At 66.0% G+C, this 55,542-nt stretch carries 52 protein-coding genes (2 of these 52 running past the window's edge); 24 read left to right on the forward strand and 28 right to left on the reverse strand.

What is annotated here, in order from left to right:
• Positions 1–555: the final stretch of a M16 family metallopeptidase gene (locus HNQ08_RS19805; protein WP_184136048.1), read on the forward strand. The gene continues 708 nt to the left of window position 1, outside the view; the window shows 555 of its 1,263 coding nt (coding positions 709–1,263); the start codon falls outside the window, past its left edge; the stop codon is at positions 553–555.
• Positions 548–1,792 carry a M16 family metallopeptidase gene (locus HNQ08_RS19810; protein ID WP_184136050.1) on the forward strand — a complete coding sequence of 415 codons (1,245 nt, stop codon included), beginning with the start codon at positions 548–550 and terminating at the stop codon, positions 1,790–1,792. The genes HNQ08_RS19805 and HNQ08_RS19810 overlap by 8 nt, the downstream gene beginning before the upstream one ends.
• 31 nt (positions 1,793–1,823) lie before the next feature.
• Here HNQ08_RS19810 and HNQ08_RS19815 read toward each other — a convergent pair whose 3' ends face one another.
• Complete coding sequence (locus tag HNQ08_RS19815; RefSeq protein ID WP_184136052.1) at positions 1,824–3,011, reverse strand: CaiB/BaiF CoA transferase family protein; 1,188 nt, start codon at positions 3,009–3,011, stop codon at positions 1,824–1,826.
• A gap of 170 nt (positions 3,012–3,181) precedes the next feature.
• Between HNQ08_RS19815 and HNQ08_RS19820 the strand changes: the two genes are divergently transcribed.
• On the forward strand, positions 3,182–5,437 hold the full coding sequence (locus HNQ08_RS19820; protein ID WP_184136054.1) for a xanthine dehydrogenase family protein molybdopterin-binding subunit: 2,256 nt from the start codon (positions 3,182–3,184) through the stop codon (positions 5,435–5,437).
• Between the two features lie 123 nt (positions 5,438–5,560).
• Here HNQ08_RS19820 and HNQ08_RS19825 read toward each other — a convergent pair whose 3' ends face one another.
• The 12 genes from HNQ08_RS19825 to HNQ08_RS19880 form a co-directional block, all read right to left on the reverse strand.
• Positions 5,561–6,235 carry a V-type ATP synthase subunit D gene (locus tag HNQ08_RS19825; protein WP_184136056.1) on the reverse strand — a complete coding sequence of 225 codons (675 nt, stop codon included), beginning with the start codon at positions 6,233–6,235 and terminating at the stop codon, positions 5,561–5,563.
• Between the two features lie 80 nt (positions 6,236–6,315).
• Positions 6,316–7,734 carry a V-type ATP synthase subunit B gene (locus HNQ08_RS19830; protein WP_184136058.1) on the reverse strand — a complete coding sequence of 473 codons (1,419 nt, stop codon included), beginning with the start codon at positions 7,732–7,734 and terminating at the stop codon, positions 6,316–6,318.
• Complete coding sequence (locus tag HNQ08_RS19835) at positions 7,731–9,479, reverse strand: V-type ATP synthase subunit A (protein ID WP_184136061.1); 1,749 nt, start codon at positions 9,477–9,479, stop codon at positions 7,731–7,733. Before HNQ08_RS19835 ends, HNQ08_RS19830 begins: the two co-directional genes overlap by 4 nt.
• A gap of 114 nt (positions 9,480–9,593) precedes the next feature.
• Complete coding sequence (locus HNQ08_RS19840) at positions 9,594–9,920, reverse strand: V-type ATP synthase subunit F (RefSeq protein WP_425321361.1); 327 nt, start codon at positions 9,918–9,920, stop codon at positions 9,594–9,596.
• Complete coding sequence (locus tag HNQ08_RS19845) at positions 9,913–10,893, reverse strand: V-type ATPase subunit (RefSeq protein ID WP_184136065.1); 981 nt, start codon at positions 10,891–10,893, stop codon at positions 9,913–9,915. The genes HNQ08_RS19840 and HNQ08_RS19845 overlap by 8 nt, the downstream gene beginning before the upstream one ends.
• A gap of 10 nt (positions 10,894–10,903) precedes the next feature.
• On the reverse strand, positions 10,904–11,476 hold the full coding sequence (locus HNQ08_RS19850; protein WP_184136067.1) for a V-type ATP synthase subunit E: 573 nt from the start codon (positions 11,474–11,476) through the stop codon (positions 10,904–10,906).
• A 3-nt stretch (positions 11,477–11,479) separates the two neighbouring features.
• A complete protein-coding gene (locus HNQ08_RS19855) occupies positions 11,480–11,800 on the reverse strand; it encodes a V-type ATP synthase subunit K (protein WP_139322952.1) in 321 nt (106 codons plus the stop codon).
• A 61-nt stretch (positions 11,801–11,861) separates the two neighbouring features.
• Positions 11,862–13,913: a V-type ATP synthase subunit I gene (locus tag HNQ08_RS19860; protein ID WP_229790134.1), complete on the reverse strand. Its 2,052-nt coding sequence runs from the start codon at positions 13,911–13,913 to the stop codon at positions 11,862–11,864.
• Complete coding sequence (locus HNQ08_RS19865) at positions 13,910–14,227, reverse strand: V-type ATPase subunit subunit G family protein (RefSeq protein WP_184136069.1); 318 nt, start codon at positions 14,225–14,227, stop codon at positions 13,910–13,912. The genes HNQ08_RS19860 and HNQ08_RS19865 overlap by 4 nt, the downstream gene beginning before the upstream one ends.
• Positions 14,228–14,556: 329 nt before the next feature.
• Positions 14,557–15,861 carry an ammonium transporter gene (locus HNQ08_RS19870; RefSeq protein ID WP_184136071.1) on the reverse strand — a complete coding sequence of 435 codons (1,305 nt, stop codon included), beginning with the start codon at positions 15,859–15,861 and terminating at the stop codon, positions 14,557–14,559.
• 29 nt (positions 15,862–15,890) lie between these two features.
• Positions 15,891–16,262 (reverse strand): P-II family nitrogen regulator, encoded by a 372-nt coding sequence (locus tag HNQ08_RS19875; protein WP_184136073.1) that lies wholly within the window; start codon positions 16,260–16,262, stop codon positions 15,891–15,893.
• A 415-nt stretch (positions 16,263–16,677) separates the two neighbouring features.
• Positions 16,678–16,995: a DUF4126 domain-containing protein gene (locus HNQ08_RS19880; RefSeq protein ID WP_184136075.1), complete on the reverse strand. Its 318-nt coding sequence runs from the start codon at positions 16,993–16,995 to the stop codon at positions 16,678–16,680.
• 167 nt (positions 16,996–17,162) lie between these two features.
• Between HNQ08_RS19880 and rpmI the strand changes: the two genes are divergently transcribed.
• Positions 17,163–17,369 (forward strand): 50S ribosomal protein L35, encoded by a 207-nt coding sequence (rpmI, locus tag HNQ08_RS19885; RefSeq protein ID WP_184136077.1) that lies wholly within the window; start codon positions 17,163–17,165, stop codon positions 17,367–17,369.
• Positions 17,369–17,737, forward strand: coding sequence for a 50S ribosomal protein L20 (gene rplT, locus HNQ08_RS19890; RefSeq protein WP_184136079.1), 369 nt, complete (start codon positions 17,369–17,371; stop codon positions 17,735–17,737). The genes rpmI and rplT overlap by 1 nt, the downstream gene beginning before the upstream one ends.
• 126 nt (positions 17,738–17,863) lie before the next feature.
• Here rplT and HNQ08_RS19895 read toward each other — a convergent pair whose 3' ends face one another.
• Positions 17,864–18,556, reverse strand: a complete 693-nt coding sequence (locus HNQ08_RS19895) for a GntR family transcriptional regulator (protein WP_184136082.1) — start codon at positions 18,554–18,556, stop codon at positions 17,864–17,866.
• A gap of 291 nt (positions 18,557–18,847) precedes the next feature.
• Complete coding sequence (moaA, locus tag HNQ08_RS19900; RefSeq protein WP_184136084.1) at positions 18,848–19,849, reverse strand: GTP 3',8-cyclase MoaA; 1,002 nt, start codon at positions 19,847–19,849, stop codon at positions 18,848–18,850.
• A 114-nt stretch (positions 19,850–19,963) separates the two neighbouring features.
• Here moaA and HNQ08_RS19905 point away from each other — a divergent pair, with 114 nt between their 5' ends.
• The 7 genes from HNQ08_RS19905 to HNQ08_RS19935 all read left to right on the forward strand — a co-directional run bounded on the left by HNQ08_RS19905 (position 19,964) and on the right by HNQ08_RS19935 (position 25,113).
• On the forward strand, positions 19,964–20,254 hold the full coding sequence (locus HNQ08_RS19905) for a YbaB/EbfC family nucleoid-associated protein (protein WP_184136086.1): 291 nt from the start codon (positions 19,964–19,966) through the stop codon (positions 20,252–20,254).
• Between the two features lie 58 nt (positions 20,255–20,312).
• On the forward strand, positions 20,313–20,933 hold the full coding sequence (gene recR, locus HNQ08_RS19910; protein WP_184136089.1) for a recombination mediator RecR: 621 nt from the start codon (positions 20,313–20,315) through the stop codon (positions 20,931–20,933).
• A 114-nt stretch (positions 20,934–21,047) separates the two neighbouring features.
• Positions 21,048–21,653 carry a DedA family protein gene (locus tag HNQ08_RS19915; protein WP_184136092.1) on the forward strand — a complete coding sequence of 202 codons (606 nt, stop codon included), beginning with the start codon at positions 21,048–21,050 and terminating at the stop codon, positions 21,651–21,653.
• A 145-nt stretch (positions 21,654–21,798) separates the two neighbouring features.
• Positions 21,799–22,530, forward strand: a complete 732-nt coding sequence (locus HNQ08_RS19920) for an endonuclease III domain-containing protein (protein WP_184136094.1) — start codon at positions 21,799–21,801, stop codon at positions 22,528–22,530.
• On the forward strand, positions 22,527–23,585 hold the full coding sequence (locus HNQ08_RS19925; RefSeq protein WP_184136096.1) for a 3'(2'),5'-bisphosphate nucleotidase CysQ family protein: 1,059 nt from the start codon (positions 22,527–22,529) through the stop codon (positions 23,583–23,585). The genes HNQ08_RS19920 and HNQ08_RS19925 overlap by 4 nt, the downstream gene beginning before the upstream one ends.
• A complete protein-coding gene (locus tag HNQ08_RS19930; protein WP_184136098.1) occupies positions 23,582–24,184 on the forward strand; it encodes a GNAT family N-acetyltransferase in 603 nt (200 codons plus the stop codon). Before HNQ08_RS19925 ends, HNQ08_RS19930 begins: the two co-directional genes overlap by 4 nt.
• Positions 24,185–24,189: 5 nt before the next feature.
• On the forward strand, positions 24,190–25,113 hold the full coding sequence (locus HNQ08_RS19935; RefSeq protein WP_184136100.1) for an NAD(P)-dependent oxidoreductase: 924 nt from the start codon (positions 24,190–24,192) through the stop codon (positions 25,111–25,113).
• An 85-nt stretch (positions 25,114–25,198) separates the two neighbouring features.
• Here the strand turns inward: HNQ08_RS19935 and HNQ08_RS19940 are convergent, their stop codons facing one another.
• The 3 genes from HNQ08_RS19940 to HNQ08_RS19950 are packed head-to-tail and all read right to left on the reverse strand — an operon-like array spanning position 25,199 to position 28,362.
• Complete coding sequence (locus tag HNQ08_RS19940; protein ID WP_184136102.1) at positions 25,199–25,807, reverse strand: site-2 protease family protein; 609 nt, start codon at positions 25,805–25,807, stop codon at positions 25,199–25,201.
• Positions 25,808–25,832: 25 nt separating this feature from the next.
• Positions 25,833–26,939 carry a CCA tRNA nucleotidyltransferase gene (locus HNQ08_RS19945; protein ID WP_184136104.1) on the reverse strand — a complete coding sequence of 369 codons (1,107 nt, stop codon included), beginning with the start codon at positions 26,937–26,939 and terminating at the stop codon, positions 25,833–25,835.
• Between the two features lie 55 nt (positions 26,940–26,994).
• Entirely contained in the window at positions 26,995–28,362 is a 1,368-nt protein-coding gene (locus HNQ08_RS19950) for a S1C family serine protease (protein ID WP_229790133.1), read from the reverse strand.
• Positions 28,363–28,440: 78 nt separating this feature from the next.
• On the opposite strand from HNQ08_RS19950, the gene HNQ08_RS19955 reads away from it, so the two are divergent.
• Positions 28,441–29,451, forward strand: coding sequence for a hypothetical protein (locus tag HNQ08_RS19955; RefSeq protein WP_184136106.1), 1,011 nt, complete (start codon positions 28,441–28,443; stop codon positions 29,449–29,451).
• 42 nt (positions 29,452–29,493) lie between these two features.
• On the opposite strand, the gene hslO is transcribed toward HNQ08_RS19955, so the two are convergent.
• Entirely contained in the window at positions 29,494–30,405 is a 912-nt protein-coding gene (gene hslO, locus HNQ08_RS19960; protein WP_184136108.1) for an Hsp33 family molecular chaperone HslO, read from the reverse strand.
• Positions 30,406–30,720: 315 nt separating this feature from the next.
• On the opposite strand from hslO, the gene HNQ08_RS19965 reads away from it, so the two are divergent.
• The 4 genes from HNQ08_RS19965 (at position 30,721) to HNQ08_RS19980 (ending at position 36,833) form a co-directional block, all read left to right on the forward strand.
• A complete protein-coding gene (locus HNQ08_RS19965) occupies positions 30,721–32,589 on the forward strand; it encodes an ABC transporter substrate-binding protein (protein ID WP_184136110.1) in 1,869 nt (622 codons plus the stop codon).
• A 101-nt stretch (positions 32,590–32,690) separates the two neighbouring features.
• Positions 32,691–33,392: a response regulator gene (locus HNQ08_RS19970; protein ID WP_184136112.1), complete on the forward strand. Its 702-nt coding sequence runs from the start codon at positions 32,691–32,693 to the stop codon at positions 33,390–33,392.
• 119 nt (positions 33,393–33,511) lie between these two features.
• The gene (locus HNQ08_RS19975) at positions 33,512–33,847 is read left to right on the forward strand and encodes a hypothetical protein (RefSeq protein WP_184136115.1); all 336 of its coding nucleotides are present in this window, start codon (positions 33,512–33,514) and stop codon (positions 33,845–33,847) included.
• A 112-nt stretch (positions 33,848–33,959) separates the two neighbouring features.
• On the forward strand, positions 33,960–36,833 hold the full coding sequence (locus HNQ08_RS19980; RefSeq protein WP_184136117.1) for a GAF domain-containing protein: 2,874 nt from the start codon (positions 33,960–33,962) through the stop codon (positions 36,831–36,833).
• 26 nt (positions 36,834–36,859) lie between these two features.
• Here HNQ08_RS19980 and HNQ08_RS19985 read toward each other — a convergent pair whose 3' ends face one another.
• Positions 36,860–37,672, reverse strand: coding sequence for a nitroreductase family protein (locus HNQ08_RS19985; protein WP_184136119.1), 813 nt, complete (start codon positions 37,670–37,672; stop codon positions 36,860–36,862).
• 74 nt (positions 37,673–37,746) lie between these two features.
• The gene (locus HNQ08_RS19990) at positions 37,747–38,772 is read right to left on the reverse strand and encodes a YkoP family protein (protein WP_184136121.1); all 1,026 of its coding nucleotides are present in this window, start codon (positions 38,770–38,772) and stop codon (positions 37,747–37,749) included.
• Positions 38,773–38,927: 155 nt separating this feature from the next.
• Here HNQ08_RS19990 and HNQ08_RS19995 point away from each other — a divergent pair, with 155 nt between their 5' ends.
• Complete coding sequence (locus HNQ08_RS19995; protein ID WP_184136124.1) at positions 38,928–40,145, forward strand: glycosyltransferase; 1,218 nt, start codon at positions 38,928–38,930, stop codon at positions 40,143–40,145.
• On the opposite strand, the gene HNQ08_RS20000 is transcribed toward HNQ08_RS19995, so the two are convergent.
• Positions 40,090–40,779, reverse strand: coding sequence for a glycosyltransferase (locus HNQ08_RS20000; protein WP_184136126.1), 690 nt, complete (start codon positions 40,777–40,779; stop codon positions 40,090–40,092). The genes HNQ08_RS19995 and HNQ08_RS20000 overlap by 56 nt on opposite strands.
• A 77-nt stretch (positions 40,780–40,856) precedes the next feature.
• Between HNQ08_RS20000 and HNQ08_RS20005 the strand changes: the two genes are divergently transcribed.
• Together HNQ08_RS20005 and HNQ08_RS20010 are read left to right on the forward strand one after the other, a co-directional pair.
• On the forward strand, positions 40,857–42,092 hold the full coding sequence (locus tag HNQ08_RS20005; RefSeq protein ID WP_229790132.1) for an MFS transporter: 1,236 nt from the start codon (positions 40,857–40,859) through the stop codon (positions 42,090–42,092).
• A 41-nt stretch (positions 42,093–42,133) separates the two neighbouring features.
• Positions 42,134–42,850 (forward strand): polysaccharide deacetylase family protein, encoded by a 717-nt coding sequence (locus HNQ08_RS20010; protein WP_229790131.1) that lies wholly within the window; start codon positions 42,134–42,136, stop codon positions 42,848–42,850.
• Between the two features lie 29 nt (positions 42,851–42,879).
• Here HNQ08_RS20010 and HNQ08_RS20015 read toward each other — a convergent pair whose 3' ends face one another.
• The gene (locus tag HNQ08_RS20015; RefSeq protein WP_184136130.1) at positions 42,880–43,557 is read right to left on the reverse strand and encodes an NUDIX hydrolase; all 678 of its coding nucleotides are present in this window, start codon (positions 43,555–43,557) and stop codon (positions 42,880–42,882) included.
• 98 nt (positions 43,558–43,655) lie between these two features.
• A complete protein-coding gene (locus HNQ08_RS20020; protein ID WP_184136132.1) occupies positions 43,656–45,656 on the reverse strand; it encodes an amylo-alpha-1,6-glucosidase in 2,001 nt (666 codons plus the stop codon).
• Between the two features lie 197 nt (positions 45,657–45,853).
• Here HNQ08_RS20020 and infC point away from each other — a divergent pair, with 197 nt between their 5' ends.
• Both infC and HNQ08_RS20030 read left to right on the forward strand, forming a co-directional pair.
• A complete protein-coding gene (infC, locus tag HNQ08_RS20025) occupies positions 45,854–46,528 on the forward strand; it encodes a translation initiation factor IF-3 (RefSeq protein ID WP_184136134.1) in 675 nt (224 codons plus the stop codon).
• Positions 46,529–46,687: 159 nt separating this feature from the next.
• A complete protein-coding gene (locus tag HNQ08_RS20030) occupies positions 46,688–46,933 on the forward strand; it encodes a glutaredoxin domain-containing protein (RefSeq protein WP_184136136.1) in 246 nt (81 codons plus the stop codon).
• A 67-nt stretch (positions 46,934–47,000) separates the two neighbouring features.
• Here HNQ08_RS20030 and HNQ08_RS20035 read toward each other — a convergent pair whose 3' ends face one another.
• Both HNQ08_RS20035 and HNQ08_RS20040 read right to left on the reverse strand, forming a co-directional pair.
• Positions 47,001–47,465 carry a TapB family protein gene (locus HNQ08_RS20035; RefSeq protein ID WP_184136138.1) on the reverse strand — a complete coding sequence of 155 codons (465 nt, stop codon included), beginning with the start codon at positions 47,463–47,465 and terminating at the stop codon, positions 47,001–47,003.
• 303 nt (positions 47,466–47,768) lie between these two features.
• Positions 47,769–49,139, reverse strand: a complete 1,371-nt coding sequence (locus tag HNQ08_RS20040; RefSeq protein ID WP_184136140.1) for a serine hydrolase domain-containing protein — start codon at positions 49,137–49,139, stop codon at positions 47,769–47,771.
• A 96-nt stretch (positions 49,140–49,235) separates the two neighbouring features.
• Between HNQ08_RS20040 and HNQ08_RS20045 the strand changes: the two genes are divergently transcribed.
• Entirely contained in the window at positions 49,236–49,694 is a 459-nt protein-coding gene (locus HNQ08_RS20045) for a DUF488 domain-containing protein (RefSeq protein WP_184136142.1), read from the forward strand.
• Between the two features lie 118 nt (positions 49,695–49,812).
• Here the strand turns inward: HNQ08_RS20045 and dnaE are convergent, their stop codons facing one another.
• Together dnaE and HNQ08_RS20055 are read right to left on the reverse strand one after the other, a co-directional pair.
• Entirely contained in the window at positions 49,813–53,823 is a 4,011-nt protein-coding gene (gene dnaE / locus HNQ08_RS20050; RefSeq protein ID WP_184136144.1) for a DNA polymerase III subunit alpha, read from the reverse strand.
• A gap of 92 nt (positions 53,824–53,915) precedes the next feature.
• Positions 53,916–54,395 (reverse strand): HNH endonuclease, encoded by a 480-nt coding sequence (locus tag HNQ08_RS20055; RefSeq protein ID WP_184136147.1) that lies wholly within the window; start codon positions 54,393–54,395, stop codon positions 53,916–53,918.
• 388 nt (positions 54,396–54,783) lie between these two features.
• On the opposite strand from HNQ08_RS20055, the gene HNQ08_RS20060 reads away from it, so the two are divergent.
• Positions 54,784–55,542, forward strand: the 5' portion of a protein-coding gene (locus tag HNQ08_RS20060) for an aldo/keto reductase (RefSeq protein WP_184136149.1). 225 nt of this gene lie beyond the right edge of the window; the window shows 759 of its 984 coding nt (coding positions 1–759); it begins with the start codon at positions 54,784–54,786; the stop codon falls past the right edge of the window.

Below are 55,542 nucleotides of genomic sequence, written 5' to 3' on the forward strand. Positions count from 1 at the left end.
CAGCGCCTGCATGTTCTCGACGAGGACGCCGAGCAGACCCACCTGAGCCTAACGGCTCCCGGCATTGCGCCGGGCGATCGGCGCTGGCTGGCGTGGCAGGTGGTCCTGACGGCGCTGTCCGGGGGCAGTGCCAGCCGTCTGTTCCACGCCGTGCGCGAGGAACGCGGGCTGGCCTACGCGGTCAGTGCTTCGCCGGTGCTGTTGGGCGGCCAGGGCTTTCTGACCGCCTACGCCGGCAGCACCCCGGCCCGCGCCCCCGAGACGCTGGATGTGATGCTCGCGGAATTCGCGCGCCTGCCGCAGGGCCTTAGCGCCGACGAGTTCCGCCGTGCCCGCAACGGCCTGCGGGCCAGCGTGGTCTTCGGGGCGGAATCCATGCGTGCCCGCGCTGGGGCGCTGACCCGTGATGTGGCCGTCTTCGGCCGTGTGCGCCCGCTGGCCGAATTGCGAGAGGGTCTGGACGCCCTGACCCTGGAGGGTGTGAACCGTTTTCTGGCAGGCTACGACCCGGTTTCGGAGATGACGATCGTGACTCTGGGGCCACAGGATGTCTGAAGCGCTGAGAAGACCGCTACGTCACGTTCTTCCGAATGGGTTGACCCTTCTGCTGGAGGCTGACCCGGACGCGCAGACCGTCGCCGCTGGGTACTTCGTCAATACCGGGGCGCGCGACGAGCGGCCCGCCGAGATGGGGGCGAGCCATTTCCTCGAGCACCTGATGTTCAAGGGTTCCGAGCGGCTGTCGGCGGGTGTGCTCAACGAGCGCCTCGATGATCTGGGGGGCCAGTCCAACGCTTTTACCGGCGAGGAAGCCACCGTCTATCACGCCGCCTGCCTTCCCGAGCAGACGGGGGAGCTGCTGGACACCCTGACCGAGCTGATGCGTCCCGCGCTGCGCGCGACCGATCTGGAGGCCGAGCGCGGCGTGATCCTGGAAGAAATCGCCATGTACGCCGATCAGCCCGGCGTGCGCGTGATCGATGAGCTACGCGCCGACTACTGGGGGGCCCACCCGCTGGGTCACCTGATCCTGGGCACGGCGCAGACGGTGGGGGGCCTGACCCGCGACGCTCTGTCCCAAGATCATCAGCGGCGCTACGGTGCGGGCCGCGTGACGTTGGCACTGACCGGTGCCTTTGAGCCGGAAGTGGTGCTGGGCTGGGCCGCCGCTCATCTTGCCGACTGGCCTGCCGCCGCCGCGCCGGGTGCCGAGCCGCCCCCAACCCCGGTTCGCCCGGTCCACGCCCGGGTCATTCCTGACCCCGAGCTGAGCCGCGTGCAGGTGGCCGCCGCCGCTCCCGGCCTGCCGGTGACCCACCCCCTGCGCGAGGCCGCCGCCGTGCTGGCCGACCTGATCGGCGGCGAGAACGGCGCGTTGTACTGGGCGCTGCTGGACACCGGCTTGGCCGACAGCGCCGATCTGGCTCACCTGGAATACCGGGACGCCGGGGCTTTTGAGGGCGGGTTTTCCTGTGACCCTCAGCGCGCCCAGGAGGTACTGGACCGTTTCCGGGACGTTCTGCGCGGTGCGGAGGAGCTGATCACCGAACCCGCCGTGCGCCGCGCCGCCCGTAAGCTGGCCGTGTCCACCCTGCTGCGCGCTGAGACACCGCAGGGCCGCCTGTTCGCGCTGGGCATGGAGTATCTGGCGACCGGACGGTCCGAGACGACGGGAGAACTGGTGGACCGGTACGCCAACGTTCATGTCGAGGCTGTGCGCGAGGTTTTGCGGCTGTGTCCGCTGGACCGTCTGACGGTGGTGGCGCTGGGGCCGCTGACGGTGCTGGAGTGACCTTGCCGTTCTTGTGCCCGCAGCCCGCTGGCTAGCCTTCCAGTTCTCCCAGCACCTCCGCCGTGTGCTGCCCCAGCGTGGGTGGGGCGCGGCGGACAGGCAGACTCCGGCCCGCGATTTCCCACGGCGGTGAGGTCACGGTGGTGTGGCCCAGCGACGCGTGCTCAATTTCCACCGCCACGCCACGGGCCTGCACATGCGGATCGGCAAAGACCTCGGCCATGTTGTTGACCGGGCCACACGGCACGCCTGCCAGTTCCAGCCGGTCCATGATCTCCTGACGGGTGAAACGGGCCAGACCGTCCAGCATTAACGTGTCCAGCTCGGTGCGGTGTTCTACCCGGCCCTCGTTGGTGGCAAAGCGCGGGTCTGCGCCCAACTCGCCCAACTCCAGGGCCGCGCAGAAGCGCCGCCACAGCGCGTCGTTGCCGACCGCGATGTTCACGAAGCCGTCGCCGCAGGCCACCGTCCCGTACGGCACGATGCTGCGGTGGTCATTGCCGACCGGCACGGGAATTTCCCCGGTCGCCAGATACCGCCCCACCTGCGAAGACCCCAGCGCGATCACGCTCTCAAGCAGGTTGACATCCACCCGCTCGCCCCGTCCGGTGCGCTCCCTCTGAAACAGCGCGGCCAGAATCGCCTGGGTGATCAGCGAGCCGGCAAACACATCGGCCACCGCCACGCCCACCCGCAGCGGCGGCCCGCCCGCCTCGCCGTTGTAGCTCATCATGCCGCCCATGCCCTGCGCGATCACGTCGTAGCCAGCGCGGTCCTTGTACGGTCCGGACAGCCCGAAACCGGAAATGCTGGCGTAGATCAGCCTGGGATGCTCGGCGCGCAACGCTTCCCAGCCCAGGCCCAGGCGATCCAGCGTGCCGGGGCGAAAGTTCTCCACCAGCACGTCACTCCTGGCAATCAAGCGGCGGGCGACGTCCATGCCTTCGGGCGTCTTGAGGTCCAGTTCCACGCTGCGTTTGTTGCGGTTGACGCTTAAGAAATAGCTGGATTCGCGCCCGTTCTCCGAATCCCGGCCGCGTCCATGCTGAAAGGGCGGCCCCCAGCCGCGCGTGTCGTCGCCCCCGGGCGGCTCGATCTTGATCACGTCCGCGCCCAGATCGCCTAGCAGCATGGTGCAGAAGGGGCCAGTCAGCACCCGCGTGAAGTCGGCCACCCGGATGCCGGACAGGGGGAGGTCAGAAGCGGCGGGGCCGGTCATAGGTGTGAGGCAGAACAGGGCATGGTGGGAAACCTCCAGGGAGAACGGTGGGCGTGAAATGGATTCAGCCGGAGTCTAGCCCAGTGGCCTTTCCCCGACCGCTGTGGGGCGATGGTGGCGGGCGCGGCCACGCCGTAGAATCTCGGTTACACACCCCCTGGAGGTTTCGAGTGAAGGACACGGTTCATCTCGGCAAACGGCGCACGATCATCGACGGCCCCCAAAAGGTCAGCGGCAAGGCCCGCTTCACGGCGGACGTGGCCCTGCGGGGCATGCTGCACGCCCGCCCCGTGCTCTCGCCCTATCCCCACGCCCGCATCCGAGGGATCGACACCGCCGCCGCCCTGGCCCAGCCTGGCGTGGTCGCTGTGCTGACCGGACAGGACCTTAACGGCGGGCGCACCGCCCACTCCCGCCCCAGCATGCTGCTCGCTCAGGACGAGGTGAGATTTGCCGGCCAGCCGGTTGCGGTGGTGGTTGCGGATACAGAGGCCCAGGCTGCCGACGCCGCCGCGCTGCTGGACATCGACTACGAGGTTCTGGACAGCGTCGACGATGCCGAACAGGCCATGACCGACGAGCGGCTGGTGTGGCCCCAGGGGGTGCCGCAGGCCGACAGCAGTCTGGCCAGCCTGCACGGCGGCGACGCGAGCGTCCAGGGAGACGAGACCAGGTCGAATGTCGACGAGCGCCGGGTCTTTGCCCGTGGTGACGCCGCGGCCGCCCTGGCCGCTGCCCACGTCGTGGTCGAGCACACCTACACCAACGCCCGGGTTCACCAGTCCTATCTAGAGCCGCACGCGGTGGTGGCCGAGCCGGGCATGCGCCCCGGTCAGGTCACGGTCTACACCAGCACGCAGGGCCAGTACGCCGTCCGCAGCGAGGTGGCCAGCGCCCTGGGGCTCCGCGAGGGGGATGTGCGCATCGAGCCCATGACCGTGGGCGGCGGCTTCGGCGCGAAGTACGGCATCGTGGACGCCCTGGTGGTAGCGGTGGCGCTGCATGTGGACCGTCCAGTGCGGATGATCCTCTCGCGCAGCGAGGACATGCTGACGACCATGCCCGCCCCCAGCACGTCCATCCGGGTGCGCCTGGGGGCCGATGAGAGCGGACGGATCGTCGGCCTGGACGTCCAAGCTGTGATCGAGAACGGCGTCTTCCGTTTTGGGCACGCGGGCATCCTGGCCACCGTGATTGGGGGGATATACCGCTGCGACGACGTGCACATCGAGACGCTGGAAGTGCTCACGAACCGGTCCCCGGTCGGGGCGTACCGTGCGCCCGGCGTGCCACAGGCCCTGTTTGCGCTGGAGTCGAGCGTGGACGAGCTGGCCCGCACCCTCGGCCTCGACCCACTGGAATTGCGGCTGCAAAACGCGGTCGAGGGCGGCGATCCCACCGGCACGGGACGCCCATGGCCCGACATTGGCCTGAAGGCCTGTCTGGAGCGGGCGCGTGAGCATCCGCTGTGGCAGTCGCGCGCCGAGCGTCCCCATGAGGGAGTAGGTCTGGCGGTCGGCGGCTGGCCGGGCGGCTTCTCGCCAGCTGGCGCGGTCTGCCGGGTAGACACGGACGGCACCGTGCGCCTGCATGTGGGCAGCGTGGACATCAGCGGGGTCCACAGCTCGATGGTGCTGATCGTCGCCGAAACGCTGGGCATTGATCCGGCGACTGTGGAAATCGTGCAGGGCAACACCGACGCTGGCCCGTACGCGCCGGCCTCGGGAGGCTCGCAGGTTACCATTAGCCTGTCGGGCGCGGTGCTGGGGGCCAGTCAGCAGGTCCGCGAGCAGCTGCTGGACCTCGCAGCCTCGCATTTCGAGGCGCACCGCGACGACATCGAGCTGAGCGAGGGACAGGCGCGCGTGCGCGGCGTGGCTGGACAGGGCGTGACGCTGGGTCAGCTCGCCCAGCGCGGCCAGCGGCTGCCCGGCGGTCCCGGACCTGTCGTTGCCGAGGGCCGGGCCGCCCTCAAGGGCGGGGCTCCCGGCTTCACCGCCCAGCTGGTCCGCGTGCGGGTCGATCCCGACACCGGACATGTCACGCCGCTGGAGGCCGTGTGTATCCAGGACGTCGGCTACGCCCTCAATCCGCTGCTCGTCGAAGGCCAGATGCACGGCGGCGCGGCGCAGGGCCTGAGCATGGGCCTGTACGAGGGCCTGCACTTCGAGAGCGGCACGCTGAGCAACCCGAACTTTCTGGAATACGTTTTCCCCACGGCCAGCGATCTTCCACCCATTGACGCCGTGCTGGTTGAGCGCCCTTCCGAGCACGGTCCTTTCGGGGCGCGCATCGTCGGCGAGCCGCCCATCACGGCGGGGGCGGCTGCCATCGCCAACGCGATTCGGGCGGCGGCGGACGTGCGCGTCACCAGCCTGCCTGCTACGTCGGAGCAGGTCTGGCGACTGATGCAGGAGCGCAACTGAGCGGGTCCTGATCTTTGACTGCGTTGCGCACCGTGTCGAGTGTTTCCCTTGCCCGGCTCCTGAAAATCCAGGCAATAAAGAAGACCGCCCCCAACTGGAGGCGGTCTTCTTTGCCCATGGACTTCAGTCTGCTGCGGAGCCGTGGTTCCCAGCCTGCATGTTTTCCTTGTCCTTCTTGGCGTCGGCTTCCAGCTTGGCCTTGATCTTCTTCAGGGTGAAGCTGGCCTCACGTTCGCGCTGGTCGAGAACGCTGCGGATAAAACGGATGTCGTCCTGAATGCCGGGAATGAGCACCTGCTCCAGCGCGTTCACGCGGCGCGAGGTCTTCTTGATCTCCTCGCCGATCCGGCGCAGCTTGGTCTCGGTAGCGGCCACCTTGACGATGCCGTCCATCACACCGCTGAAATCGGTGGCAGCCTGGATGGTGCGGGCGCCCACGTTGATCGGGCTGAACGCTGTGGCGCTGTCACGCTCGGGAAGCTCGATGCGCGGCACTTTCACGCCATACAGGTTGTCGATCTGCATGTCGATGGCGTAGTCGCCGCTGCCGGCCAAGCTCAGGCTCTCGACGGCCTCCGGGGTGTCCCAGGCCTTCGCGCCGAACAGGCTGGTGTAGGCGCCCTTGCTGACGCCGGAGAGTTCCTCGCGGGCGGCCAGCGCGTCCTTAACGAGCGCGAAGAACTCGCCGATCAGGGCGTCGCGCTTGCGCTTGAGGAGGTCTGCGCCGCTCTGCGCGGTCTTGAGGCTGGCCTTGCTCGCCAGCATCGCGCTGCGGGTGGGGCTGATCTGTCCTGCCATGTGTGTTCACCTCCTTTGTCGGTGAATGTCCTAGAAAGTCTAACCACTACGGCACGCTGCGGTTAGACCTCCAGGCTTATTTACATGCTCATGCTGCGTCCGCCGCGCCACATCTCGTCCATCTTCTCGCCGTAAAACTTGTCGATGGAGTCCTTGCTCAGGCGGGTCAGCTGGCTCTGCGGCAGCTTGGACAGGATGCCCCAGGCCACGGTCAGGCTGTCGTCGATGCTGCGATCCTGGTCACCCTGGCCGATGAAGTAGTTCTCGAAGTCGTCGGCAAAGCGCAGGTACAGCTTGTCGGTGTCGGTCAGGGCGTCTTCACCCGTGATCGCCACGAGCTTGCGCAGGTCCAGCCCGTTGGCGTAGGCCGCAAACAGCTGGTCAGACACGTTCTTGTGGTCCGCGCGGGTTTTGCCCTTGCCGATGCCGTTGCCTTGCAGGCGGCTCAGGCTGGGGAGGGGGTTGATCGGCGGGAACACGCCCTTGGAGTTCAGGGTGCGGTCCACCACGATCTGCCCTTCAGTGATGTAGCCGGTCAGGTCGGGGATGGGGTGGGTAATATCGTCGTCGGGCATGGACAGAATGGGAATCTGCGTGACCGAACCGGGCTTGCCCTGCACCACGCCGGCCCGCTCGTACAGCGACGCGAGGTCGGTGTACATGTAACCGGGGAAGCCACGGCGTCCGGGGATTTCCTCGCGCGCGCCGCCGATTTCACGCAGCGCCTCGCAGTAGTTGGTCAGGTCGGTCAGGATCACGAGGACGTGGTAGCCGTGCTCGAAAGCCAGGTACTCGGCCGTCGTCAGCGCCATGCGCGGCGTCAGCAGACGTTCCACGGCGGGGTCGTCGGCGCGGTTCAGGAACAGCACCGAGCGGGCCAGCGCACCGGTGCGCTCGAACTCCTGCGTGAAGAAGGACACCTCGCGCTGGGTCAGACCCATGGCCGCGAAGACCACTGCGAAGTCGCCCTCGTGGCCCGGCACCTTGGCCTGCCGTGCGATCTGGGCGGCCAGCTCATTGTGGGGCAAGCCGGAGCCGGAGAAGATCGGGAGCTTCTGCCCACGGATCAGGCTGGTGTTCACGTCAATGGTGGAGATCCCGGTCTGGATGAACTCCTCGGGCTTGGCGCGGGCTGTGGGGTTCATCGCCTGACCGTTGATGCTCAGGCGCCGCTCGGCCACCACGGCGGGCAGACCGTCAATGGGGCGGCCCAGGCCGTCGAAGCGGCGGCCGATCATTTCCTTGCTGACACCCAGGCGGGCGACGTCTTCCACCAGGCTCACCGAGGCGGTGGCGAGGTCGAGGCCGCGCGTTTCTTCGAACACCTGAATCACGGCGTTCTGGTCGGTCACACTGATGACCTGGCCGCCGCGCAGCTTGCCGCTGCCGTCCTTGATGTTGACGATGGCGCCGTAGGCCAGGTCACTGGCGGCGTTCACGAACAGCAGCGGCCCGGAGATGTAGGCGACGTCGTTGTATTCCTTCTGAAGAAGGGTCATGCGGTCACTCCCTTGAAGGTCTGGTCGAGTTCGTCCATGACGCCCTCGCCGTAAGCCATGAATTCGTTCTCGGCCACGTAGCGGGCGCGGGCCAGCTTCTCGATGACCGGGTTCTGGATGATGTCGTCGATGGTGGCGCCGTTCTTGAGGGCCGAGTCGGCTTCCTCGTAGAACTTCAGGAACATCTTCATCAACCCGTAGTTCTTGGGCATCGAGGACGAGGCGTCCACGGCGTCGAAGCCGTTCTGCTGCAGGAAGTCCTGCCTGAGCATGCGCCCGGCCTCAATGATCAGCCGCTCGTTGTCCTGCAGGGCGTCCGGGCCGACGAGTTGCACCACTTCCTGCAGGGCCGCTTCTTCCTGCAGGATGTTGCTGATGCGCTGGCGCAGTTCGGGGAAGTCGGTGCCGACGTTGTCGCGGTACCACCGGTCCAGGATCGGCGTGAACAGGCTGTAGGAGCCGTTCCAGTTGATCGCGGGGAAGTGACGGCGACGGGCCAGGCCCGCGTCCAGACGCCAGAATGCGCCGGTAATTCGCAGGGTGGCCTGGGTGACCGGCTCGGACATGTCGCCGCCGGCGGGAGAAACGGCGCCGATCACGCTGACTGCGCCGTCCTCGCCGCCTAGGGTCTTGACAGCCCCGGCGCGCTCGTAGAACGCTGCCAGCTTCGCGCCCAGGTAGGGGGGGTACCCTTCTTCGGCGGGCATTTCTTCCAGACGGGAGCTGATCTCACGCAGCGCCTCGGCCCAGCGGCTGGTGCTGTCGGCCATCAGCGACACGCTGTAGCCCTGGTCACGGAAGTACTCGGCCAGCGTGATCCCGGTGTACACGCTGGCTTCCCGCGCCGCCACCGGCATGTTGGAGGTGTTGGCGATCAGGATGGTGCGCTGCATCAGGGGGTTGCCGGTCTTGGGGTCTTCCAATTCAGGGAATTCCACCAGCACGTCGGTCATCTCGTTGCCACGCTCGCCGCAGCCCACGTACACCACGATGTCGGCGTTGCCGTACTTGGCCACGCTCTGCTGGGTCACGGTCTTGCCCGAACCGAAGGGGCCAGGAATCGCCGCCGCGCCGCCCATCACCAGCGGGAACAGCACGTCCAGAATGCGCATCCCGGTCAGGAAGGGCAGGCTGGGGTCGAGCTTCTTGGCAACAGGACGCGGGGCGCGCACGGGCCAGTAGTGGGCCAGACGCAGCTCGCTGCCGTCTTCCAGGATGGCGATAGTATCGTCGATGGTGTACTCACCGGCGGCGACCACGCTCCGGATTCTGCCGCTCTTCTCCGGTGGAACCAGAATTTTGTGGGTGAAGGCGAACTCCGGCACGGTGCCCAGGATCGAGCTGCCGCTCACCTCGTCGCCCACCTGCACGCTGGGGGTGAAGTTCCACAGGCGGGTGCGGTCCAGGCTGGAGACCTCAATCCCCCGAGCGATAAAGTCGCCCGAGGCCTCGCGAATTTTGTCCAGCGGACGCTGGATGCCGTCGTAGATGCCGTTGAGCATCCCCGGTCCCAGTTCCACCGACAGCGGCAGCCCGGTGGTTTCCACGGGCTCGCCCACGGTCAGGCCGGAGGTATCCTCGTACACCTGCACGAAGGCGGTGTTGCCGTCCAGGCGAATGATCTCGCCCACCAGGCGTTCCGTGCCCACGCGCACGATGTCGTACATCTTCGCGCCGTACATGCCGTCCGCGATCACCGCAGGTCCGGCAATGCTCTGCACGACGCCACTCTTGTTCTGGGTCATAATGCTCCTTGAGAGAGGTCAAAAAGTCGGGAGGTCAAACAGTCTAAGGGCGGAACAGTGCGGCATTTGTGCTTTGTGCCGTCTGGCCGTTAGACGGTTTGACCTCGTGACTGCTTACAGCTTGATATCGAAGCCGATGGTTTCGCGCACCAGTTTTCCCATGTACGCCTTGGCGTCCACGGTTTCCGGTGAGAAGGCGTCTTTGAGGCTGGGGATGGGCAGCAAGATGGGCAGGTCACGACCCCGCATGACGCGGGCCGTGGCGGTTGCCGGATCGGCGATCAGGCTGGTGTCCACGGCCACCAGGCCATAGTCCCCCTCGGTGATCAGCTTTTCCAGCTCAGCCTGGGCACGCTCGGGGGTGGTGTCGACCACCTCGGCCCCGGCCAGACGGAAGCCAGTGGCCGTTTCGTGATCGGTCAGAACGACGACTTTACGCACCTTCCAGCTCCTTTTGCAGCTCATCCTTGCTCAGGCCGTAGAACTTGGCCCGGCCAATCAGACGCATGCGAGCGATTTCCTGTTCCTTGCGGCGCAGGTAATCCAGAGCCACGCCGGGCCCCAGCGCGTCGGCCATGGCCACGTTGCGGCTGGCCTCGTCGAGCAGACGGCGGGCAATCGCCTCGGAACTGCCCAGATCAGGGGCTTCCAGAATGGCGCCCAGATCCGGAGCCGAGACGCTGTTGTCGCCGCCCGCAATGCGCAGAAAATCGGCCTCGGACACGTCGCGTCCGCCGGGGATGAAGTAGCGGACATTGGGAGCCGCGCCCCGCAGCTGGCGGGCGATCAGCAGGTTGCGAATGTCGATCTCGCGCGTGAAGTAGCGGCGGACATTCGTGCCCCGCACGCCCGAGAGCACGGCGCGGTAGTAGCCCTGGTCCAGCGCGACTTCCAGATCCAGCAGGCTACTGGCCCCGCTGCTGACAGCGGCGCGCAGGATCTGACCGATCTTGCCGCCCGCCACGCTCAGGGTCTGGGCCAGGCTGGCGACGTCCGCGCTCTGGGCCGCGCCTTGGAGGGCCGACCACGGCAGGGTGCCCGCCGGGATCAGGCCCGCCACGATGTCGTCCGCCGCGCGTCCAGTCTGGACACCGCGCACCAGCGTTTTGACGTTCTGAAGGTCATAGCGCAGCAGCATCGCTTCAATCTCGCGTGCAGGCTGCCCGGTGGCAATTGAGCGCAGGTGCGAGATGGCCTTGAGATAGTTGCGGCTCAGGGCCTCGTCAAGCTGTCCCAGCCCTGCCCCCTGCGCGGTGGCCTCGCCCAGATCCTCGCGCAGCGGCGTCTCGCTGATCTGGCGCAGGAATTCCTGGTAGTTCAGCGTGTTCTGCACGTCGTCCATAGCGCGGGCTTCCACGAGGGCGGTCCGCATCATGCGGACGCGCCCGTTGATGTACCCGTAGGGGTTGTTCATGTTCAGCCCCCTAGACTTCGGCCAGCATGCGTGAGACTTCGGCGCTCAGGGTGGGGCGGGCAGCTTCCAGGCGGCCCAGCAGGGTGTTCTGCACACTGGTCTTGCCACCGGGGCCGAGCAGGCGCACGCCAGTCTTGACCGAGTTGTTGACGCGCACGTCCAGAGGACGGCCCAGCACGGACAGCGCCTGACGCACCGCGTCCTGCTCCGCGGCAGAGGTCTCGATGACTTCCGCCGTGGGGAGGGCATGCAGGCCCTCCTCGATCAACTTGGTCAGCACCTGTGGGTATTCGGGGGCGCCCGTCATGCTGATGATGAACTGCTCAGCGGTCTGGAAGGCCTTGACCTGCAAGGTGTCGGAGGCCGCCAGGCGCTGGGCATTGCTGTCCAGATCGGCGGCGCTGCGGGCGCGGGTCAGCCCGGCGGCGTACTCGCTTTCCAGGGCGCGCCTGCGGCCCTCGATCATGCTCTGGGCGCGCTCCTGGGCCATGGCCACGATCTGCGCGGCCCGCTCCTGCGCGCCAGAGCGAATCTGGGTGATTTCGCCCTGGATTTCTTGTTCTAGGATGTCACCGAGGCTCATCGCTTACCCGCGCAGCAGGAAGAAGCCGACGAAGCCGAAGATGACCAGCGTTTCAGGAATAAAGAACCAGATCGCCATCTGACCGAACTTCTCGGGACGCTCGGCCACCACGCCTGCGGCGGCGGCACCAATCGGACCCTGCGCCAGACCCGTGCCGACGGCGCCCAGGCCCAGGGCCAGGCCCGCGCCGATGGCCTTGAGGCCCGCAGCGTTGGCGTCTGCGCCGGTCGCGGCGACTTCCTGCGCGAAGGCAGAGCCGGCGAAGGTCATCAAGGTCAGGGCGGGGGCGTATTTTGCGGCTTTCTGGATAGCGGTGTTCTTCATGTGTTTCCTCCGGGGAAATCAGGTCTTGCTGCGAGTTGGGACGAGGGCTTGGAAGAGTGGTTTATTTCCGTGCCACAGGGGCAAAAGGAGTGTAGCGGGTGCCGGTTTCTTGGTAGAAGCCGGTGGGGTTGAGATACTCCACCCAGACCAGACGGATGGGCTGCATGATGTGGCCCAGGATGGTCAGGGCGAAGAGGAAGGCGTGAACGATGACGCCCAGCAGGATGCCCAGCAGTGGCCCGATGATCGGCAGCACGCCGCCCAGGCTCCAGCCGACGTCCGTCGCCAGGTTCGCGAGAATGGCTGCCGCCACACCCACCGCGAACAGACGGGTAAAGCTGATGATGTTGCCGCCGTTGGACAGCACCTCGATCAGCATCAGTGGTGTCTTGCTGGCAAAGAAGCCAACGATGAACACGACGAAGCCCAGCAGCATCAGCAGCACCAGCGGATTGCCGAAGTTGCTCAGTGCGCCGAAATCCTGTCCGGCGCGGCTGACGTAGGCCACCATGATCAGGCCGATCAGGCCGCCCAGCATGCCCACCGCTTCCCAGAAGTGGTGCATATGCTTGTGCTTCCAGGTCAGCTGCGCCTTGAGGGCCCATGACCACAGCACGAAGATGATGCCCACCGCGATGCAGATCAGCATGATGGTGTTGGAGAAGTCCGACAGCACGCGCGGGAACAGGATGGGCAGCAGACCGTGGTCATGGCCTTCTTCCACGATTGTTTCCAGCGTGGTGGGGCTGAGCTGCACGCCCCAGATGTTCCTGATCAGCTCGGGGTTGTAGAAGAAGATGTGCAGTTTCTCGAACACGTTGCCGAAGAACTCACCGGTCAGCACACCCCACACGATGCTCCACAGGCCCATGGTGCGCAGCACCACGCCGACCCGTTTCAGGGTGGCCGGATCAAGGGTGATGCCCAGCAGGCCCACTGGCAGACTGACGCCGCGTGCGGCACGCGCCAGACCCCACAGGGCCACGGCCAGATACAGCAGTCCGAAACCGATGTCCGCAACGATGAAGCCGAAGAACAGCGGGAAGAACCACGCCACGATCCACGACGGATCGAAGGTGCCGTACTTGGGCGGATCGCTGATGTTCAGCATGAACTCGAAGTTCTCGGTGTAGGACCCGTTCTTGAGTTGCACCGGGATGGCTCCGGAGTCGCCGTGCTCGTCCACCGGATGCAGTTCCATCACGGCGCTGGCCTTGTACGGCTCCAGCGCACGGTTCAGGTCCGGCACACGGTCGGTGGGCACGAAGCCCTGCAAGACGAATCCGTACTTGCCACGGGCCGTCTGCGCACGGGCGTCATCAATGCCCACTCGGTCTGCCAGCGCGTCCCGAATGGGAAACAGCGTGGCCGCGTGTTGCGAGGCCAGCGTGTTCTTCTCGGCGCGCACCCGCTCCAGCTCCTGCGGATTGTTCTTGCTGATCGCGTTGAAGGCGGCGGCCACGTCAGACAGGGGCATCCGCTCGAAACGCCCCGGCAACCGCAGCTCGCCCAGACGGGCCTTGCCCAGCGCGGCGCGGGCACGGTCGCGGTCCGCGCGCAGCACGGCCACCACCACGGCAGTCGCGCGCTCACCGACGCGTTCCGCACCGATGGCGAAGCGGTCTCCCAGTTCGCCCTTGAGCGCGTCCTGGGTCGCCGCCAGTTCCTCTGCCTTTTCGATGGTCAGCGGAATCAGCGTGATGCGTGGGCTGCGGTCCAGCGTTCCCGCTGCACGCGACAGCGCGCTCACGGTATCGCCGTAAGTGCGCGCTGTGTCCAGCTCCGTTCGCAACTCTGTCTCGCGCTCCATGAGGGCAGAGGCAGGTTTTGCAGCGGCCTCGACCACCGCAGACCACTGACTTTCGTCAGGGAGGGCCGCGACGCGGTCAGGGCGCAACGCCTCCAGCTCGCCCAGGGTGCTTTCGGTGCGGGCCAGCAGCCGCTCGGCGTCGCGGCGCTGATCGGCTGCTTCGCCCGCCAGAGGACCGCTCTGGAATCCCTGCGCCTCCAGCGGAACGATATGCAGCACGCCGACCTGTTGAAGGGCCTGCATGATCGGGCGGCTGTCGCTCTGACGGCCCGCCACCACCACCTGCTGCATCGGGTTGATCACGGTAGGACCGCCCGCATGATCGTTTCGACGGCGTGTCCCAGCTTGCCCTCAGCGCGCTCACGGGTGGCCTGTGCCTGAGTGCGGGCGTCGGCGCTCGCCGCGTCGCGAATCTGACCGACTTCCGCCGACAGCCGCTGCTCGTGCTCCGCCGCCATCTGCCTGGCCTGGGCCTCGGCCTGCTGCATGATCTGCGCGGCTTGTGATTCAGCCTGGGCCACCACCCGCCTGGCTTCCTCGCGCGCCGCTTCGATCTGTGCGTCCAGCGCGGCTTCCCGCTGCGCTAGTTCGTTCAAGACCTTACTTGAGACGTCCAAAACTCCACTCCTCCTTTTCCTTCTGTTCCGGCAACCCTCGCGAGCTTCAGCCGCTTCAAAAGCCCCATCCTTTGGGGGATGAGGTATCTGGGGTGAACTGCAAGAATTGCGGCGGCCCGACCCGTTTGTAACAGTTGCGTCAGACTCACCCGATATCGTAACACAGCCTTTACAAATGGCTGTGGGGGCAAGCGTCCCTGGAGCGGCCCTATTCACCACTTCTGGAAGCGCGATTGACCACCCCTGTAGTTCGACCCCCGCTGCCACAAAAACGGCCAGCCACCGGGGATGCGGTCGGGGCTGGCCGAATAGAGCGGCGGGGCGGTAGGTCAGTCGCCGCCCAGGAACACGGGGGCGCCCAGCCCGGTCTCGCTGTCGGCGTAGCCCTGCTCGCTGTGGGCATTGATGTCGATGCCCCCCACTTCCTGACTGGCTGGAACCCGCAGCGGCATGACCACGCTGACCAGCTTCAGCAGGATGAACGAGCCCACACCGGCCCAGACCAGCGAAGCGAGCACACCCACGAGTTGGACCAGCAGTTGCTCGCCCAGCGGCTTGCCCTGCGCCGTGGTCCAGGCCAGCGCCCCGGTCAGCAGCGCCCCCGCGATTCCAGCGACGCCGTGGCATGCGAACACGTCCAGCGAGTCGTCCGCGCCCATCCGGTGCTTGAGTTGCACCGCGCCGTAGCTGGCCGCAGCACCCACCACGCCCACGATCACGGCGGCCCAGGGGCTGACGAAGGCGCAGGCGGGGGTGATGGCTACCAGTCCCACCACCAGTCCGGTGGCGGCCCCGACGGCGGTGGGTTTGCCGCCGCGGCTGCTTTCCAGGCCCAGCCAGGTGAGCATGGCTGCGGCGGGAGCGATCAGCGTGGTGAGAAAGGCCAGTCCAGCCACCTGGTTGGCTGCCAGCGCACTGCCTGCGTTGAAGCCCATCCAGCCGAACCACAGCAGCCCAGCGCCCAGCAACACCAGCGGCACGTTGTGCGGCACGTGGGCATTGCGCGGAAAGCCGATACGTGGTCCCAGCACGAAAGCGGCCACCAGCGCGCTGATTCCCGCCGCGATATGAATCACTGTGCCGCCCGCGAAGTCCAGCGCTCCAGCTTTGAACAACCACCCATCGGCGCTCCAGACCCAGTGCGCCAGCGGCGAGTAAATCAGCAGCGTCCAGAGTGCCCCGAAGAGCACAAAAGCCCCGAAGCGCATGCGTTCGACCACCGCGCCAGAGATCAGTGCCAGCGCAATGATGGCAAACATGGTCTGAAACGCCGCGAAGACATAGGTGGGAATGGTTCCGGTCAACTGGTCGGCCAGTCCATTCAGGCCAACGTTCGCCAGCGAGCCGACGAAAGCATTGCCGCCCCCACCAAAAGCAATGCTGTAGCCCGCCAGCATCCATAGCACGCCGACCAGCCCAATCGAGACCACACTCATCATCATGGTGTTCAGCACGCTCTGGGCGCGGGTCAGGCCCCCGTAAAACAGGGCCAGACCGGGTGTCATCAGGAGCACCAACGCCGCTGAGGCCAGCATCCAGGCTGTGTCGCCCGTGTTCAGTTCCGGCTGCGCATCCTGCGCCAGTGCCACGCCGCCCAGGGCGAGGGTCAGGGCAAAGAAGGTCTTGAGCTTCATGGGATTCACGCTCCTTGCAGTGTGGGTCGTCATGCCGGGGCCAGCTTCTTCTCGGTGATGGGCGTCAGGGCCGAATTGCCTTCTTCGCCAGTGCGGATGCGGATGACGCGTTCGAGCGGTTGCACGAAAATCTTGCCGTCTCCGACCTCGCCGGTGCGCGCACCCCGGCAGATCGCGTCTATGGCGGCCTGCTCGAAGGGCTCGCTGACGGCCATACGAATCTCCACCTTGTCGCGGAACTCGATCATGACCCGCGTGCCCCGGTAATGCTCCACAAGTTCCTGCTCGCCGCCGTGCCCGCTGACCTTCGAGAGCGTGATGCCACTGATGCCCGCCTGAAATAACGCTTCCTTGACCTGCTGGACCCGTTCGGGCCTGATGACTGCCGTGATCAGTTTCATGGCGTCTCCTCATGCGTGTGCAATTTGCAGTGTTTGCATCCCTGCATGCCCAGAGACTAGATGTGATTTTGATAGTTGTCAAAATATTTTGAAACATTTGGCTAGATTTGAGAGGACAGAATGCAGCAGAGATCCGAGATCCTGTTTGCCGTTCCATAAAATCCGGGGTATAGGCATGAGAGAGCCGACGGCCTGTCGCGCGAGAGCTTCAGATCGACTGTCGGGGCGCTACTCGTGGACGAGATGTTCAATCGTCACCTCAAGGCCGTGTCAACCCTGGGTTTGCCGCAAGCTCATTAGTTGTGGACCGTGTTGGGCGAAGCGCTCAAGCATGGGCGTGGTAACTCTCAACTTCTCCCAGTTGTCTCTGTAATCTCTGGCGGCTACAGCGTCTGACGACGGCCCCACAAACGTGTCACAACTGGTAGCCGACGAAGATCAAGGCAGTCAGCAGGACAACGGCCAGCAACGGCAGCAGCAGACTCATACCGTCTTCCAGCATGCTGATCAGCGGATTGCTCAGCCCGCCCGTGGTGACGATGGCGACTAGACGAACGGCTTGTTCAGGTGAGTCACACTCAGGCGCGACAGGAGGCCGGAAAGGACCTCCATAGGGCATAGGACGTGAACTGGCGCAGGGGCAGCACGGAAAATGCTTAGGTCTTGCCTTGGTTGCCTGTGGAATCAACGGAGAGGCGTGGTATGGGTAATCAGGATTGAAGTGCCAATTCACCTGCGCGCCCCTTGCCGCACCCTCCCTGACTCGCGTATAGTCTTCTCTTGGTCAAGTGGGGCAGGGCGACCAAACGGCACAGGCGCACATCAAAGCCTGAGCGGCCCGAACCCCAGACGTGAGCCTGGCGAACGCCAGCGCGAACGGACTACACAGGAGGGCCAACCATGCCCAAGATGAAGACACTCAAGAGCGCCACGCGCCGGATCAAGATCACCGGCACGGGCAAAGTGATGGCGTTCAAGAGCGGTAAGCGCCACCAGAACACCGGCAAAAGCGGTGACGAGATTCGCGGCAAGGGCAAGGGCTTCGTGCTCGCCCAGAGCGAGTGGGGCCGCATGAAGAAGATGCTGCCGTATAAGGGAGGCAAATAATGCCTCGCGTCAAGACGGGCATCGTCCGCCGCCGCCGTCACAAGAAGGTCCTCAAGCGGGCCAAGGGCTTCTGGGGCTCGCGCAGCAAGCAGTACCGCAACGCCTTCCAGACGCTGCTCAACGCCGCGACCTACGAGTACCGGGATCGCCGCAACAAGAAGCGGGATTTCCGCCGTCTGTGGATTCAGCGTATCAACGCGGGCGCCCGCCTGCATGGCATGAACTACTCCACCTTCATCGGCGGCCTGAAATTGGCCGGCGTTGACCTGAACCGTAAGGTGCTGGCCGACATCGCCGCCCGCGAACCCGAAGCCTTCAAGGCGCTGGTGGACGCTGCCCAGGGCGCGCACAAGAACAAAGCTGCCTGAAGCATCCGATCATAAAAAAACCGCCCCTACTCTGGGGCGGTTTTCTGTGGCCTGCTGCGTGCTTCATTTGTTGTGGGTTAAAGGCGAGCAGTGGCGCTGGGATTGCCCGCCACCCGCTACTCTACATCATGGCTCAAACGTGTCCTGGAAGGCGTAGCGGTCTCCACGCACCCAGTAATTAACGTAGCTGGCACGCCTGGAACCGCTGTAGGTGGTGCGGCGCAGCAGGAAGGCAGCAGTGCCCAGCGGCACCCGGAGCAGATCCGCCTCTTCCTGGCGCAGATTCACGGCTTCCAGATTCTGCTCGACCCTGGCCATCGGCACGCCCATGCCGACCATCGTTTCGTGGATGCTCTCGGCGTTGAGATTCTGGTCCAGCAATCCCGGCGCCAGCGCGGCGTTGATGTAGCGTTTCTCGATCACCAGTGCCTCATCCCCGGCATTCCGCAAGCGGTGGACGAAGATCACCGGATCGCCCGCCTGGATCTGCAGCACGATGGCGATCTCGGGGGTGGCCTCAATCTGCATGGCCCGCAGGACGGTGGTGCGGTGATCAGGATGGCGCGCCCACTCCTTGAAGGGCCGCACCCGAAAGGTGCCCTGCCGGAAGCGTTTGCCAGTGGGGAAGGTGCCGGCGCCCTGCACACGGTACACGTAGCCCTCACGCTCCAGCTCGTCAATGGCGCGGCGGGCGGTCATACGCGAGACCTCGAATTCGCGGGCCAGTTGTGGTTCGCTGGGAAGGGGCAGCCCCTCGGCGTAATGGCCACCCAGCAGCCGGTCTTTCAAGGTGGATTTAATCAGCGGGTACTTCGCCATGCATCCCTCCAGGACACTCCGCGCATGCATTTTCACACGCGACAGAGCTGAACCCTATCTTAAGGTTAGTGTCCGAGGTACACAAGGTTGTCTGGACAGTGGCTCATCTGGGAGTCATACTTAAAAAGATCAGATTCTCCAGTTTGGGTGGTTAAATGCCCCGCAGGAGAACCAGAGCAGTCATGCCCCTGAACCTCCACAACGCAGTTCCATAAAGCTGGATCAATGGAAACGATTCCGCTTGAGCGCCTTGCAACGCCGTGGGTGACACTCCTGTAGAGTCGACGGTCTCTAGCCGCCGATATGCGACATCTCTACCTTCTGTTCCCGTGTCACCTCGCCGCGTTCCTCGCTGTAGCGGTCGCGGCGTGCTCTCCAGACACCCGCGATCAGCTCGTGCATGGCCTCATCGTCGGCGCCGGCCCGCAGGGGGGCGCGCAGATCGGTGCCCGCCCCAGCAAACAGACAGGTGTACAGCACGCCCACCGCCGAGATGCGTGCCCGCGAGCAATCCCCGCAGAAGGGTGCGCTGACCGAGGAAATCAGCCCGATCTCGTGGCCGTCCGCGCCCACGTGGCGGGCGGCCACTTCACCCCTGTAATTGGGGCTGACCGGCGTGAATTCCGCCCCCGTGCCGTCCGCACTCAGGCGGGCCAGCACCTCGCGCGACGGCACCACACTATCCAGATTCCAGCCGTTGTGATTGCCCACGTCCATGAACTCAATCAGGCGCAGCACGGCCTTGTCGCGCAGGGCTAGCCACAGGTTGCGCAACCCGTCGTCATTGACGCCGCGCTGCACCACCGTGTTGATCTTGACGCCCAGACCTGCGCTCAGGGCGGCCTCAATGCCGTCCAGCACTTTCTGCGGGTGCGTGCCCAGACCGTTCATCCGCCCGAAAACCTCCGGGTCCAGGCTATCGATGCTGACCGTCACGCGGTTCAGGCCCGCTGCACGCAAAGCGGGAGCCAGACGCGGCAGCAGCAGGCCGTTGGTGGTCAGGGCGATATCCTGCACACCCTCAATCTGAGCGAGGCGCGAGATCAGCTCGGGCAGATCCCGGCGCAGCGTCGGCTCGCCGCCGGTGATTCGCAGCTTCTGGACCCCAAGACCGACAAAGGTGCGGGCCAGCCGCTCAATTTCCTCGAAGCTCAGCAGTTCGGTGCGCGGCAAGAAGGCGTAGTCGGGGCCGAAAATGTCGGCAGGCATGCAATAAGTGCAACGCAGATTGCAGCGGTCGGTCACGCTGATCCGCAGGTCTCGCAGGGGCCGTCCCAGCTGATCGAGCAACATCGCCTTCCAACATACGCCGTGTGGGCGAGGGCAAAGGCAAGCTCGGCACCCCCTGGCCAGTTCACCGCTCAATCCACCTTCGCCCGCCGGTGTCCCAGCTAGAATGCGGGCACTATGGACATGAAGAAGCTGATGAAGCAGATGCAGCAGGCCCAGAACGCCGCCGCCAAGATCCAAGAAGATCTGGCGACCAAGTCAGTGGAGGGCAGCGCTAGCGGTCTGGTGACGGTCACCATGAACGGTCACGGCAAGGTCACGGCCCTGAAAATCAAGCCCGAGGCGGTTGATCCGGACGACGTGGAAGCCTTAGAAGACCTGCTGCTCGTGGCGATTCAGGACGCCAGCGCCCAGGCCGACGCCCTGCAGCAGGACGCTACGCGCGGGCTGGGAATTCCCGGATTTTGAGGACGGCGAACGCACGCAAAATGGATAGCCAGGGCATGGCGCTCAGCCGTGGTCGCCCATGAAATATCCCCCCTCCCTCGTCTCGCTGATCCGTGAGCTGTCGCGTCTGCCGGGCATCGGCCCGAAGAGCGCCCAGCGGCTGGCCTTCTACCTGTTCGAGCAGCCGCGTGAGGACATTGAGCGACTGGCGGGCTCACTGCTGTCGGCCAAGCGTGATCTGCACAGTTGCCCGGTCTGCTTCAACATCACCGACGCCGAGATCTGCGACGTGTGCAGCGATCCGGCGCGCGATCAGGCCCTGATCTGCGTGGTGGAGGAACCCGGCGACGTCATTGCCATCGAGCGTAGCGGCGAGTACCGGGGCCTGTACCACGTCCTACACGGCGTCCTGAGTCCCATGAACGGCGTCGGCCCCGAACAGCTACATATCAAGCCCCTGCTGCCCCGCGTCGCCGAGGGCAAGGAGGTCATTCTGGCCACAGGCACCACCGTGGAGGGCGACGCCACTGCGCTGTACCTACAACGCCTGCTGGAGCCGCTAGGGGCAACAGTCAGCCGCATCGCCTACGGCCTGCCGGTGGGCGGCGCGCTGGAATATGCCGACGAGGTCACGCTGGGCCGTGCCATGACCGGACGCCAGCAGGTCAGCAAGCCTCGACCTCCTCAGCTTCGGGACTGATTAGAGACGCGGTATGCGGGAGGACGTCTCTAACCCTGTGCCGCGCCCTGGGTTCCGCTCCGCTCCTTTCGGATGACCCGCCCCTCACCCGGATCGCGTAGCCTGTTGCCTTAGATGCACGATCTGACCCAAGCCATCCTGTCCGCCTCCTACCTGGGGATCTTCCTGATCGTCTTTGCGGAAACAGGATTGCTGGTGGGTTTTTTCCTGCCCGGTGACAGTCTGCTGATCGCGGCAGGTCTGCTGGCGGCGGCCCCCGACAGCGGGCTGAACCTGTGGGCCGTGATGGCGGCGGTGGTGACGGCTGGCATTATCGGCTGCTCGGCCGGGTACTGGATCGGCCAGCGCTTCGGCCCCGCCGTGTTCAGCAATCAGAACTCGCGCTTCTTCAAACCCGAATACGTGGCGCAGGCCGAGAAGTTCTTCGTGCAGTATGGGGCGCTGGCCGTCATCCTGGCCCGTTTCGTGCCTATCGTGCGGACGCTGGTGCCGACTCTGGCCGGCGTGAGCCGCATGCCGTTCGCGCTGTTCACGCTGTACAACGTGATCGGCGCGGTGCTGTGGGGCGTGGGCGTCACCGGACTGGCGTACTACCTGGGCGGCCTGATCCCCAATCTGGATCAGTACATTCTGCTGATCGTTGCCGTGGTGCTGGTGGTCAGCGTGATTCCCATCGTGATCAAGTTCATGCAGGCGCGGCGTGGCGGGGTCAAGGGTTAGGGCAGCGTTCTAAGACGTTGGGGAGGCATCGCCTCCCTTCTTTTTGATGTGGATTGGATGTATGGTCTCGCCCCGTTCCGGCAGATCGCGCGCCCTCACGCCTTTCGCTACGGTGTCCCGCTCTCCCTGCCCCTAGCCTGTCCCGATGACTGCCCCTCCGGTTCCATCAAAGAAGCTCCCCCTGAGTCGGCAGCAGCCGCCGCCTGAACACCTGCCTGAAATCGCGCGGCGGCTGGCCGAGGAATATCTCCCCGATCCGCCCCAACCCAGACGCGCCCCCGAGCCGCTCGACGGCCTGATCCAGACCATTCTGTCCCAGCAGAACACGGCCCCGATCACCCGGCGACAATTTCAGGGCCTCAAGACCGCCTATCCACGCTGGGAGGGGGCATTGGCCGACGGCCCGGACGGCATCGAGGCGGTGCTGAAGGCGGCGGGCGGCGGCCTCTCCCGGATCAAGGCCAGTTACATCTATTCGCTGCTGGCGGAACTGGACGAGACGCGCCCCAGTCTCTCGCTGCGGGAAACACGCGATCTGGACGACAGGACGGCCCGTGAACTGCTGGAAAGCCTGCCCGGAGTGGGCATGAAAACGGCCAGTTGCGTGTTGTTGTTCGATCTGGCTCGACCGGCCATGCCGGTGGATACCCACATCCACCGCATCGCGCGGCGGCTGGAGCTGGTGCCGGAAGCCTGGAACGCGGTTAAGGTGGAACGCTGGTTTGACGAGGTGCTGCCGCGCGACTGGGCGGCCCGCTACACCTTCCATGTTGCGTCCATTCGCCACGGACGCCAGACCTGCCGCGCCCGCAACCCGGCGTGCGGCGCGTGCGTGGTGCGTGATCTGTGCCCATCGGCGGCTATCCTGGGCCGATGACTGCACCCACACCGCCCCACGATCTGGCCCATGAACTCGAAGTGGCCTCCCGGCTGGCCCGCGAGGCCGGGGCGTTGCTGTTGCACCACCGCGCAGTGGGTTTCGATGTGGAACACAAGACCAGCCACGAGGATCCGGTAACGGCAGCAGACCGCGAGGCGTCTGCACTGATCGTGGCCGGTCTGACCGGGGCGTTTCCAGGCGACGGTCTCCTGAGTGAGGAGGAGACCGACAGCGCCGCCCGGCTGTCGCGTCAGCGGGTGTGGATCATTGACCCGATTGACGGCACCAGCGAATTCATCAAGGGCACGGCGGATTACTGCGTCAGCATCGGCCTGGCGGTAGGCGACGATGCCGTGCTGGGCGTGGTCTACGCGCCGACCACCGACGAACTGTTCACGGGCATCGTCGGACAGGGGGTCTGGAAGAACGGGCGGAAGGTCGAGCGTGCCCCCCGCGAGAACGGCTGGCGGGTCGCCGTCTCGGACACGGAATTCGGGCGCGAGTTGAACCGTCACGATCTGCCCGGGATGCTGCCCAGCGGCAGCATTGCGCTGAAGCTGGCCCGCCTGAGCGCCGATGAGGCCGACGTCACCTTCACCATGTCGCCCCGCAGCGAGTGGGATATTGCCGCCGGGGACGCGCTGCTGCGGGCGGCGGGCGGGACGTTGCGCCGACGGGACGGGGGCGAGGTCAGCTACAACCAGCCCTCGCCCCATCTGGAACAGGGCCTGATCGCTGGAATGCCAGGGGCGGTGGATTGGCTGGAGGGCGAACTCTCGCGCCGCCGCCTGCCCACGGCGCATCTGGGGCTGACGGCTTCGGCCCCGGCCTGGAACTCGCTGTCGAGCGAAGATCAGCAAGCGCTGGGCGGTCACCCCGGCGTCAGCATCCGGCACGCGGGAAATGAGGTACTGGCGCTGCTGGTGGTCAACCCTGAAACCCGCACCGTGGAACGTGCCGAGGGTGACGCCTTTCACCTGGAACGTCTGACCCGCGACGTGGTTCGCGCCGCGGGGCCGCTGTCCACCGTGAGCGCTAAACTCAACCCATGATCGATTCCCCCGCGTCCCCAGACTTCCCGGCAGCGGGCGGGGGGTGGGGGCGGGTCAGCCTCAAGCCGATGCTGGAACTGAATGGCGACGAATGGCACATCCTGCACGGCTTTTTCAAGGACCGCGAGCTGGCCGACTGGAATGATGCCAAACCCATCCGCCTGCCCGAATGGCTGTTCCGCAAGGTCATGCAGGACGAGGAACGCGGTGGCGAGCGCGTGGGTTTCGGCATTCTGGACGAGCGCGGCGCACTGATCGGCAGCGCCGAGCTGTATGACCTGCGGCCCTCGCCGCCGCTGACGCCCACCACCGGCACCCTGGGCGTGATGATCGGCTTTCCTGCGCTATGGGGCCAGGGCTACGGGCGCGAGGCGGTCTCTGCGCTGCTGCAATGGGCTTTCGCGGGCCGCGCGGTGCCGCTGCGGCGGGTGCGCCTGACCACTTTTGCCCACAACCGCCGTGCCCAGCGGGCCTTCCTCGCCTGTGGCTTCCGAGAGGTGGGCCGCACGCCACACACGGGCCGCACCGACGTGCACATGGAAATCACTCAGGATGAATGGCAGGCGAAGAACCTCTTGCCGGACGGTGGGGCACAATAGGCGGCATGCGCGTTCTGCTGCCCGACCTGCCCGAATTCCACGCCCTCTCCGGGCACGACGAACACAGCGTCCCCGGCGTGGAGCTCGACTTCTACTCGCAGGAGCACGTTCCCAGCGGAGAGGCCGAGGGCGCGGTGCTGTGGCTGGCGCGCGGCGACACCCGCGAGAAACTGCTCAGGACACCGGGTCTGAAATGGGTGCTGACCCTGACTGCCGGGATTGACCACGTTAAGCCCCACCTGCCCCAGGGCGTGGCTTTGTTCAACGCCAACCGACTGCATGACCGCGCCGTGGCGGTTCATGTCGCGGCGTTGATGCTAGCGGCCATGCGCGGCCTGCACCGTTTCCGCGATGCGCAGGAAGAGGGGCGCTGGACTTCCACCAGAACGCCGAACGATTCGGGGTTACACACGCTGGATGGACAGAGGGTGGTGATCTGGGGCTACGGCCACATCGGGCGCATTCTGGAAGGACTGCTCGCGCCGTTCGGGGTGCAGGTGGACGGCATTCGCAGCGCCACCCCGGACCATCAGCGCGACGGGCTGCTGTCCCGCGCCGACTGGGTGGTGCTGCTGCTGCCCAGCACACCCGAGACGCGCGGCATCGTGAACGCCGAGGTACTGGGCAAGCTTAAGCCGGGTGCGTGGCTGGCTAACGCTGGGCGCGGCAATCTGATCGTGACCGACGACCTGCTGGCGGCCCTGGATTCCGGTCAGCTGGGCGGCGCGGCGCTGGACGTGACCGATCCCGAACCGCTGCCGGAGAGTCACCCGCTGTGGGCGCGTAAGAACGTGATCATCACGCCGCACATCGCCAGCACCACCACCGATCTGGTGGCGCGCGGGGCCAGCCTCACCCGCGATTTTCTGCTGACCCTGCAACAGGGCCAGGAACCGGAAGGGCGGGTGACGGACGGGCAGCAGTACTGAGCTGGGGGCATAGGGGACAGAGCAAACCCCTCTCCTGCCTGCATGGGGAGAGGGGAATCAGGGGCGGGTAGTTCAGCCGGAGGGGCTACACCCCCACCACACCCAGCACCCACCCCTGCACGCTCTGGATCATTCTGCCGATGGGGTCGCGGGCCAGAAAGATAAAGCCCATTACGATCAGGAAGCTGAAGGGCTGGGCCTCGAACTGTGCGAGGCTGCGCCCCAGGGGCGGCACCAGCGCCCCCAGGATGCGGCTGCCGTCAAGCAGCGGAATGGGGATCAGGTTGAAGAAGGCCAGCACCACATTGATGCCCATGACCGTCAGCAGGATGGTCAGGGTGATGGTGGTGGGGGGCAGCACCTTGAGCAGGACGGCGCATACAAAGGCAATCAGGATGTTGCTGATCGGCCCGGCGGCGGCCACCCACAGCGTGCCCCAGCGCCCGAGGTTGCCCGGGTTGACCGGCACTGGCTTGGCAAAGCCGAAACCCGCCACCAGCAGCAGCAACGTGCCCACCGGATCGAGGTGGGCCACCGGATTGAGGGTCACCCGTCCGTACCGGCGCGGCGTGGGATCGCCCAGCCGGTCGGCGGTGTAAGCATGGGCAAACTCATGAACCGCGAGGGACAGCACCAGCGCCAGCGCGATGATGATGAAGGCAGTGGGATTGGAGGTCAGCAGGCTGAGGAGCATATACGCTGCATTCTACGGGCGCCGCTCAATGCCTGTCGGCTTCCAGGTACTTTTGCAGGGCCGCCTGTTCCTCCTCCCGGCTGTGAATCTGCCCCTCCTGTCGCAGCCGCGCCAGGTGGGCGAGCGCCTCACCCACCGCGTGCCCCGGCGGCACGCCCATCGCCAGTACGTCGCGCCCGGTCAGCGGCACCGGGGCGTCCGGACGTAGCAGGCCGCGCAGGACCCTTTCTGGAGTGCCGTCCGGAAAATAGGTGTCCGAGAGCGCGCGGGTCAGCAGGGCGGCAGGGCGGTCGCCCAGGCCCAACTGTTCGGCCAGCGGCACTGGGTCAGCGGCGGCGTGCAGTGCAGCGGCGGCGTACAGCTGCGGTGAAACGGGCTGCCCGGCGTCCTGGAGGGTGTCCAACCCTTGCAGCCATTCCACGCCAGGCAGCAGTTCCCCGGCGCCCCATTCCTCCAGCTTGCGCGCCGCTGCGCCAGGGCGGGCTTCCGACAGCAGCAGCTTGAGTTCGACCCACAGCCGGGGTGTCCGCGCGGCCATCGCCAGCGCGTCCGGTACCTGCCGCAGTAGTTCCGGATCCGCCGCAAAACCCAGCCGCGCTGCCAGCCGTGCTCCGCGGACCAGTCGGCTGGCGTCCTCGTGGAAGGAACGGGGGTGCAGGGGCCGCAGCACCCGGGCCTCCAGCTCACTCAGACCGTTCATCTCGTCCAGCAGGGTCAGTTCACTGTCGGGGCCGATCAGCAGGGCCAGGGCATTGACCGCGAAATCGCGCCGCCGCAGGTCGTCTTCCAGCGTGCCGGGGTGGGGCAGTGGGTTCTGCCCCGCCACCGGGTAGGTTTCGCGGCGCGCGCGGACCAGATCCGCGTTGCGGCCATCCGGCAGGGTCACGGTGGCGTTCTGAAAGGCCGGATGAAAGAGGACGGGCAGCCCGGAGGCGCGCGCCAGCGTCTCCACGTGTGCGCCCTCAGCCACGACGTCCAGGTCGAGGGGAGCGTAACCCAGAAAGGCGTCCCGCACGGCGCCGCCCACCAGCGCCACACGGGCGCGCGGCCCCGCCTGACGCGCCAGCGCCCGCAGCCACTGACGGTCTTCGGCCAGCAGCTGCTCCCAGAGATGTGTGGCAAGAGGAGTCATGGACCCGAAAGTGTCACGGGTGCAGGGTTAACTATGGCCTGACCCTCAGGCAGGTTCACTGGAAGGCCGAGGCGTCCAGCGTGAGCTTCACGTCCTGCGTCTTGCCGCCGCGCAGCACGCTCAGGTTGACGGTGTCGCCCTCCTTCTTGTCGATCAGGGCGGCTTGAAGGTCTTCCAGCGCGTCCACCGGCTGGCCGTCGGCGGCGGTGATGATGTCGCCGCCCAGGCTGATCGCGCCGCCCTGGAAGCGCTCGACGCGGGTGCCGCCCTTCAGGCCGGCCTCGGCGGCAGGCGTGCCGGGCTGAACCTGGCCCACCACGAGGCCGGTGTCGGGCAGACCCAGCTGCTGTTTGCCCTGAGGGCTCAGCGTCCCCAGACCCAGCGCGGCGGGTCCCTGCGGCCCCTGCACCACCAGTCCGACGCTAATGCCGATCCGCGGCAGGCTGACCTCGCCGCCCTCCGCCGCCTGCAGGCGCGGCAGCAGATTCCTGGCCGCATTGATGGGGATGGCGAAGCCCACGCCCGCGCTCTGCCCCACACCGCTGGCCTGACCGGCTGGCGAAAGGATCTGGGTATTGATGCCAATGACCTCGCCGGCGCTGTTCAGCAGTGGCCCGCCGGAGTTGCCGGGATTGATGGCCGCGTCGGTCTGAATGGCCTTTTGCGTGATGCCCTCGCCGCCCGCCGAGAACCCAATGGGGATCTGGCGGGCGGTGCTGCTCACAATGCCCTCCGACACACTGAAATCCAGACCAAACGGAGCGCCCATCGCGATGGCTTTCTGGCCCACTTTCAGGGCGTCGCTGTCCCCCAGCGGAATAGGCCGGATCAGCGACTTGTCCAGGCCGTCGGCGCGGATCAGCGCCAGATCGTACTGCGGGGCGTAGCCGATTACCTGGGCTTCAACGGCCTTGTCCTGATTCATCACCCGGACGGTGATCTTGCTGGCGTTGCCCTGGCCCCCCTCGCCCGCCACAACGTGGTAATTGGTCAGGATGTCCCCGGCGTCATTGACAAAAAAGCCGCTGCCCACCCCCCGCTGCACCTGTGTGTTGCCGCCCATCATCCCGAAGGGGTCCTGCGCCGTCACCTGCTGCTCGGTACTGATGTACACCAGACCCGGCTCGAAGCGCTGCACCACCTCAATGGTGTTCTGCTCGGATTGCAGCCGCGCGCCCGCCTCCAGCCCCAGCGCGTCGGGGGCGGTGTCGGCGCTCTCAGTGGTGGAAGCGGCGTCTGTGGCTGCCGTCTGTTCCGGACTGGCCTGTGTGGAGGCCGTCTGGGCTGGCTCCGACGGTGTGGTGGCGGTCTGGCTGGTGGCCTGCGTGCCCATGGACTGCCGCGGTCCCGTATCGCACCCGGCCAGCCCCACGGCGAGGCTGCCCAGGAGCAGCAGAGCGGGAGTGGTTCGCTTGACGTTCATGCCCCAGTATCGCCAGCCCCGGCGTCCTACGCATAAGAGCGGAGGTGGGCCGGGCTTCACCCATGCTCTCTTGAGGGCATGCCTGACCTGAACGCGGCCATCCATGATCTGAAAACGGCACTGGGCGACTATCTGGCTGGAGGACGGCGGGAGGGCGTCTTTCATGTCCAGCCCGGCGGGCCGGGTAGCGTCCCTGCGCTGGCTGATCTGGACGTGCCCGAACTTCACCTGGACGTGCTGCCGGAACCGCCCAGCGAGGAACAGCGCCGCACGCTGGAGGCGCTGGGCTACGTGCCGGACGGTGCGGCGTATCTGCATCCCGCAGGCTGGCGGCTGGTGCTGCCCGATCACAGCAGCGGCTGGCGTGCGGGGCAGGAGGCCCTGCGGACGCTGCTGCTGGACGATGAAACGGCGGCGGCGCGTTACAGTCAGGCCTTTCTCGTTCATGGACGGCAGGGGGCAGATGAGGCGCTGAGGCCGGAAGCCACCGCCCACTACGCCCAGACCGTCGGTTTCCGGCCAGCCCAGTTTGCAGCTCAGGCGCTGGCGGGCCTGGACGACCCGTGGATGTTCGCCGGAGGTGTGGCGCTGGATTTACATCTGGGCGCGGTGGCGCGGCCCCATGACGATCTGGACGTGGCCGTGGCGCGCGGCGCTCAGTCCCAACTGTTGGGGTTGCTCGCCCCCTGGAAGCTTGATGCCCCACAGGACGGTCTGTACCGGCCCTGGACAGCCCCGCTGGAACCGCCGCTCCACCAGATTCACGCCCGTCACCCCGACTTGCCGGACGTGTTGATGCTCGATCTGCTGCTGACCGATATGGGCGCGGGCTTGTGGCAGTACCGGCGCGATCCGGGCGTGACGCTGCCGCTGGACGAGGCCCGACGATGGTCAGCCTCCGGCATGCCGTACCTGGCCCCACAGGCGGTGTTGCTGTTCAAGGCGGCCACCGGAGGCCGCGAGCCGCGTGGCAAGGACGCGCTGGATTTCGGGCGGGTGCGCCCCACGCTTACGCTTCAGGCGGCTGACTGGCTGCGGACGGCGCTAGAACGCGTTCACCCGCAGCATGAATGGCTGGCACAGCTGTAAAAAAAGCCCCCTCCATTACAGGGGGGGTGGCAAGAATGGTCCTTACGCCCGTGCCCGTTCCGGCGGCGCGTCCAGCGCGGCGATCTCGGCAGGGGTGATGTGGTACTTCTCACCGCACCAGTGGCACACGATTTCCTGGCCGCCCGTGTCCATCATGTCCTGGCGTTCCTCGGCATTGAAGAATTTCAGGCTGTCCTCGGCCTTCTGCCGCGAACAGCGGCACTCGAAGCCGGCGGCCTGCGCGCCGGGAGCCAGGGTCAGGCCCAGTCCCTCAGTCACGCGGTTCATCACGTCCAGAATGCCGCCGCGGCGCAGTCCGTCGGTGATCTGGCCCAGCGCGCGAATGTTGGCCTCCAGCCGGGCCAGCGTTTCATCCGACACGCCGGGCATCGCCTGAACCAGCAGACCGCCCGCGTGGGCCACCCGCCCGCCTTCCTCGTAGACGCCCAGCAGCACAGCATTGGGAATCTGTTCAGAGACTCCCAGGTAGCTGCTGACGTCCTCAGCGATCTCGCCGCTGACCAGCTCGATGCTGCCCGTGTACGGCTCGCCGTTGTCCAGCAGGCGCGTCACTGCCAGTTCACCCTGGGTGCCCACGATCCCGCTCACGTCCAGCTTGCCGTCGGACTCACGCAGGGGCAGATCCGCGCCCGGCTCGCGCACGTAGCCGCGAACATGACCGTTGGCGCTGCCCTCGGCGACGATCCAGCCCACCGGGCCACCGCCCTCGACTCGCACCGTCACTCGGCTGTCCACTTTCTTGCCCAGAACCACGGCCAGCAAGGCAGAGGCCGTCAGGGTGCGCCCCAGCGCGGCGGTGGCGGTCTTGCTCAGGCCGTGGCGCAGACGGGCGTCCTCCACGACACGGGTGGACTCCATGCCCACCAGTCGCAACGTGTTGCCCGCCGCCGTACCGCGCAGCAAAAAGGAATTGGAAACGGTGGAAGCAGTCATTAGGAAATCTTACACGAAGGCGCTCAAGGCTGGCTGTGGGAGGCCTCTCATTCTGTGACTCCTGTTGAAGGAGGTGTCCGTCTGTGACGGTCTTTTCTCGCTGCCTTGTCCTGGGGTGTCCCACTCGTGCGCCCTGTTGGCCCGTGAAGCTGACGTAAACGCGTCCCCACAGAGAAAACCTTAGTCATCTTGCCAATTCGCTCTCATAGACGGCATCTAAGCTGATCTGCTGGAACCGCTCGACTTTGATTCTGTTTTTTATGCACGGAAGTTCGGAAAGGAGAGATCGTCCGACTCTTTCAAGGAGTAAATTCCATGACCATTCATCACCCCACCTTGTCTGCCAAGAAGCTGCTGAGCGCCACGCTCCTGACCACCCTGACCCTCAGTCTGGCCGCGTGCAAGACCAACAACACGGCCGCGACCGGAACCACGAGCACAACCACGACGGACACTGCGGCCACCCCGGTGGACAACGCTGGAACCACCACCGAGACTGCCACTGATAGCGGCGCGGCCCCCACGGGCGTGCTGGTGGTTCAGGAATCGTCCGATATTCCCACGCTGGATCCGGGCACCACCTACGACACGGGCAGCGGGCAGATCGTGGAGAACCTGTACGAGACGCTGGTGACCTACGAGGGCAACAGCCTGTCTGAACTCAAGCCGTTGCTGGCGACGGAGTGGCAGGAGGGCGAGGACGGCAAGGAATACCGCTTCACCCTGCGCGACGGCGTGAAGTTCCACACCGGCAATCCCTTCGAGTGCAAGGACGCCGAGTACACCTTCCGCCGGAATCTGGTGACCAACACCAGCGACAGCGGCAACTGGTTCCTGTCCGAGAGCCTGCTGGGCACGGGCAGCAACGCCAATGATGACAAGAGCATCACCTGGCAGCGCATCACGGACGCCGTGCAGTGCGACGGTGAGACCCTGGTGTTCAAGCTGCCCAAGGCCGACCCGGCCTTCCTGGCCAAGCTGGCGTACATCGGTCAGGGCATTGTAGACAGCGAGCATGCCAAGAAGATCGGCGAGTGGGACGGTACCGAAGCCACCTGGAAGGAAGCCGTGGGCAAGGACCTGATGGGCAGCCCCCTGGCGCAGGACCCCAGTGGCACCGGCGCTTACAAGCTGCTGGACAAGACGGCCACTGCCGTGACCGCCACGGCCTTCATGGATTACTGGGGCGAGAAGCCCAAGATCAAGAACGTGATCCTGCAGAAAATCCCCGAACAGGCCGCGCGTCTTCAGGCCTTCGAGAAGGGTGACGCCGACATCGTGGAGACCGGTGGCCGCACCATCGTCGAGGCCCAGCTGGCCGGTAAGCCGGGCATCGCGATTCTGGACGATCTGCCCAATACCAGCGCCTTCGGCATCAGCATGAACCAGAAGATTAGCGGCAAGAGCGCCATCGGGAGCGGCAAGCTGGACGGCCAGGGCATTCCCGCCAACTTCTTCAGCGACGTGGACGTGCGCCGCGGTTTCGTGGCGGCCTTCAACACCCCCCAGTACATTCAGGACGTGCAGAAGGGCAAGGGTGAGCCGCTGAACTTCCTGCTGCCCCTGAGCTTCCCCGGTTACGACGAGTCCATCGAGCCTCCCAAGTATGACCTGGACGCCGCCAAGGAATACTTCCAGAATGCCTGGGACGGTCAGGTCTGGGACAAGGGCTTCACGGTCAACGTGTCGTACCGCGCGGGCAGCGCCACCGCCCAGACCGGCATGGAGATCCTGAAGAAGAACATCGAGTCCATTAACCCCAAGTTCCACGTCAATATCGTGGCCAAGGAATGGAGCGAGATCATCAAGGGCAGCAATCAGGGCACCGAAGCGATGGTCATGACTGGCTGGGCTCCTGATTACGCCGACCCGGACAATTTCGTCCATACCTTCTACAGCTCCGACGGCTACTACAACCCGCGCATCAACGCCAAGGACGAGCAGATCGACGCCTGGATCAACGAGGCGCGTAGCACGACCGACACCGAGAAGCGCAATGAGCTGTACTCCAAGATTGCCAAGCGGGCCATCGATCAGGCGTGGTACATCTACATGCCCAACCAGCCCGGCGTCCTGGCCTACCGCGACAACCTTCAGGGCGTGAGTCTGGACACCTACAACCCCATGCTGGGCTTCAGCAACTTCGGCACCGGCACGCTCTGGAAGGATCTGAGCAAGAGCTGAGTCACGCACGTTCTTCCTGAATTCCATCCGGGCCACCCTCTTTTGCGGGGGTGGCCCATTTGTGTGGCTTGGTCCTGGGCTGGGGCGGCTATTCTGCGCCTATGCCCGACTCTGCCCACCCCCCTGAAACCGGCGCCGAAACCGGCCTGTCCCGCCGAATCTCTTTGCTGCTGGTGGACGATCATCCGGTGGTCCGCAAGGGCACGCGTGAGTTACTGGAGGGCGAGGCGGACCTGCACGTGATCGGAGAGGCCGCCAGCGGTGAGGAGGCCATCCTCCAGGCCCGCGCGCTGAAGCCGGACGTGATCTTGATGGACGTGTCGATGCCTGGCATGAACGGTATCGAGGCCACCCGCGCGATCAAGGCCGAGCAGCCGCGCGTGGGGGTGCTGGTGCTGACGAGCTACGACGACGACGCTTACGTGTTCGCGCTGCTGGAGGCCGGGGCGGCGGGCTACCTGTTGAAGAACACCTCCGAGGACGATCTGCTGGGCGCGGTGCGGGCCGTGGCTGCCGGGGAGAGTGCGCTACACCCCAGCGTGGCCCGCAAGGTGCTGGAACGCTTCAGCGCTGCCGCCCAGCCCACCTCGCCTGAGGATGACCTCAGCCCGCGCGAGTTGGAAGTGCTGCGCGTGGCCGCCACCGGGCGCACCAACAAGGAAATCGCCCGCGATCTGGACATCAGCCCGCGGACAGTTCAGGTACATCTGGCGAACATCTTTTCCAAGCTGGGCGTGGGCAGCCGCACCGAGGCAGTGCTGTACGGTATTAAACGTGGCTGGATTGACCCGAAGCTGTTGTGAGGGTGAGTAGGAAATACGGCCGAAGCCTCATCCGTGATCCTCGCTGGGAATGCATTTTCAGCTCGCCCGAGCTCGTCTTTTTATGTCGATCACGCCAGCCAGCAAAGTAGAATTGCGTAATGTCAGAGAAGCAGAGCAATGGCAGATCTGGAATTTTGGGTTGCGGCGTATCTGTTCTCCTTGCCCTCCTGACTGGTTACGTGTTGTTGTTCATGCCGCAGCAAACCGTAGACGTTGAGCAAGCGTGTTCTAAAGCTGTGCGTCAGGTCAACACCGGTCAAACTGCTTATGTGTTGGACACATTTGCGCGGATCGACAAGCGGCGGGGCCGGATCGATATTCTCAATGGTCGGTCAGGTGAGCCTCCTGTGACGTTCAATTGCATCGTCTCAGGATCAAACAATCGCAATGCGAAGGCCGTTCTTGTTCCTCCGGAACGAGGGTCAAGATTGTAAAGCTCCCCGCTTCACGTTCAACGAGGGGACATTGCTCAGTTGGATTCCGTATGGACAGTCGATTCCACAAGATGCACAGGTCCTCTCCCATCGCCACACCCACATCACTAATATGACCACCTTGCCGCCCACCCTCGCCGCCGCACAGACCGCCCGCGTTTTTGCGGCGGCGCTGGCGGAGTATGCCTGTCAGGTCACGGCGGCCCACGGGGTCCAGGTCTGGGTGGCCGAGGGCGGGCGCGTGGAGGCACTCGCGCAGGAGGGCCGTGGCCTGGGCCTGAGCGACGGCACGCTGGCCCGGCAGGCGCTGGACGGCGGTTACCTGCTGGAAGAGGGCATGCTGGTGTGCCTCCCCTTCGGGTGTGGGGTGCTGGAATTCGTGGGGGCCAGCCCGGCAGGCCTTGAAGAGCTGACGGCGCTGGTGCCGCTGTTGACGCTGGCTCTGGAAGGGGTCCAGGCCCGCGAGGCCCGGCGTGGACGCGGGCGTGTGGCTGAGACCGTCGAGGCGCTGGTGCGTCGTCTGGGGGGCAGCCTGGATCTGGCCGAAGTGCTGACCGGCACCGCCCAGAGCGCGGCGCAGGCGCTGGGTTTTTCGCGCGCCTTCGTGGCCCTGTTCAACGAGTTCGGCGAGGATGGCGCCAGAACCGGGGACGTGTTCTCGCACGGCTTCGACGAGGCGTTCACAGGTGGCGTGGGCGTCGGCCCGGCCAGCATGGAAACGCTGATCCGGCGTGGCGAGGCCATCCGCTTCGAGCGCGCCCGGGACGCCGATTCGCCGATGGCGCAGGGCCTGCTGGAACTGGACCCTGAAGCTGCCGTCATCGCCGCCCTCAGCGCGCGTGGTCAGGCACTGGGCGTGCTGTACGTGGACAGTCGCAAACCCGGTGCTACGGCCACCGACGACGACGCCCGGCTGGTGCTGGCGCTGGCCGAGCAGGCGTCGCTGGCCATCGACAACGCCCGTCTCTACGGTATTGAGACCCGCAAACGCGCCGCGGCCGAGGCGCTGCGCGAGGCGGGGGCGGCGCTGGCGGGCAGCCTGCATCTGGGCGATACGCTCTCACGGGTGCTGGAGCGGGCCATGGCCCTGTTCCGTGCCGACGCGGCGGCAGTCTACGAGGCGCAACCCGATGGGCGCACGTTGAGTATTCGCAGCGCCGTGGGCCTGCCCAGCGAGTACGTGCTGCGGGTGCGCGCCAAGATGGGCGCGGGCGTGACCGGGCGGGCCGCCCAGCAACGCGAACCCGTGGCCGCGCATGACCTCGCCACAGCCCATTACGGCGGCGGCAGCCGCTACACCCGCCAGTTGCTCGCGCAGAACCGCTACCCCTACAAGGGTGTGCTGGGGCTGCCGCTGATCACCCGCACCGGGGTCTTCGGCACGCTGACGCTGTACTGGGAGGCCGTGCTTCCGCTGGACGACGACGATCTGGCGCTGGCCGACGTGTTCGCCGCGCAGGCGTCCCTGGCCGTAGAGAATGCCCGCCTGTACGAGGAGGAACTGCGCCGCGAGCGCGAGGCCGCCGTGCTGTTGAATGTGGGCCGGGTGCTGGGCGAGAGCCAGGACGACGCCGCGCTGGCCGGGGCTGTGCGCCTGACCACCCTGGCCCTGAATGCCGGGCGCGGCCTGCTGGCGCTTACCGACGAGGCGGGAGAGGTGAGCCGCTGCGCGACGTTCAACGTGTACCCGCCCACCCCAGAGGAGCTGACGGCGCTACGGGGACAACTGGGGCGCGGCCCTCGCCCGCTGCCCAGACGCGCCTGCCTGCCCGTGGCGGGCAGCGGACTGATCGTGCCGCTGGGCGATGAGGGCCGTCTCCTGGGCTTCCTGTACGCCGACGATCCCGGCCCGGAGGCTCCCGGCGATCATGCCCTGCAACTGGCCCGCAGCGTGGCCGATCAGATGACCCAGACCCTGACCCGCGTGCGGCTGCTGTCTGCCCTGGAGCGCGAGGAAGCCCGCTACCGCCAGCTGGCCGAGGGCGCGCATGACCTGATCCTCAGCGCAAACGCGGGCGGGACGGTGACCTACGCCAATCCCGCAGCCTCGCGCCTGCTGGAGCCGCTGACCGGGCCGCTGGTGGGGGGGCAACTGATGACCCTGCCCACTCCCGCCACCCGCGACGCCCTGCACCTCGCCTGGGACGCCGCCCGCACCCGCAATGCCGGGGGCCGTGCCGAGATCCAGATCGGCCCCTACCGTCTGGAAGTGCGCCTGAGTGCAGTGGCGCCCAGTCCCGGCGAGACCGATTCGGGGGTGCTGCTGGTCGCCCGTGACCTCTCGGAACTCCAGACCCTGGCCGACGAGATCACGCGGCGCGGGCAGGCGTTGGAGGCGGCAACCTCCCGCCAGAGCGAGTTGCGAACCTACCTCGCCCTGTTCACCCAGGCGCAGGAGGAGGAACGCAAACGGATCAGCCGCGAGCTGCACGACGACACCGCGCAGGTGCTGACCGCCTCAGGCCGCCGGGTGGCCCGGCTGGCGCGCGAGCTGAGCGGCAATCAGAAGGAGCGCGCCGACGACATTCTGGCCGACCTGAACGCTGCGTTGGACAGTGTGCGCCGCTTTGCCCGCAATCTGCGCCCCAGCGTGCTGGACGATCTGGGGCTGCTGCCTGCGCTGGAGTGGCTGGCGGGACAGGCGCAGACCCCCACGCGGCTGGAGGTGGGCGGACATGAGCGCCGTCTGGACGCGGCCACCGAGCTGACCGTGTTTCGGCTGGCGCAGGAGGCGCTGAATAATGTGGACAAGCACGCCGGGGCCCTGAGCGCCGCTATTCGCGTGATCTTTGGTACGGACGGCGTTGAGGTGGTGATCAGCGACGATGGCCAGGGTTTCACGCCCCAGCAGGCCGAGGCCCGCGCCCAGGAGGGGCACCTGGGTCTGACCGGCCTGCGTGAGCGCGTGGCCCTGGCTGGGGGCGAACTGGATGTGGACAGCGTGCCGGGGCAGGGCACGGTGTTGAGATTCAATCTGCCGGGATAGAGTCGGGCAAAGGCCACACCAGAGCTTTATTCTTGGGTCTGCTCAGGCGCCAGCCTATTTGGCAAGAATCCCCGTCCCCTCAGCGTCTCCAGAACCTGCTGCGAGGTCGCCGCGTAGGCCTCCGGGTCATACTTGTAGGGACTGGTGTACATCTGCGCCAGCGAGGTGATGCCGCCCTCCTCGCACATGGCCTTAAGGCGGGGCATGGACATGTAGCGCTGCCAGCCACTCTCCTCGCGCGCCCGGTACAGGTCATCCAGCTCAGCCGCGCTGGGTTTCTGGTAGACCTCGTCATGGACGTAGGCCCGCATGGGCAGGCGTTCGCGCCTCTCTGGCTGTTCATCCGGGACACCCACGGCGATGGTCGTGATGGGCAAGCAGGTTTCGGGCAGGCCCAGATAGTCGGCGATCTGGCCCATGGCCTGCAGAGTGGTGCCCATGTAACAGATGCCGTAGCCGCGCGCCTCAAAGCCCAGGGTCACGCTCTGGGAAATCAGCATCGCCTCGTTTGCGGCCACCTGGTATCCCAGGAAATTGTTGAAGTTGTCCCGCGCCCCCCGGAGCTTCAGCCACTGCCGCGTGCGGTACCAGTCGGCGCAGAACGTGATCACCAGCGGCGCCTGCAGGACGAACTCCTGTTCGCCGTGCAATTCGTACAGCCGCTGTTTCCGTGCCGGGTCACGGGTCACGATCAGCGAGTAGCTGTTGAGGTTCCCCGACGACGACGTGCCCGCGATGGCCTCCTGCAGCACCTCATCAATGGTGGTTTGAGGAACTTCGTCCGGTTTGAACTGCCGGATAGAGCGGTGTCCTGCCAACGTGTTTGCCACAGTCTGCATGCCGCAACTATAGGCAGGCTGACCTGGGACACGTCTGTTTCATCGGCGGATCGGTGGGGCCAGCGCCAAGCAGATCACCCATACTTTGCGAGGAACGCCTCCCGCGGCATCCAGGCCATTTTCGGCTGGGGTTCACTGGGCGGACGGGCGGTGCCGTAGACCGTCCGCAGCACGCGGAAGCCCAGGCCGTAGAGGCGGGCGCGGGCGGGCGGCAGCGGCAGCAACGTGAAGCCGCCCTGTTCCAGCTGGGCGTGGAACAGGGTCACGGCGAACACGGCCTGCGCGTCCTGCAACTCGGGGAGGGTCTGCATGGCGGCGGCCACGTCCTTCAGGCTGCGGAGGTACGCGCGGTAGGCGGTCAGCGCGCTTCGCCCGGCCAGTCCCACGATGCGCGGCGAGTGCAGATGCAACTCGGCGGTGGGCGTGTTGTGCGGCAACGGCAACGGCGCGGGCGCGTGGTCCAGCGCGGCCACCCGCATCACGGCGTCGGCCCGCTGGGCCAGATCAATGACGCCGTGTTCACGGGCAAAATTCGCCTCCACGGTGTTCGTGTACAGGTGCAGCAGCAGGTCACGCGGCCCGGCACGGCGCCAGCCCGGCACGTCACGCACGGGGACGGGGCGGTAGCCCAGCGCCCGCATGTGCCGCAGCTGTTCGCCTAGGCTCTCCGGCAGCACCCGCACGGTCTGTCCTGGTTGCGGCGTTTCCAGCGGAAACGGCAGCGGGCGAAGGCCCTGCGCGGCCAGACGGCGCAGGCTGGCGCGGCCCAGACCGTCAGCGGCCCAGCTCTGGACCAGCTGGGCCGAAGCCGCCTCCAGAACGCAGGGTGAGTCCGGCAGGCCCGTCCCGGCGATCTCATGACCGGCCTGTGTGGCGGCGTACAGCGCCTGGGCTGCCACAGGGGCCAGGGCGGGGGAGACCAGCAGGGTGACTTTTGCGCCGGCCTCGCGGGCTTTGGCCAGCACTTCCTCGAGCTCGGGTCCACTGTGAATGGGCACGGTCACGCCGACTTCGGGGGCGCCGGGATGGCCGCCTGCCCACGCGCCGTAGGCTCCGGCACGCAACTGGGCGGCAAGCAGATGAGGCAGAAGTGGGCGCATTTGCCGACTGTAGCTCAGAGGTGGGGTCCGGCCACACCAAAGGTTGACGACACTCTCATCCCTGGCGTCGTATGCTCCTGTCTAGCGATGCCTCAGACCCCTCCTTTCCCAGCAGGCTGGCCCCTTCCGGAATGCATGTCTTCTGGTAGGGACCGATGAGACCGCTCAGAATCGGTCTGTTCACCGATACCTTCCTGCCCGATCAGAACGGCATCGTGACCAGTGTGGGCCTGCTGAGTGACGAGTTAAGGGCGCAGGGTCATCACGTCGATGTGGTGGCCCCCGACTTTCCGGACAACGTGGACACCCGGACCGACGTGCGGCGGGTGCCTAGCGTCAGCTACATGTTCCTGCCCACCTACCGCCTGGCCTGGCCCACCCGCCGGGATTTTGAGCAGAAGTACGACGTGGTCCACACCCACACCCCGCTGACGCTGGGGCTGGCGGGGGCGCGGCTGGCCCGCAAATGGAACGTGCCGCACGTGGCGACCTACCACACCCACATTGAGGCGTACACCCATTACGTGCCGGGCGTCACGGCCCTGCAGCGCCACACCGGGGCGGTCACCCGCGTCATGAGCCTGCTGTACGGCCGGGCCGACGCTGTGATTACCCCCACCGCAGGAGTGCTGGACGTGCTGCAGGCCATGCGGGTGCGCAGCCCGGTGGTGATTCCCACCAGCATTGATCCGAAGGTGCTGAACGCTGCGCCGGCCATCCCCAATCCCTGGCCCGCCGGCAAGCGCCGCCTCCTGAGCGTGGGACGGCTGGCCCGCGAGAAACGTTTCGATCACGTGCTCGACACTGTGGCCGAACTGCCCGACACCCATCTGGTGCTGCTGGGCGAGGGGCCAGAGCGCGTGCACCTCGAAGCGCACGCCCGGCGCCTGGGCATCGAGAACCGCGTGAGCTTCCTGGGCGTCAGACCCTGGACCGAGATCGGCGCGTATTACCGCCTGGCCGAGCTGTTCCTGTTTGCCAGCGACACAGAAACGCAGGGGCTGGTGTTGCAGGAAGCCGAGCTGATGGGCGTGCCGGTGGTGGCGGTGGGCGCACGCGGCACCCTGAGCAGCGTGGCCCATGAGCGTAGCGGTTATCTGGTGGCGCCGGCGGACGTGAACGCGATGATTCACCATTCGCGCGCCATTCTGGGCGACGCTGCGCTGTGGGGCCGTCTGTCTGCCGGGGCGCGCGACTTCGCGGCGGGGACCACGCCCGCCGGGGTGGCCGCGCGGGTGCTTGAAGTTTATGCCGCCGCCCTGGGAATGCCGCGTGAGGTGCCCTTTCCTTCAGAGCCTGGGCTGGCGGCCGCCGGCCTTAACGCGGCGGGCCTGGGTGTTCAGTCTCAAAGTACCCTCGTGTATGACCGGTGATGTTGCGCAGGTGCTGCCACGCGAAGGGCAGCGCGCCCCGTTCCAGCCGGCGGGCGCTGGTCTGCACCAGGGCGCCCGGCACATAGGCCACTGCCCCCAGCCGGGCGATGGCCTGCCCCAGCATCACGTCCTCGTAGGCCTCGACTTCCGGGTACCCGCCCGCCAGCAGCGCCGCCTGACGCGAGTACGCCATGTTGGCCCCGGCCAGATTGGGCTTGCCCGCCACCCGGCAGGCGTGCAGAAAGCCGCTGTAGGCCTGCTGGGACAGCCAACTCCAGTACGGGGCCACTCCACAGAAGCCCATCGGGCCGTACAGCGCCACCCGTCCGGGCGTGGCGGCTTCCAACTTTTGGAGCCACTGCGGGCTGGGCAACGAGTCCGCATCGGTGGTGGCCACCCAGTCGCTGCGGGCGGCTTCCAGGCCCCACTGACGGGCGCAGGCCACGCCGGGCCGGGCGCAGTGCAGCACCCGTGCGCCCCAGGCCCGCGCCACCCCCACGGTATCGTCGGTGCTGCCGTTGTCCACCACGATCACCTCGGCGGGGGGCTTGCGCTGCGCCTCCAGCGCCCGCAGGGTCAGGGGCAGATACGCCGCCTCGTTGCGGGCCGGAATGATCACCGAGAAATCAGACACGGCCACAGGCTAGCAGGCAGAGGCCAGTTTTCTGCTGGGGGAGCACTTGCTGGCCGTAGGTGCGGGGAGGCGTGGCCGTGAGCGCCGTGACCTCGTGGCAGGACCGTCTGCCGGTCAAACCCGGCACCCTGCCCGGCGTGCTGGTGGCGGCGCTGGTTCTGGCGTGCTCGGAGTTTGTCCGCAGTGGACTGTACGCAGCGTATCTGCCCCAGGCCATCGGTCCGCTGCTGGGCGTGTCCAAGGCGGACGCCGTGGCGCTGGCCGCCACCACCTTCGTGGTGCATTTCGTCGCCGACACGCTGATGCGCGGCCCCGCCGGCGCGCTGATCAGCCGTTTCGGGGTGAGGCCGGTCATGCTCGGCGGGGCGACCCTGTCGTTGCTGGCCCTGAGTGTCATGTCCGGCACCCACACCGCCTGGGTGCTGCTGCTGACGGCTGCGCTGCACGGCGTGGGTTTCAGCGCCATGTGGCCCGGCACCATGAACCTGACCGCCGACGCCACCCGGGACACCCACAAGGGCCGGGCGGTCACGGCCATCAGCCTGGGGGTGATGCCGCTGATCGGTGCGGGCTTCCTGCTGCTGGGCGCAGTGGCCGGACGTCCACGGGCGCTGGTCTTCACGATCATCCTGTCGGTGTTGGGCGTGGCGCTCCTGGCCGCCCTGTTCGTGCCCAACCGCCTGCGGCGCGCGGCAGAAGCCGAGCAGGAGACCCGCCCGAACCGCCGCGCCCGCCTGAAAACGGCGCTGGGCGCTCTGGCCCCGCTGTTTCCGGCGGCCTTCATGCAGACCCTGACCATGACCCTGCTGGGGCCGCTGCTGTTCACGCTGTACCGCGATCTGGGCCTGACGTACTGGGGCATGGTGGCGCTGCTGGGCACCGGGGGTGCCGTGGCCTTTGGCAGCCTGCCCCTGACCGGTAAGGTGGCCGACGGCGGGCACGCCCGGCTGGCCGTCACCCTGGGGTTTGCGCTGCTGGCGCTGGGCCTGGGCGGCGTCGCCACCACGCCACCGATGTGGGCGCTGTTCGTGATGGCCGTGCTCGTGGGCGTGGGCTACGCCTTCATCATGCCCGGCTGGGCCGCGCTGGTCACGGGCCGCCTGCCCGAGGCCGAACGCCCCGCTGCCTGGGGCGCGCTGATGACCGTGGAGAACGTGGGGACCTGGATGGGCCCGCTGGTAGGAGCCTTCGCCTACCGGGTCCTGGGGCCGACCGGGCCGTTCATCACCGGCTCGGCCCTGGCCCTGATCACGGCTGTGGGCTACGTGATCTTCCGGCGAACCCTGACCACACGCCATGAGGTCGGGGCGTAGGAGGAGCGGCAATGGCGCTCAGAAAGTTAGGACATCGCCTTGTGTTCTCCACCCTGGGGGTGCTGGCTGCCACCCTGCTGGCCGACGTGCTGGGCCGCGCCGCCGGCTGGGGTGCGCTGGGAGGTGGGCCGCGCGAATCGGGGCGGGTGGCCCTGACCTTCGACGATGGTCCCTCCCCCCGCACGGCTGAACTGCTCAGGACGCTGGCCCGGCACGGCGCACACGCCACCTTCTTCGTGACCGAGCCCGCCTGCGCGGCCCACCCGGCCCTGCTGCGGACGCTGTTGAACTCTTCCCATCAGATTGAAGCGCATGGGCGCTGGCACCGGCACGCGTTGCTGCTCTGGCCGTGGCAGGAATGGACACAGATCCGGTGGCACCCCCGCGCGGAGGCACCTGGGCCGCTGCTATACCGCCCGCCCTACGGCGGCCACAGCCCCCTGACCCGCCTGTGGGCACGGCTGATCGGACGGCAGATTGCCCTGTGGGACGTGGAGGGTCGCGACTGGACCGACGCGGACGCCGCCACGCTGGCCCGGCAGACCCTGGCGCAGATTCGCCCCGGCAGTGTGATCCTGCTGCATGATGGCCCGGAGGTGAGCCTCAAAGTGCTGCAAGGGCTGCTCTGCGGTCTGGACGAACGCGGCCTGCAAGCCGTCACCCTGGCGGACCTTCCCGCGCGGCGCATCGGGCTGCGGCAGGGGTTGGGGCGGTTGCGGGCGAGTTACGGGGGCCATCCTCCGCCGCCTCCCTCCTAACCTCTCGGTCTCCTGACAAACTGCGCCAATTACAGGGCGGCCACGCGCACGTTCTTGGCCCGCCGGTACAGTTGTGCGGGGCGTCCCACACCGCTGCGCCGCTCGCCGCTGGGGGTCAGGATGCCCTGGGCCAGCAGGCGTTTGCGGAAATTGCGCTTGTCCAGTTGCCGGTTCAAGATCGCCTCGTAGACCGTCTGCAACTCGGGCAGGGTGAAGGTATCGGGCAGGAATTCCAGCGCCAGATTGGCGTATTCCAACCGCAGTTGCAGCCGCAGCAGCGCGCGGGTCAGGATCGTCTGATGATCGAAAGCCAGTTGCGGGGGCCGGTGCGCGTTGAGCCACTCCGCCCCCAGGGTGTGCCCGCCGCCGCTGACGCTGACCGTGCCGTGTGGCAGCACCGCCAGATGGGCCACGCTCACGATGCGCCCGCGCGGGTCCCGGCCCACCTCGCCGAAGGTATAGAACTGCTCCAGGTGGCGCGGTTCGAGTTGCACGGTGGTTTCGGTGCGCAATTCGCGCAGCGCGGCCTCGTGCAGTTCCTCGCCCGGCTGCACGAAGCCGCCGGGCAGAGCCCAGTCCCGTGCGTGCGGCAGTTCGCCGCGCTGCACCAGCAGCACGCGCAATTCGCCGCCGTGCATGGCGAAGGCCGCGACGTCCACCGCCAGCCCCACCTGTGTCGCTTGTGGGGGCAGAGCAAGGTGGGTCATGCGGGCGATGCTAGGGTTAGTGTCAGCTGTACGTCAAGTTCAGGTGTCTAGCCATAAGTGTGTTGTGGAGCCGGTGAAAATGGGGTGTAGCAAACGTTTTATTCGAACTTTTGGGCGGCCTCCGTCTCCGCCCGCGAGACCAGCACATGGCCGCGCAGGAGTTCGGCCACGCTCCAGGCCTGGAAGGGGCAACCACCCGGCAGCAGCGCGTTTCCGCTGAAGACCTCGGAGACGTGGCCGACACCCGCTTCCCAGACATGACCGCTCAGGCCGTCCACGGCGCTGCGGGCTTCCCCCACCTCGCCGCGGGACAGCAGCAGTTCCAGGTACGCGGTCAGCGGCCACGGCCACACGGTGCCCCGGTGGTAGGCGGCGTCACGCAGCACCTGCGGACCACCGTAATTGCCCCGGTAGCGCGGATCACGCGGCGAAAGGGTATGCAGCCCCAGCGGCGTCAGCAGTTCGGTTTCGGTCTGCCGTACCGCCGCCTCTCTCTGTGCGGGGGTGGAGGGCGTGTCCGGCAGGGCCAGCGCTATCGCGGCGTTGGGACGCACGCTGAGGTCCAGGGTGCCGTCCGCACCCAGCGCGTCGGCCCAGGCCCCACCGTCCCAGAACTGCCCGAAGCTATCGCGCGCCTGCATCCAGGCCTCCGCGAGTTCCGGGGGCTCGCTCAGCGCCTCCGACAGCCGCGTTTCTGCGCCCAGTGCCGCAATCCACAACCCCTGAATCTCCACGGGCTTGCCGTGGCGGGGGGTGACCACCCAATCCTCGATCTTCACATCCATCCAGGTCAACTGCACACCCTCCTCCCCGGCCAACAACAGACCGTCCGCCGCGTCACTGCGGATGCCGTGGTCGGTGCCGCGCAGGTGCCAGATCAGCAGTTCGCGCAACTGGGGCAGCGCGGTGCGCGCAAAGTCCAGATCGCCGCTGGCTGTGACATAGCGTTCCAGCGCCACCGCCAGCCACAGCGCCCCGTCCACCGTGTTGTAACCCGCGCCCTGGCCGTCCTCGTGGAAGTGGTTGGGAATCAGGCCACGGTGCACCGAGCGCAGAAAGGTGTCCAGCAGATCGCGGGCCTCCGGGAAGCGTCCGGTCAGCAGGGTCAGGCCCGTCAGCGAGATCATGGCGTCGCGGCCCCAGTCGGCAAACCAGGGGTAGCCCGCGATGACGCTGACTCCTGCTGGAGAACTGCGCCGCACCAAGTACGCGTCCGCCGCCACCGCCAGCGTCGCCACCAGGTCGTCGGACACCCCGCAGGTGTTCTGGGCCAGCCCGGCCAGTTCACGGCGGCGGGCGGCCTCCTGCTCGTGGGCCAGCCAGGGATCGGCAATCTCCGGGGTGCTGTCCGTCAGCCCCTGGACCACCAGCGCCACCTGCCCGCCGCCGGCCGGAAAATGCACCTCCCACAGCGCCGCGCCCAGTGTGTAATCGTGATCGGGTTCGCCGCGCGCCGCGTCGTGGCGGTAATAGATCCGCTGCGGGAAGGGGCGGGGGATAAGAAAATTGATCTGAGCGCTGGGTGCATGCAGCCGGACGCGCGTGGTTCTCTCCCCCAGGACCGTGACCTCCGTGCCCTCCGCCTGGAACGCCAGACTGGGAGCCTCCGTGTGGACATGGTGCATGTCGCGGTCTACGAAAAAGCCGCCCAGCGTCAGCGTGACCGCCTCGCGCGAATCCACTGTGTACAGGTAAATCACTGCGCCCGCATGGGCCGGGCTGACCGTCTGCCGCGTTACCCGTGCGCCGCCCACCGTTTGCACCCGTTCGGGCAGCAGATCGCGCAGGGTCACGCCGCTCAGCACCTCCAGCCCGCGTCCCTCGAACACATTCGGTGCAAGTTCCAGGGCGTGGAGGGTGTGGCGCTGGCCCCCGACTTCCAGAACTTCCAGCGGCGACACCAGATGCGTGAAGCGCTGCACGGGGGGCAGGGCGCTGACCACCAGACCCGAGTAGCAGCGGGTGGGCACCCCGGTCATGCTGGACAGCGCGAAGCCGCCCAGGCCGTCGGTCAGCAGCACTTCCAGATCAGCGTTGCGCGCACCCTGTGGGCCGTAGTGGTGGGTGTGCGCAGGGGGCATGGGGGAGAAGCCACTCATACCGGGAAGCATGGCAGATGAGCGTGTGCGCCGGTACAGGGGGCCCTATTTGACAGAAGGTTCACGCCCACAGAAAGACGGAGGGCGTGCGTGGTAAACTGACATGTTTCTCCGCAACATGTTTCGAGCGTGAATGCGGATGCAGCCGCCCTGACCCGCCACTTGTGGCGCTGCCAGCGTGCAGGGGGCGTGCGGGGGTGATGAATATAGCGAAAGATCATAAGGTCAACGAGCAGATTCGCGTCCGGCAGATTCGTCTGATCGGCGGAGAGGGCGAGCAGGTGGGCATCATCGACACGCGCGAGGCCATGAACATGGCGCGTGAGGCGGGACTGGATCTGGTGATGGTCAGTCCACAGGCCGTGCCGCCCGTCTGTCGTCTGCTCGATTATGGCCGCTTCCGCTTCGAGCAGCAGCAGAACGAGAGGGAAAACCGCAAGCGGGCCCGCGGTCAGGAAGTCAAGGCCATCAAGTTCCGGGTCAAGATCGACGCGCACGACTTCAAGACCAAGACCGGGCATGTGCGCCGTTTCCTGGAAGACGGGCATAAGGTCAAGGTCACCATCATGTTCCGTGGGCGCGAACGCACCCACCCCGAACTGGGTGAACGCATTCTGGTACGCGTGGCCGAAACCCTGGCCGACATCGGCGTGCCTGAAAGCAACCCCAGCATGATGGGCATGGACATGAACATGATCATGACCCCGCGTGCCACGCCTGCTCCCAAGAAGGACCGCGATGAGGACGGCGTGGGCTCCTCGCCTGCAGCGGCAGCGGCACCAGCTGACGCTGTGGCGGCTGCCCCCCAGCCAGAGGCCCAGACTGGCGCTCCCAAGACGGACGTACCTACCGAAGCCCCCGCCTCGGCGTAACGCTGAGCGCAGTGGTTCAAGTAGCGACGGCCCGCCACATCGGTGGGCCGTTCGCCTTTGCTGAACTGTACGGTTGTTATTCCTGCTTTATTTTGTAAACTGATAGGGCGGCCAGAGAATGGTTGATCCGCGTCCACATCGCCACACAGGAGGAATCCCATGATCAAGATGTACACCACCAGCTGGTGCCCTGACTGCACTGCCACCAAGCGCGCCCTGACCAGCAAGGGGCTGGCTTTCGAGGAAATCAACATTGAGCAGGACGAGCACGCCGCCGAATACGTCATGAGCGTCAACGGGGGCCGCCGCAGCGTGCCCACGCTGGTCAGCGGTGACGTGGCCCACAGCCTGAGCGGCTTTCGCCCGCAGAAGCTGGACGCTTTCCTGGCGGCGGCTGGGCTGTAAAACCAGACCATCAATGATCAAACGGTGCGGTGACTGGCAACAGTCCGCACCGTTTTTCTGATGTCTCTTAGTTGTCTTTCCGGGACGGGCGTTCTTTCCTAAGGCTGAGCAGTTCGGTGGTGTTGTAACTGCTCCTAGATCTCACCAGACCCACGCCCTCGGCGTACCATTCCTCGAAGTCGTTCATGTCGCGGTTCAGTGGGATCGGTCCCACCTTGCCCGCCACCCGGTAACCCACCCGAACCTTCCAGGCGTCAAAGGTTCCAGCGGACACCGTGATCTTCTCTCGGCCCATGATCTGCCGTCTGGCCGTAAGGGTGGCTTTGCCCCTCAGGAGGCCCTGCCGTCCTTCCAGATCCCAGACCAGGGACCACGCCGCGCCCGGTTTCCATGCTGGGGCAGCAGCGATCTCCACCCCGCTGACCACAGCACGGGTCAGGGTAATGCTGCCCAGGTTGGGCGGACTCAGGCCAAGCTGTGTGCCCCCGGCGCAGGTGTACCGGCCAGTCTCCGTGGGCTTTCCGGCGGTCATGGACTGTTCCTGAAAGCCTGAGTCAGTCGGTTGTCGTCCGGCTGAGGGCATAGCTGGAGGCCGGTTTTTTACTGTCGTTGGGCGTGACGCGATAGGTCCAGACCCAGCCTTCCTGCACCGGATTCATCGTGTTGTCGCAGGCCGCCGGGGCAGCCCACGCCGCACTGCAACTCCAGATCAGGAGGCTACCCACCTTCAAACCCACGGCCCGGCAACGCTCCAGACCCCTAAAGGAGTGGGGCTGATTGTGGCCTGCAGTCTGTCTGATCCGGGAAAAGGCCCCCGTAAAGCCTGCGGCTGATTTCACTCCAGCCCCGCCCCCGCCCGGTACGCCGCCAGTGGCCAGGAGCGTCCGCCCCCCTGCCGCACCCACTGGATGTCACCGTCGTCTGCCCGCTGGAAGGAATACGCCTCGCCCACTGAGCCGAAGCCGCCTTCGGGGGCGGGAGATAGCGTGTTGGCGTCCTGCACGGTCAACTCGGTGACTGTGGCCGATGGATCGCCCAGCGGGACCAGTGAGACCAGTCGCCCTCCCAGGTTCACGATGTCGAACACGCCCCAGGCATTGGCGAAGCGCCCGGTGAAGGAGTCCAACTCGTGCGCCGTGTCCACCTCCTTCTGCGAATTCTTGTGCGCCAGATCGATCAGGCGGATCAGGTTGCCCGCCCATTCGGTGGCCGGGCCGCCCGCTGTATTCGTCAGCACGGAGATGGACAGTCCCGTTCTGGGATCGAGCCACGACTGCGTGATGTGGCCGGGGAAACCGCCCGAGTGGCCCACCAGCACACGCTCGCCGATCTCGTCCAGGATCAGGCCCAGGCCGTAGCCGCGCCGGGTGGGTTTGGTGATCTCCGATTCGCGGCGCCCCATCAGGCGTTTGGAGGCGTCCGAGAGAAGTCCCTCGCGCCCCAGGGCGTGCCGCGCCCAGTAGGCGGTCAGGGCCTCGGCAGTGCCGTAGAAGCCGGTGGCCGCCGCCAGCGCGCGGGTGTCCGAGGACGGCACTGTGCGGCGGGGATCGTTCCCTGAGAGGCGTGCGCTGTGTCCGGTCGCCAGCTCGGCCTCGCGCTCCGGGGGCAGTTCCGCGCCCAGGTCCGTCAGCTCCAGGGGGCCGGTAATGTGCGCCTGCACGTAGTCATCGTAGCTCTGGCTGCTGGCGGCCTCCACAATCAGGCCCAGCAGCCCGTAGCCGATGTTGGAGTATTTGAAGTGCTGGTTTTGCGGAAATACGGCGTCGGCGCGGGCGAAATCAATCAGCGTCTGCCGCTCCGGGAAGGCGTGCAGTTGCTGCCAGTAATCGCTGTCGGCCCCGTCGCGGTTGATGCCAGACTGGTGGCCCAGCAGCGCCCGCACGGTCATGTCGGCGGCAGGCGAATCCGCCAGCTCCGGCAGCCAGTGGCCCGCCGTGTCGTCCAGGCGCAGTTTGCCCGCCTCAATCAGCTGAAAGATGGCGGTGGCCGTAAAGGTCTTGGAATGCGATGCGATGCGGAACAGGTGCCCCGTGGTCAGGGCCTCGCCCGTGTCCTCGTTGGCCTGGCCCAACGCAAACGATGCGGCCAGCTCGTCGCCCACGCGTACGGCCACCTGCACGCCGGGAATGCGGTGAAAGTCTCGCCCGTACTCCAGCCAGCTTTCCAGATAGGGCGCGATCTGCCGGACGGTTTCCAGAAGGCTCATATCCCAGACTCTAGAGCGTAGTGGGGCGGGCTGTCCTGCATTGCAGGAGGCACCGCTGCCACGGTTCGCGCTCACCCGGCCCGCTACGCTGCTCCCATGAATGCCCTTCCCACAGTGTTGACCATCGGCTATGAGAACGCCGAGCTATACGCCTTCCTGGACACGCTGGCCGCGCACGGCGTCACCCTGCTGGTGGACACCCGCGAACGCGCGCAGAGCCGCCGCAAGGGCTACAGCAAAACGGCGCTGGCGGCCGCATTGACAGAGCGGGGCATTGGCTACCGCCACCTGCGCTCATTGGGTACGCCGCCCGCACTTCGCAAGGCGTACCGACTGGATAAGGATTTCGCCGCCATGAAGGCCGGGTACACCCTGCATCTTGCCACGCAGACGGACGCACTGGAGGAACTCGGGGGGCTGGCCGCCCGCGAGCGTGTGTGTTTGCTGTGTTACGAGGCGGACGCCAGAGAATGCCACCGATCATTGATCACGGAGAGGTTGCAGAAAATGGGATTTGCGGAAGCCGTGGAGGATTTGACCGTGCCGGGGCGTTAGGCTGTCTTATGAACCCAGATGCTTTTGAGAAGCAGAGCACAGAAATTCGCCGCGCCAGACAAAGGTTCAAGCTTCGCTTCCGCATGTAGCAGAGTTTCTTCAGCAGCCATGTAATCGCTCAAGCCCGCATTCCCCCGTTTCCCTTGTTCATCCATGCCGGGGGCTTGGGCGCGAAGCGGCCCAGGATGGTTTGCTGATCGTAGGCCAGGTATGCCTGCATCCACGGGAAGGTCTGGTTCAGCACCCGGATCGCGTCGGGGCTGCCCATGCCGTGGTCGAGCTGGTAGACCACGAACTGTTCCGGCGTTTGCAGCCGCAGGTAGGTGGGCATGCTGCCCGCGTGTTCGTCCAGCACGCTCTGGAACTCGCCCACGGCGTCGGGGCTGGCCGTTTCCAGATCGATGTTGACGTACATCACTTTCGGAACCTCGCCCAGTTGCTCAATGCTGACCAGTTCCTCGGCAATGGCGCGCAGGCCACCGTCCTCGGATTCCAGTTCCACAATGACCAGCGCGGGCGTGTCATTGATCAGCTTTTCCTGAATACGGTCATAGGCGCGTGCAAAGGCCACCAGCTCGGTCTGCCCGGACTCGTCGGCCAGGATGAAACGGGCCATCATGCCGCCGGATTTGGTGGGCTTGCGGACCACGCTCTCCACCATGCCCGCCAGCACCGCCTTGATGCGCTTGCCGGGGGCGACGTTCTGGGTGGTGAACCAGGTGTCCAGATCCGAGATGCGGCAACTGGCCGCCTCGCGCAGCCCCTCGTGCTGCTCCAACGGGTGGCCGGAGATGTACAGGCCCAGCGCGTCTTTCTCGATGCTCAGGCGTTCCAGATCGGTCAGGGGGGTGAAGTTTGATTTGAGCGGCGGCTCGGGCGCAGTTTCCTCTAGGCCGAACAGGGCGTCCATGCCGCTGCTGATCATGGACGCGGCCCCCTGCGCCCAGGCCAGCGTTTCCTCCAGACTGTCCAGCAGTTGCCGCCGTTCCCCGAACTGATCGAAGGCTCCACTCTTGATCAGGTTTTCAAGCGCCTTGCGGTTGCAGGTCTTGTTGTCCACCCGCGAGCAGAAGTCGGCAAACGACTTGAAGCGCCCGCCGCGCTCGCGTTCCTCCAGAATGCGGCCCACGGCAGCCTCGCCCAGTCCCTTGATGGCGTACATCCCGAACAGGATTTCCTCGCCCGCCACCGCGAAATCCGGCGCAGAGCGGTTGATGTCCGGCGGCAGCACGCGCACGTCCATCTTGCGCGCGTCGCTGATGTACTCGGCCACCTTGTCGGAATCGCGCCGTTCCACCGTCAGCAGGGCGGCCATGAACTCGACGGGGTAGTTCGCCTTGAGCCAGGCGGTCTGATACGTGATCACGCCGTAAGCCGCCGAGTGGGACTTGTTGAAGCCGTAGTTGGCAAAGGCGTCCAGCAGATCGAAGAGTTTGTTGGCCTCCTCTTTCGGAACCTGATTGGTCTTCGCGCCCTCAACAAACAGGTCGCGCTGCTTGGCCATCTCCGCCACGTCTTTCTTGCCCATCGCGCGGCGCAGCAGGTCCGCTCCGCCCAGGCTGAAGCCTGCGACTTCAGAGGCGATCTGCATGATCTGTTCCTGGTACACCGGAATCCCGTAGGTTTCCGCCAGGATCTTTTCCAGAAACTGTGCGGAGGTGGGGAAGCCGTCACGCACGTAGTCCACTTCCTCGATGCCGTGGTGGCGGCGGACGTAGGTGGGAATGTTCTCCATCGGGCCGGGGCGGTACAGCGCGCTCAGGGCGATGATGTCGGCCAGACGGCGCGGCTTCAGGCGGCGCGACGCATCGGCGATGCCCGCGCCTTCCAGCTGGAACACGCCCTTGGTGTCGCCCCGGCTCATCAGCTCATACGTCTTGGCATCATCGAAGGGAATGGCGTCGAAGTCGATCTCGATCTTCTGTGACTCACGCATGATGCGCTTGGCCTCGTCCAGAAAGGACAGCGTTCGCAGCCCCAGGAAGTCCATCTTGATCAGGCCGATGTCCTCCACGGCCTTCATGTCGTACTGGCAGACCATGCCCATGCCGGACGTGTCGCGCATGACGGGGACCAGATCAGTCAGCTTGTCGCGCCCGATCACCACCCCGGCGGCATGGACGGAGGCGTGGCGGGTCAGGCCTTCCAGCTTCTGCGCGAACTCGTAGGCTTCCAGCAGCTGCGCGTCCTCGGCCAGCAACTGCGCGATGTCCGGCACAGCGTCCCTGGCCTGCTCCAGCGAGTAGCTCTTGCCGAACTTGATGGGAATGAGCTTGGACACCTTGTCGACTTTGGCGTATTCCAGGCCCATCACGCGGGCCACGTCCTTCAGGCACGCCTTGCTCGCCATCGTCCCGAAGGTAGCGATCTGCGCCACCTTGTCCTCGCCGTACTTGTCCTGCACGTATTGGATGACTTCAATGCGGCGGGCGTCGTTGAAGTCGATGTCGAAGTCGGGCATGGAGATGCGGTCCGGGTTCAGAAAGCGCTCGAACAGCAGCTCGAACTCCAGCGGATCGAGGTTGGTGATCCGCATGGCGTAGGCCACCAGTGAACCTGCGCCTGAACCGCGCCCTGGCCCCACGCTGATGCCCTGATCCTTGGCCCAGTTGATGTAATCGGCCACGATCAGGAAGTAATCGGGGAAGCCCATGTTGTTGATGACGCTCAGCTCGTACTCGGCGCGGCGCAGCAGCACTAGGGCGTGGGTGTGGTGAGCGCGGCAGGTGCTCTCCTCCTCGCTGCCGGGGTCAAGGCGAATGGCGGTGTCGCTCGGCTCGCCCTTGCTGCGCTGCCAGTCGGTGCAGGCGTAATCGGGCAGCGGACCATCCACTGCCGCCCTCTCCATGACCTCCAGCGCCGGATAGGGGGTGTATTTCTCGCCCGTCGCCTTGCCGCGCGCCTCCCACTCGCTGCCTAGGAAGGCCACCAGGGTCAGCAGGGTGTCCAGGTCACAGGTGCGGGCGTCGCAGCCCTTTGTGCGGGACAGGACCCGCTCGCGTTCCTGCGGCTCCAGCGCCGCCAGACTGCGCACCGCATACTCGCGCAGCAGCGCCTCGGTGACGTGGTGCGGGTAACGCTTGAGGCTGCCAGCGTAGGTCTGCACCCGCAGTTCCTCAGCCATGGTGCGGCCTTCGGGAATGGGCAGCGCGGGCATCTGGTACACGCGCTTCTTGCCCACCGGGAGATCCACGTTGCACAGGTCGGCAATGCGGGCAGTGTTGTCGAAGACCTCCTCGCCCCACTCGGCGGGCGGCAGGGCGCGGCGCATCTCGTCCAGATCCTTGACGTAAAACTCGTCGCAGGGAAACTTGAAACGGTTCTCGTCGGCCAGCGTGGCCTTGGTCTGGATCGCCAGCAGCGTCTCGTGGGCGGTGGCATCACTTTTCTTGACGTAGTGGCCGTCGTTGGTCGCCACCATGCCGATGCCCAGTTCCTGCGCCCAGGCTTTCAGAATGGGGTTGTTCTTCGCCTGTTCGGGCAGCCCGTGGTCCTGAATCTCGATGAAGTAGTTCTCGCCGAACAGGTCGCGGTACCACATCAGCCTCTTCTTCGCGTCGTCCTCGCGCCCCTGCATCAACAGCTGCTGCACCTCGCTGCCCAGGCAGCCCGAGAAGGCGATGACGCCCTTGTGGTGTTCGGTCAGCAACTCGTGGTCAATGCGCGGCTTGTAGTAGTAGCCCTCGGTGTAGCCCCGGCTACTCAGGCGGCACAGGTTCTGGTAGCCCTCAAAGTCGCGCGCCAGCAGGGTCAGGTGAAAGATGCCCTTCTCGCCGCTGACACCGGGCTTCTTGTCGCGCCGCGTGCCCATGCCCGGCACCACGTAGGCCTCGTAGCCGAGGATCGGCTTGACCTGCGCGGCCTGGGCATAGTTGTAGAAATGCACCGCGCCGTGCATGTTGCCGTGGTCGGTCATGGCACACGCGGCGTCCTGGCCCTCCGGCGTGACCTGCTTGACCCATTTCAGCAGGTCCTTGAGCTTGGCCGCGCCGTCCAGCAGGCTGTACTGCGTGTGCTGATGCAGGTGCGCGAACCGCCCGCTGTACTCGGTAGGCGCGCAGCACGAGCCATCTGGCAGATGGATGTGCTGGCCTGTGCTGGGGGGAGCAGAATCGGCGGGCGCGGTCATGCTTCAAGCATAGGCCGGGGCGGGGGTGGGTTTCAGTGACGGGGAGGGTTGACGGGGTTAGCGCGTCGGGTGCTGCCTGACACGGACTCCGATTAAAAGGTGTTGAAAACACCTGAAAATCCGAGCGGAGCGAGAAGGGGAAAAACAAGTTCCGGGTGTGGAGTGGAGGGATCGGCGTTGTCCCAATTCCTCCACAAAACAAACGAAATCCATATGACTTCTTCCACAGTCCACATCGATGAGGCGCGGTGGATCATGCGGTGGCAGTTGGCCCAGACAACTACCAGATCGTCCAGGCGGGTTTTTCGTTCTCTGGCCTCGCTCAGCGGAACGATGTGTTGGTACTCGGCAATGCCCTTACCCCGTTCCCCATACACAGCCTGAAAGTCGAATCCACAAGCCTCGCAAGCCAGCTTGCCAGTGGCGGCAAGAACCTGGGCGATCTTCTTTCGCACCCCAGTTCTGTTCCGCTCATGCCGCCTGTGAAGCTGTTCCAGAACGCGGCCTTCATTGAAATCGTCATCCTTCTTGTTGGCGTCGAGAAGAGCGAAGATTTCTGGCTCCACGCTCACGGCTGATCGGATGGCGGTAGCCAGTTCGTGGATATGTTCCGGCTATCCCGAAACCCTAGGCAAACGCTTGAACAATCAGGCTGATGGAGGCTGGTTGGTGTTCCCCCTCATGATCTTTGAGCTGCCTCAGCTTCATTGCTGTCGCCATTGGATCGCGGAAGGCGTTGTCCTGCCATGATTCCCTGTGCCAGGGAAGCCGCCTGAGATAGTCGCTGAGTGCGCTCACATTCGGGGTGGCGTGCTGAAAGCGTCCTGCGCCCCTGCTGGAAATAAAAGTCGTAGAGCAAAATGACTTCAATCACGATACCAAGTTGGATTGATAGGCATGTTTCATGCTTATCGCCGCCCAGAACACGGACCTTCTCTGCGCCGCGCTATAACTCCTCCCATGCAATACCGCACACTCGGCAAGACCGGCTATGACGTGTCCAGTATCAGCTTTGGGGCCTGGGCCATCGGCGGCACCTGGGGCGAGGTCAGCGAGCAGGATGCCATGAGCGCCCTGCACCGCGCCCTGGATCTGGGCATCAATTTCTTCGACACCGCCGATGTATACGGCGACGGGCGCAGCGAACGCCTGATCGCCCGCCTACGGCGTGAGCGCCCGGAAGCCTTTTACGTGGCAACCAAAGCCGGACGCCGCCTAGACCCGCACACAGCGGGCGGCTACAACGCGGTCAATTTGCGCGGCTTCATTGACCGCAGCTTGCAGAATCTAGAGACCGAGACTCTTGATTTGCTCCAACTCCACTGCCCGCCGCCAGAAGTATACGAGCGGGATGAAGTCTTCGGCGTGCTGGACGGCTTTGTACAGGACGGACTGCTGCAGGCCTACGGCGTCAGCGTGGAAACAGTGGAAGAGGCGCTGACGGCCATCAAGCATCCCAACGTGTCTACCGTGCAGATTATCTTCAACGCCTTCCGCTTCAAGCCTGCCGAACAATTCTTCGCGGCGGCGCTGGAGGCGAATATAGGTATCCTGGCCCGCGTGCCGCTGGCGAGCGGCCTGTTGACCGGGAAGATGACGCCCCAGAGCAGCTTCGCGCCCGATGACCACCGCAACTTCAATCGGCACGGCGAGGCATTCGACAGGGGCGAGACCTTTTCCGGCGTGGACTTTGAAACGGGCCTTAAAGCGGTGGAGGAG

Origin of the sequence: Deinococcus humi (genome assembly GCF_014201875.1) — a bacterium.
GTDB classification, from domain to species: domain Bacteria; phylum Deinococcota; class Deinococci; order Deinococcales; family Deinococcaceae; genus Deinococcus; species Deinococcus humi.

What these genes read in the sequence shown, in the direction of transcription:
- HNQ08_RS19810 (WP_184136050.1), top strand. Translation starts at nt 548, where the DNA reads ATGTCTGAAGCGCTGAGAAGACCGCTACGTCACGTTCTTCCGAATGGG.
- HNQ08_RS19815 (WP_184136052.1), bottom strand. Translation starts at nt 3,011, where the DNA reads ATGACCGGCCCCGCCGCTTCTGACCTCCCCCTGTCCGGCATCCGGGTG.
- HNQ08_RS19825 (WP_184136056.1), bottom strand. Translation starts at nt 6,235, where the DNA reads ATGGCAGGACAGATCAGCCCCACCCGCAGCGCGATGCTGGCGAGCAAG.
- HNQ08_RS19830 (WP_184136058.1), bottom strand. Translation starts at nt 7,734, where the DNA reads ATGACCCTTCTTCAGAAGGAATACAACGACGTCGCCTACATCTCCGGG.
- HNQ08_RS19835 (WP_184136061.1), bottom strand. Translation starts at nt 9,479, where the DNA reads ATGACCCAGAACAAGAGTGGCGTCGTGCAGAGCATTGCCGGACCTGCG.
- HNQ08_RS19845 (WP_184136065.1), bottom strand. Translation starts at nt 10,893, where the DNA reads ATGAACAACCCCTACGGGTACATCAACGGGCGCGTCCGCATGATGCGG.
- HNQ08_RS19850 (WP_184136067.1), bottom strand. Translation starts at nt 11,476, where the DNA reads ATGAGCCTCGGTGACATCCTAGAACAAGAAATCCAGGGCGAAATCACC.
- HNQ08_RS19855 (WP_139322952.1), bottom strand. Translation starts at nt 11,800, where the DNA reads ATGAAGAACACCGCTATCCAGAAAGCCGCAAAATACGCCCCCGCCCTG.
- HNQ08_RS19870 (WP_184136071.1), bottom strand. Translation starts at nt 15,861, where the DNA reads ATGAAGCTCAAGACCTTCTTTGCCCTGACCCTCGCCCTGGGCGGCGTG.
- HNQ08_RS19875 (WP_184136073.1), bottom strand. Translation starts at nt 16,262, where the DNA reads ATGAAACTGATCACGGCAGTCATCAGGCCCGAACGGGTCCAGCAGGTC.
- rpmI (WP_184136077.1), top strand. Translation starts at nt 17,163, where the DNA reads ATGCCCAAGATGAAGACACTCAAGAGCGCCACGCGCCGGATCAAGATC.
- rplT (WP_184136079.1), top strand. Translation starts at nt 17,369, where the DNA reads ATGCCTCGCGTCAAGACGGGCATCGTCCGCCGCCGCCGTCACAAGAAG.
- HNQ08_RS19895 (WP_184136082.1), bottom strand. Translation starts at nt 18,556, where the DNA reads ATGGCGAAGTACCCGCTGATTAAATCCACCTTGAAAGACCGGCTGCTG.
- moaA (WP_184136084.1), bottom strand. Translation starts at nt 19,849, where the DNA reads ATGTTGCTCGATCAGCTGGGACGGCCCCTGCGAGACCTGCGGATCAGC.
- HNQ08_RS19905 (WP_184136086.1), top strand. Translation starts at nt 19,964, where the DNA reads ATGGACATGAAGAAGCTGATGAAGCAGATGCAGCAGGCCCAGAACGCC.
- recR (WP_184136089.1), top strand. Translation starts at nt 20,313, where the DNA reads ATGAAATATCCCCCCTCCCTCGTCTCGCTGATCCGTGAGCTGTCGCGT.
- HNQ08_RS19915 (WP_184136092.1), top strand. Translation starts at nt 21,048, where the DNA reads ATGCACGATCTGACCCAAGCCATCCTGTCCGCCTCCTACCTGGGGATC.
- HNQ08_RS19920 (WP_184136094.1), top strand. Translation starts at nt 21,799, where the DNA reads ATGACTGCCCCTCCGGTTCCATCAAAGAAGCTCCCCCTGAGTCGGCAG.
- HNQ08_RS19925 (WP_184136096.1), top strand. Translation starts at nt 22,527, where the DNA reads ATGACTGCACCCACACCGCCCCACGATCTGGCCCATGAACTCGAAGTG.
- HNQ08_RS19930 (WP_184136098.1), top strand. Translation starts at nt 23,582, where the DNA reads ATGATCGATTCCCCCGCGTCCCCAGACTTCCCGGCAGCGGGCGGGGGG.
- HNQ08_RS19935 (WP_184136100.1), top strand. Translation starts at nt 24,190, where the DNA reads ATGCGCGTTCTGCTGCCCGACCTGCCCGAATTCCACGCCCTCTCCGGG.
- HNQ08_RS19940 (WP_184136102.1), bottom strand. Translation starts at nt 25,807, where the DNA reads ATGCTCCTCAGCCTGCTGACCTCCAATCCCACTGCCTTCATCATCATC.
- HNQ08_RS19945 (WP_184136104.1), bottom strand. Translation starts at nt 26,939, where the DNA reads ATGACTCCTCTTGCCACACATCTCTGGGAGCAGCTGCTGGCCGAAGAC.
- HNQ08_RS19950 (WP_229790133.1), bottom strand. Translation starts at nt 28,362, where the DNA reads ATGAACGTCAAGCGAACCACTCCCGCTCTGCTGCTCCTGGGCAGCCTC.
- HNQ08_RS19955 (WP_184136106.1), top strand. Translation starts at nt 28,441, where the DNA reads ATGCCTGACCTGAACGCGGCCATCCATGATCTGAAAACGGCACTGGGC.
- hslO (WP_184136108.1), bottom strand. Translation starts at nt 30,405, where the DNA reads ATGACTGCTTCCACCGTTTCCAATTCCTTTTTGCTGCGCGGTACGGCG.
- HNQ08_RS19965 (WP_184136110.1), top strand. Translation starts at nt 30,721, where the DNA reads ATGACCATTCATCACCCCACCTTGTCTGCCAAGAAGCTGCTGAGCGCC.
- HNQ08_RS19970 (WP_184136112.1), top strand. Translation starts at nt 32,691, where the DNA reads ATGCCCGACTCTGCCCACCCCCCTGAAACCGGCGCCGAAACCGGCCTG.
- HNQ08_RS19975 (WP_184136115.1), top strand. Translation starts at nt 33,512, where the DNA reads ATGTCAGAGAAGCAGAGCAATGGCAGATCTGGAATTTTGGGTTGCGGC.
- HNQ08_RS19980 (WP_184136117.1), top strand. Translation starts at nt 33,960, where the DNA reads ATGACCACCTTGCCGCCCACCCTCGCCGCCGCACAGACCGCCCGCGTT.
- HNQ08_RS19985 (WP_184136119.1), bottom strand. Translation starts at nt 37,672, where the DNA reads ATGCAGACTGTGGCAAACACGTTGGCAGGACACCGCTCTATCCGGCAG.
- HNQ08_RS19990 (WP_184136121.1), bottom strand. Translation starts at nt 38,772, where the DNA reads ATGCGCCCACTTCTGCCTCATCTGCTTGCCGCCCAGTTGCGTGCCGGA.
- HNQ08_RS19995 (WP_184136124.1), top strand. Translation starts at nt 38,928, where the DNA reads ATGAGACCGCTCAGAATCGGTCTGTTCACCGATACCTTCCTGCCCGAT.
- HNQ08_RS20015 (WP_184136130.1), bottom strand. Translation starts at nt 43,557, where the DNA reads ATGACCCACCTTGCTCTGCCCCCACAAGCGACACAGGTGGGGCTGGCG.
- HNQ08_RS20020 (WP_184136132.1), bottom strand. Translation starts at nt 45,656, where the DNA reads ATGAGTGGCTTCTCCCCCATGCCCCCTGCGCACACCCACCACTACGGC.
- HNQ08_RS20030 (WP_184136136.1), top strand. Translation starts at nt 46,688, where the DNA reads ATGATCAAGATGTACACCACCAGCTGGTGCCCTGACTGCACTGCCACC.
- HNQ08_RS20035 (WP_184136138.1), bottom strand. Translation starts at nt 47,465, where the DNA reads ATGACCGCCGGAAAGCCCACGGAGACTGGCCGGTACACCTGCGCCGGG.
- HNQ08_RS20040 (WP_184136140.1), bottom strand. Translation starts at nt 49,139, where the DNA reads ATGAGCCTTCTGGAAACCGTCCGGCAGATCGCGCCCTATCTGGAAAGC.
- HNQ08_RS20045 (WP_184136142.1), top strand. Translation starts at nt 49,236, where the DNA reads ATGAATGCCCTTCCCACAGTGTTGACCATCGGCTATGAGAACGCCGAG.
- dnaE (WP_184136144.1), bottom strand. Translation starts at nt 53,823, where the DNA reads ATGACCGCGCCCGCCGATTCTGCTCCCCCCAGCACAGGCCAGCACATC.